Genomic DNA, 56,955 nt, shown 5'->3' with positions numbered 1-56,955 from the left:
GTTCTCCGGGCACGTGAAGATGCGCGAGGACTACATCGACTACACCGTCGACCTGGTCTCGAAGAACCGCACGACGGTGCTGCTGCTGGTCTCCTACCTGCCCTGGAGTTTCGTGACCCTCGGGCTCGTGCTTCTCGCGCTCTCCCTCTGTCTGGAGGCGCGGTCCCGCCGGCCGGACGGCCCGGCCGTGGAGCAGCGCGAGCCGGAGCCGGTCAGCGCTTGACCCCGCGGGTCGGCTCCGCCGTCGACGGGTCCTCCGGCCACGGGTGCTTCGGATAGCGCCCGCGCAGCTCCGCCCGCACGGCCCGGTAGCCGTCCCGCCAGAAGGACGCGAGATCGGCGGTGACGGCAGCGGGCCGCCCGGCGGGGGACAGCAGGTGCACGAGCACCGGGACGCCCGCGACGACCGGTGTCGTGGACAGCCCGAACAGCTCCTGCAGCTTGACGGCCAGTACCGGCTGCTCGCCCGTGTAGTCGAGCCGTATCCGCGAACCGCTCGGCACCTCGATCCGCTCCGGCGCGAGCTCGTCGAGCCGGACCGCGTCGCCGCTCGCCCAGGGGAGCAGCCGCTGCAGCGCCTGCCCCGCGTCGATGCGGGCGAGATCGGCCCTGCGGCGCGCCCGGGACAGCTCCGGCTCCAGCCACTCGCCGGAACGGTCCAGCAGAGCGCCGTCCGACACGTCCGGCCAGGGCGCTCCCAGCACCCGGTGCACGAACGCGAGCCGCTGCCGCAGCCCCGTGGCGTCCTTCGACCACGCGAGCAGCCCGAGCCCCTCGTGCCGCAGGCCCTCCAGCAGGGCGTCCCGTACGAGACCGGGGCCCGGCTCCTTCAGCGGGCGGACGGACAGCTCCACCGCACCCAGCCGCTCCACGTGCCGGGCGACCACGTCACCGTCCTCCCAGTGCACCTCCTCGCCCCTGCTCAGCAGGTGCGACGCGGCGGTGCGCGCGGTGTCCTCGTCCACGACGGCGGCGAGCCGCACCCGTGCCGAAGCGGCGTGCGCGGGCCGGTCCGCGACGGCCACCGCCAGCCATGGCGCACTCCGCAGCCGCGACCCCTCGCCCAGCTCGGCCCCGGTCCCGGAGGCCATCAGATACGCCGCATCGCCGCGCGCCCGGGCGACCCGCTCGGGGAAGGCGAGCGCGGCGACGAATCCGGCGACGGCGTCGTCGGAGAGGTGGCTTTCCCGCACCGCCGCCCCGGATCCGGGCCGTGCGCCGGGTGCCGGGCCGGAGGCCGCGCCCCGGACCTCCTCGGAGCTGCGCCCCGGACCCCGCGCCTCGAACGCCGGCGAGGCCGGATCCGTGGCCTGCCCGGCGATTGCGTGCACCCCCGCGCCGGGGGCGCCGGCGGCCGGGGACTCTGCGCCTGTCGGGGTGCTGGGGGCGTAGCCCCCGGTCTCGGCCGCGCGCGCAAGCCGCCCCGCCTCCGCCCTCCAGCGCGCCCCGTACGCGTCCCCGCCCCCACGCGCGGAGCGCCAGGCCGCCGTCAGGTCGTCGCCGTACTCCCGCGGCGGTTCCTCGCTCAGCAGTGCCACGACCTCCGCCGCGCGCCGGGTGCCCACCTCGGGGGCGCCGTCGATCAGGGCGCGGGCCAGCCGGGGGTGGAGGCCGAGGCGGGACATCCGGGCACCGCGCTGCGTGGCGCGGCCGGAGGCATCGACCGCGCCGATCGCGGCCAGCACGGACCGGGCGGCCGCCATCGCACCGCCCGCGGGCGGGTCCAGCAGAGCGAGCCCGGAGGCGTCCGGGTCGCCCCAGCAGGCCGCCTGGAGGGCGAACGCGGTCAGGTCCGCGACCTGGATCTCCGGCGCGGGGAAGCGCGGCAGCCGTACGTCCTCGGCCTGCGACCAGCAGCGGTAGACGGCACCCGGTGCCTCACGCCCGGCCCGGCCCGCGCGCTGGCGGGCCGCCGCCTGCGACGCCCGTACCGTCGTGAGCGACCCGATGCCGCGGGCGTGGTCGGTCCGCGGCTCCCGGGCGAGGCCCGAGTCCACGACGATCCGTACGCCCGGCACGGTCAGCGACGACTCGGCCACCGAGGTCGCCAGCACGACCCGGCGCCCCGCGGCGGAACCGGCCAGCACCGCGTCCTGCACCGACGCCGGCGCCCGCCCGTGCACCTGCAGCACCTCCGCGTCCACGCCCGAGAGCAGCCCGGCGACCCGGGCGATCTCCCCGACCCCGGGCAGAAAGCACAGCACGTCACCCACGCGCTCGGCCAGCGCCCGCCGCACCACCGACGCCACGTGTGCCAGCAGCGCGGGATCCACCCTCGTCCCGTGCGGCGGCCGCACAGGACGGGCCGGGGGAGCCCACACCACCTCCACCGGATGTGCGACCCCCTCGGCCTCGACCACCGGCGCGTCGCCCAGCAGCCGTGCCCACCCCGCCGCGTCCGTCGTCGCCGACGCCGCCACCAGCCGCAGCTCGGGCCGCAGCGCCTCCCGTACGTCCAGCAGGAACGCCGCCACCGTGTCCGCGTCCAGATGCCGCTCGTGACACTCGTCGAGGATCACCACATCGACGCCCGCCAGCTCCTGGTCCCGCTGGAGCCGCTGCAGCAGCACACCGGTGGTGACCACCTCGACGACCGTCCCGCGCCCCACGGCACGCTCCCCGCGCACCGTGAACCCGACCCGACCGCCGACCTTCTCGCCCAGCAGCCACGCCATCCGCTTCGCCGCCGCCCGCGCCGCGATCCGCCGCGGTTCGGCGACCACCACCCGCGCGCCCCGTTCCGCCAGCGCCAGGGGCACCAGTGTCGTCTTCCCGGTCCCGGGCGGCGCGCACAGCACTGCGGCCCCGCGCTCGTCCAGGGCCCGCTCCAGAGCGGGCAGGGCCGTGCGGACGGGCAGCCCCTCCAGGGCGTCCTCGCGGATCACGCTCCTGGTCCCTCCACCAGCCTTCGGCCGGAAGGACCCTCCATCTCGCTTCGCTCGCACACGAAGATCGCCGTTCCCGGGATCAGATTCCCCCGCAGCGGCGACCAGCCGCCCCATTCCTGGCTGTTCCAGGCCGGCCACTCCGGCTCCACCAGGTCGACCAGCCGGAAGCCGCCGGCCACCACGTCCCGTACCCGGTCGCCGATCGTCCTGTGGTGCTCCACATACACGGCCCGGCCCTGCTCGTCCTGCTCCACATAAGGAGTGCGGTCGAAGTACGAGGCCGCCACGCTCAGGCCCTCGGGGCCCGGCTCGTCCGGGAACGCCCAGCGGATCGGATGCGTGACCGAGAAGACCCACCGCCCGCCCGGCCGCAGGACACGCCGGACCTCGCGGAACACCTTCACCGGGTCCGACACGAACGGCACGGCGCCGTACGCCGAGCACGCCAGGTCGAAGGAGCCGTCCGCGAAGGGCAGCGCCCCCGCGTCCGCCTCCACGAGCGGGAAGCCGGTGCCGATGCGCAGCGCGTGCTGAAGCTGCCGGTGCGACAGATCGAGGGCCACCGGCCGCGCTCCCTGCGCCGCCAGCCAGCGCGAGCACTGCGCCGCGCCCGCGCCGATCTCCAGCACGTCCCGACCCGCGAGCGAATCCGCGGGGCCCAGCAGCCGCGCCTCCGCCTCGTCCAGCCCCTCCGGCCCCCACACGAAGCGGTCGTCACCCAGAAACGTTCCGTGCTCGCTCTGGTACTCGTCCGCGTTCCGGTCCCACCAGCCGCGGCTCGCCCGGCTGCTCTCCGCGTCCCCGGCGTCACGCCGGGTGGCCTCGGGCTCCGCGTCGGGCTCGGTTTCCGGTGCGTACACCATTGCTTCGGGTTCGTACTCTTGGATCATCTCGCCCGTCGTTGTACGTTGCTCGAGCCCCGCCCGGACGTGCAGCAGGCGTGTCGCCGACGTGTCGTGGACGAGCGAGGCGCGGCCATTGTGGCCTCGGGAAACCTTAGTTGTGCCGGGTATGGGCCATTCCGCCCCGGGTGGGGGCCTTCGCGCATTGACCATGCCCTGCCGTCCCCTTATGCTAAAGGTTGCGCTGCGGGCTTGCGCGCCTCAGACGTAGCAGGCCGCGCTCGCATCTGTTGTATGTCCCCTCGGTTCTCGAGGCGCCTTTCCTTTCGGGTTGGCGCTTCCTTGGCTGTCCGGCTTCTTCAGCTGCGATACGGGCTCTCGGCGTAGCAGTACCTACGACTTCAATGTCCGTACCGGAGCCCTTTCCCACATGACGAGCAGCACCGAGACCACCGCCACCACCCCGCAGGTTGCGGTCAACGACATCGGTAACGAGGAAGCCTTCCTCGCCGCGATCGACGAGACGATCAAGTACTTCAACGACGGCGACATCGTCGACGGCGTCATCGTGAAGGTCGACCGGGACGAGGTCCTGCTCGACATCGGTTACAAGACCGAAGGTGTCATCCCGAGCCGCGAGCTCTCGATCAAGCACGACGTCGACCCGAACGAGGTCGTGGCCGTCGGCGACGAGATCGAGGCCCTGGTCCTCCAGAAGGAGGACAAGGAAGGCCGCCTGATCCTCTCGAAGAAGCGCGCCCAGTACGAGCGTGCCTGGGGCACCATCGAGAAGATCAAGGAAGAGGACGGCATCGTCACCGGTACCGTCATCGAGGTCGTCAAGGGTGGTCTCATCCTCGACATCGGCCTCCGCGGCTTCCTCCCCGCCTCCCTCGTGGAGATGCGGCGCGTCCGCGATCTCCAGCCGTACGTCGGCAAGGAGCTCGAGGCGAAGATCATCGAGCTGGACAAGAACCGCAACAACGTGGTCCTGTCCCGCCGTGCCTGGCTCGAGCAGACCCAGTCCGAGGTCCGCCAGACGTTCCTCACCACCCTGCAGAAGGGTCAGGTCCGCTCCGGCGTCGTGTCCTCGATCGTCAACTTCGGTGCCTTCGTGGACCTGGGTGGCGTCGACGGTCTCGTGCACGTCTCCGAGCTGTCCTGGAAGCACATCGACCACCCGTCCGAGGTTGTCGAGGTCGGCCAGGAAGTCACCGTCGAGGTCCTCGACGTCGACATGGACCGCGAGCGTGTCTCCCTGTCGCTGAAGGCGACGCAGGAGGACCCGTGGCAGCAGTTCGCCCGTACGCACCAGATCGGTCAGGTCGTCCCGGGCAAGGTCACGAAGCTCGTTCCGTTCGGTGCGTTCGTCCGCGTGGACGAGGGCATCGAGGGTCTGGTCCACATCTCCGAGCTGGCCGAGCGCCACGTGGAGATCCCGGAGCAGGTCGTCCAGGTCAACGACGAGATCTTCGTCAAGGTCATCGACATCGACCTCGAGCGTCGCCGGATCTCGCTGTCCCTGAAGCAGGCCAACGAGGCCTTCGGTGCCGACCCGGCGTCGGTCGAGTTCGACCCGACCCTGTACGGCATGGCCGCGTCCTACGACGACCAGGGCAACTACATCTACCCCGAGGGCTTCGACCCGGAGACCAACGACTGGCTGCCGGGCTTCGAGAAGCAGCGCGAGGAGTGGGAGCGCCAGTACGCCGAGGCGCAGCAGCGCTTCGAGCAGCACCAGGCGCAGGTCATCAAGTCCCGCGAGGCCGACGAGGCCGCTGCTGCCGAGGGTGGCGCCGCCGCTCCGGCCGCCGCGCCGCAGGGCGGTTCGTACTCCTCGGAGTCGGACGACACCTCCGGCGCCCTGGCGTCGGACGAGGCCCTGGCCGCGCTCCGCGAGAAGCTGGCCGGCGGCCAGAGCTGATCGCTCACCGCTAGTCCGTAGCTCATAGCCGAGGCCCGCTCCCCCTGGGGAGCGGGCCTCGGTCATGTCCGGAGGCGGGCGGCCTCAAGGGTGGAGAGCGGGGCGGGGCTCGAGGATCGTGTCGCCGGGGACGGCCGCGGCGAGGGCGGATTTGAGCTCGGCGGCCGTGGACACCTCGATGACGGTGGCGGCCCCGGCGGGTGGGGCGAGCGGCGCCAGTGCACCCGCCGCGAGCAGCGGCGCGGACAGCGCGGGGGAGCAGCGTTCGGCTACGCATGGGGGGCCTTCCCGTTGTGGGGGTTGTATGTGAAGGTGCGTGCTTGCGAGCCTTCGTGTTCGCGTATGTGGATTCTGGGCGCGTCCATGAACTGGAGTTGTCCGCGACCGTAGAGATGGGTCGTGGGCATGTCAAAGTCTGATCAATGCGGCTGCAGTCAGGCGCAGTTGAGCGTGCGGCGCCTTCGACAAGGAACCGGCCGAAGGGGAATGCCCGCCCCGCACACGGCGTTCTTCCCTACGGACACGAGGAGGAGCGGTAATCGTGCTTGATCCGCAGGGTTTGTACGAGTGGGAGCCGAAGGGCCTGGCCGTCGTCGACATGGCGCTCGCGCAGGAGTCGGCCGGACTGGTCATGCTGTACCACTTCGACGGATACATCGACGCGGGGGAGACCGGCGAGCAGATCGTCGAAACCCTGCTGGACGCGCTTCCGCACCAGGTCGTCGCCCGATTCGACCACGACAGGCTCGTGGACTACCGCGCGCGCCGCCCGCTGCTGACCTTCCGGCGCGACCGCTGGACGGACTACGAAACCCCGACTCTCGAGGTCAGGCTGGTCCAGGACGCCACGGGCGCCCCCTTCCTGCTGCTCTCCGGCCCCGAGCCCGACGTCGAGTGGGAGCGCTTCGCGGCCGCCGTCCGGCAGATCGTCGAGCGTCTCGGCGTACGCCTTTCGGTCAACTTCCACGGCATCCCCATGGGCGTTCCGCACACCCGCCCGGTCGGTATCACCCCGCACGGCAACCGCACCGACCTCATGCCGGGCCACCGCAGCCCCTTCGACGAGGCCCAGGTGCCGGGCAGCGCGGAGTCGCTCGTCGAGTACCGGCTGATGCAGTGGGGCCACGACGTCCTCGGTGTCGCCGCGCACGTGCCGCACTACGTCGCCCGCTCCGCCTACCCCGACGCGGCGCTCACCGCCCTCGAGGCGATCACGGCCGCGACGGGGCTCGTCCTGCCCGGTGTCGCGCACGCCCTGCGCGCCCAGGCGCAGCGCACGCAGACCGAGATCGACCGGCAGATCGGCGAGGGCGACGAGGAGCTCGTGACCCTGGTACGGGGACTTGAGCACCAGTACGACGCGATCGCCGGCGCCGAGACGCGCGGCAGCCTGGTCGCCGAACCGGTGGATCTGCCCTCCGCGGACGAGATCGGGCGCGAGTTCGAGCGCTTCCTGGCGGAGCGGGAGGGCGACGGGGGCTGATCGGCTAGGCTGCGGAGGCTGCGCCGATGGGCCTGACCAGGGGAATTGGCGCCGGCAAGTCGTCGTCCCCGCCGACGCGCGGGGGTCCGTGAACGAGTGGAGGCGCAGCCGTGCTGTCCGTGGGCCTGACCGGTGGAATCGGTGCCGGCAAGAGCGAAGTGTCGCGGCTGTTCGCGTCGTACGGGGCGGTGTTGATCGACGCCGACAAGATCGCACGAGAGGTCGTCGAGCCCGGGACACCCGGGCTCGCGGCCGTCGTCGAGGCCTTCGGGCCCGAGGTCCTCGCCGCCGACGGCACCCTCGACCGGCCGAAACTCGGCTCGATCGTGTTCGCCGACGCCGACCGCAGGGCGGAACTCAACGCGATCATCCATCCCCTGGTCGGAGCCCGCTCGGCCGAGCTGACGGCAGCGGCCGGCGAGGACGCGGTGGTGATCCACGACGTACCGCTCCTCACCGAGAACCGGCTCGCCCCGCTGTACGACCTGGTCGTGGTGGTGGACGCGTCTCCCGAGACCCAGCTGGACCGGCTCGTACGCCTGCGCGGAATGAGCGAGTCCGACGCGCGGGCGCGCATGGCCGCCCAGGCCACCCGCGAGGAGCGGCGCGCCGTAGCCGACATCGTCATCGACAACGACGGACCACTGGAGGCGCTGGAGCCGCAGGTCCGCAAAGTGTGGGCGGCTCTGACCGAGCGCGCGAGCCGATAGAGCGCCGTAAGCCGGGATCCCTCTTCGGACCGGCACTGGCCGTCACCGCGTTCCGACAATCGGAACACTCCCGCCGTGCGGGATGTTGAACAGCCCGAGCGAGGGGAAGGATGGCAGCGTGCCCGAGACGAACCCGGAAACTCACGTCATCGATTTCCGCGCGGCCGAGCAGTTGCTCGCGGCCCGGGATCCGCGCGGCGCGATCAAGCTGCTCGACTCGGTCATCGCCGCCCACCCCGAGAGCGGAGCGGCCCGTCTGCTGAGAGCGCGCGCCTACTTCGCCGCCGCCCAACTGCGCGCGGCGGAGCGCGAATTCCAGCACATCGTGGACCGCGAGCCGGACAACGCGTTCGCCCACTTCGCGCTGGCCCGCACCTTCCAGCGGTCCGGCCGCCCGGACCAGGCCCTGCGGCACTTCCGGCTGGCGGCGGCGCTCGACCCCAAGCCGGAGTACCTGGAGGCGGCCCGGTTCGAGTCCTGATCCCGGCGCTTCAGGGATCGGCCCGGCGCCACGTCGCCTGCTTCTGACGCCTGCTTCTACGGGGCTCGGGGCCTGGGGCCCGGGGCCGACGGTGGCCCGGGGCTGCGGTACGGCCTGTTGTCACCGTGGTCCGGTTCGTACGGCGGGATGTCAGGGCCCGGCTGGTAGTGCGGCCCCTGATGGAGCCGGTGCACCACGACCATCAGATCCGCCGAAACGATCAGGCACAGCACCGCGCAGGCGATCGCCCAGCCCGGCCGCTCCGCGAGCGCGAACACGGCCGTGCCCGCGACCGCCCACAGCAGTCCCCATACACTCAGCCAGAATCGCAGCCGGAGAGGACTGCGTGCTGTTGCCGGTTCACTCCCAGTGCGCATGGCAATCGCCGCCTTCTACTCCAGGATGTACCCGATTTCCGCTGGATACGCCCCGTCACCCGCTTCGTACCGGACGGGCGGGGCGTCATCGGCCGGATCACCGACGACACCCGGATGACCCTCTTCACGGCCGAGGGGCTCATTCGCGCCGACGCAGGGCCCTTCCTGTACGCACGACGGGCACCCGGTAACGCCTCTCTGACGGGCGCGCCCAGGAGCATGTGCCCCACCGGCGGCGGAGTTGGGCGGGCACGGCAGGTCAGCGCACAGTCCAAGGGCTGCGGGACGGTGATGCGTTCGGCGCCGTTCGGACTGGGGCCACTCCGTGGACAGCGATTCCACGGGTGCGGTCTGCGGCAATCTGCTCACCGCATCCGCACAGTGAGTGTGCGATGAGTTCCGGCCGCGTGCCCGGTCCTACTCCCTGAAAGCGCTACGGAACGCTCTCATGACGCCTACGGAGGAGACCGCGATGTCCGCCACCACCTCGACCACCACCTCGACCGCCGAGCCCCTGAGCCGCCGCGCGGACCTCGCCGTGCGCACGCTGCAGATCCTGCTCGCACTGCTCTTCGCGATCCCGAGTGCCGCGCCGAAGCTCATCGGGCACGCGTCGGCCGCGGAGTCGTTCGACAAGATCGGCTTCGGCGACTGGTTCATGTACCTGGTCGGGGTGCTGGAGCTGGCCGGCGCCGTGGCGCTCGTGGTCCCGATCCTGTCCGGACTTTCGGCGCTGGCCCTGATCGGCCTGATGATCGGGGCGTTCACCACCCAGATGACGGTCTTCGACGGGCAGTACGCGATCACACCGGTGCTGGTGGCGATCCCGCTCGCCGTCATCGCCTGGACCCGGCGGAACCGCACCGCCGAGCTGTTCGCGCTGGTCAGGGCGCGGCTCTGACGCGCAGCGCACGGCCTTTGTGCTGACGTGCAGATCGCAGCTCGTGGCTCGCAGCTCGTAGCCCCGGTCGGTCATCCGTCCGGGGCTCTGCTCAGTGCGCGGGGCTCAGTGCACGAAGGTGTAGCTGTGCCAAGGCGGGGTGTCCGGAGCGATGTTGTCGAACAGCGTCGTCGGGATGTACGCCGATTCGCTCCCCGAACAGTTCGGGTTCGTGTACATCATCATGTCGATCAACGTGGCGTTCTCGACCCGGTGGGCACCGGTCGGTGCGAGCCGGTGACAGCCGTTCACGCCGGGGTTCGACACCTTGACGACCCGCTCGCCCTCGGTCTCGTAGATGACGGTGCCCACCGCGGTCCGGCCGAGGCCGGAACAGCCCGCGACGGCGAGGGACAGGATCACTGCCCCGGCGGCGATGCCGGGACGCCGGAGATGGGACATGGCTGGTCCTCGTCTGTCGTGTGTCGTCTGTCGTCGGCGGTTCACGTGGCTCACGTGGCTCACGTGGTTCCGGACGTTCCGGACTCGTGCTCGCCACCCTGCCGGACTCACGGCGGCGCGGCACCCCATGTGCAGCCGCACAGGGGATTCCGGACGCTCGACCGGGGGTCACGACAGGAATACCGTTGAGTCACGGACCGAATCTCCCGAGCGCGTGGACGGCAGGGGGTCCCGTGATGGTCGAAGAGCTGGTGGCGGCGGGCTTGGCGGCAGGATCCGCCTGCCTGGTCTACGGGCTGGCCGCGGCGAAGGTCGTCAAGCAGTACGAACGCGGCGTCGTGCTCCGCCTCGGGCGGCTGCGGAGCAGGGTACGTGAGCCGGGATTCACCATGATCATTCCGGTCGTGGACCGGATGCACAAAGTGAACATGCAGATCGTGACGATGCCCGTGCCTGCCCAGGAGGGCATCACGCGCGACAACGTCACGGTCCGGGTGGACGCCGTCGTGTACTTCAAGGTGGTGGACGCGGCCGACGCGATCATCAGGGTCGAGGACTACCGCTTCGCCGTCTCCCAGATGGCGCAGACCTCCCTGCGGTCGATCATCGGCAAGAGCGAGCTCGACGACCTGCTGTCCAATCGGGAGAAGCTCAACCAGGGCCTCGAGCTGATGATCGACAGCCCGGCCCTCGGGTGGGGAGTCAGCGTCGACCGGGTGGAGATCAAGGACGTGTCGCTGCCCGAGACGATGAAGCGCTCGATGGCACGGCAGGCCGAGGCGGACCGGGAACGCAGGGCCCGGGTCATCAACGCCGACGCGGAACTGCAGGCGTCGAGGAAGCTGGCCGAGGCGGCACACCAGATGGCCGACGCGCCGTCGGCCCTGCAACTGAGGCTGCTGCAGACCGTGATGGCCGTGGCCGCCGAGAAGAACTCCACGCTGGTGCTGCCCATCCCGGTGGAGCTGCTGCGCTTCCTGGAGCGGGGCGCGCAGGGCACTCCGCAGGCCGGCTCGGAGGCCGCACCGCAGGCCGCACCGCAGACCTCTCCGCAGCCCGTCGCGTCGAGCGAACCCGGCGAACCGATCGGCACACCGGCCGAGCAGCGACCGGCGGCTCTGGAAGGGCCGGCAGGTACGGAGGGCCTCGAACTGCCGGGCTCGGAGGTGCGGGACGCGTCGGAGATGCCGCTGGAGCGTGAGGTGCACGCGCACGGTGCTGACGGCCACGGCGCAGCCGGCCGCAAGCCCGTCGACGAACCCAGCGAGCGGTAAAGGCGCAGGTCGGAGGTCGGTCGAGGGGCATTGTCAGACCTCGCCCGTATGGTCGTGGTGCCAAGGACCCGACCAGTGGGAGTGGAGGTGCCCCGCACATGCTGCACGTCTGTGCCGCCGTGTTCGTACCGGCAGCGCTGCCGCGGGAAGGGCGGGTCGCCTTCTGGAGCCCGGACGGTGGCGCGCTTCCGGTCGGGCAGGGTGGTGCCGTCGACTCCGGCGGGGCGGCCGGGTCCGGCGCGGCGGTCGAGTCCGGCGGGGGTGCCGAGCTCGCTGAGCTGACGGTCGTGCGGCCGCACGGCAGCGGCGTCCGCAGCCGCACCGTCCCCGCCCTGCTGCTGCCGGTCGCCGACGCCGTGCCGCTGCTCGTGCGCGCCCGGCACGACCCAGCGGCGCATCCCGCCACTGCCTGCTGGGGCGCCGCCGCCCTGCACGCCCTGCAGCTCGCCGCACGCGGCCGGCTTCTGCCCGGGCTGACCCCCGACGACCATGACGCCTGGCGGGCCGGCCCGCTGGACGCCGACGACATCGCCCATCTGCGCGCCGTCGCCGCAGCCATGCCGTACGAGGCCCATGCCACCCCGCTGCCCGGCCTGCGCCCTCTCCAGCTGCCCGATCCCGAGGCGCTGATCAGGTCGTTCCTGGACGCCGTCGCGGACACCCTGCCCCGCACACCCGCGGCCGAGCACGCGGCGGGGCGGCCCTTCGCCGCTGCGGCGCCGCAGCATCTGCCGGGAGCCCGTGACTGGGCGGCTGAGGCCGCGGCCGGTATGGACGCGGGCGTACGGATCTCGCTGCGCCTCGACCTGTCGGCGTTCGAGCTGTTCGACATCGCGGAGGACGGCGGGGCAGAGCGGCAGGCGGGCGCCGCGCTCGTCCAGGTGCACAGCCTCGCCGACCCGACGCTCGTCCTGGACGCCGCCCGGCTCTGGGCGGGCGAGGGCGAGGAGCACTTCGGGCCGCGGGCCCGTATCGACACCGTGCTCGCGCTGCGCCGGGCCGCCCGGGTCTGGCCCCCGCTCGGGCGGCTCATGGAGCGCGAAGTCCCCGACGTGCTGCCGCTCACCGAGGACGAGCTCTACGAGCTGCTGGGCGAGGCCGCCGCCCGGCTCGGCGCGGCCGGGGTGGCGTTGCACTGGCCCAAGGAGCTGGCCAGGACGCTCAGCGCGGCCGCTGTCGTGCGCGCGCCCGCTCCCGGCTCCGCCACGGACGGCACGCCGTTCTTCGACAGCGAGCAGCTGCTCAGGTTCAACTGGCAGCTGGCGCTGGACGGGGATCCGCTCACCGAGCGCGAGATGGACGCACTGGCCGAGGCGCACCGCCCGATCGTCCGGCTGCGCGACCAGTGGGTCGTGGTCGACCCCGATCTCGTCCGCAAGGCGCGCAAAAGGGAGCTGGGGCTCCTGGAGCCGGTGGACGCGCTGGCCGTGGCGCTCACCGGGACCGCCGAGGTGGACGGTGAGACGGTCGAGGCCGTCCCCGAGGGTGCGCTGGCCGCGCTGCGCGACCGGCTCACCGAGGGCCCGGCCGCCCTCGCCCAGCCGGCCGGACTCGACGCCACCCTGCGCGACTACCAGCTCCGCGGTCTCGGGTGGCTGGACCTGATGACCTCGCTCGGCCTCGGCGGCTGCCTCGCCGACGACATGGGCCTCGGCAAGACGGTCACGGTCATCGCCCTCCATTTGCACCGCGCCGAGCGCCGCGGGCGCACGGCGCCCACCCTGGTCGTCTGCCCGGCCTCGCTGCTCGGCAACTGGCAGCGGGAGATCGTCCGTTTCGCGCCGGGCGTGCCCGTGCGCCGTTTCCACGGCGCCGATCGCTCCCTCGACGGGGTCCACACGCCAGGCGACCGCCCCGGCTTCGTCCTCACCACGTACGGCACGATGCGTACGAGCGCCGCCGGACTGGCGGCGCGGGACTGGGGCATGGTCGTCGCGGACGAGGCCCAGCACGTCAAGAACCCCTTCTCCGCGACCGCCAAGGCGCTGCGCACCATCCCCGCCCCCGCGCGCGTCGCCCTCACCGGCACCCCCGTCGAGAACAACCTGTCCGAGCTGTGGTCCCTCCTCGACTGGACCACCCCTGGCCTGCTCGGCCCGCTGAAATCCTTCCGTGCCCGCCACGCCCGCGCCGTCGAGAACAGCGAGCACGTCGAGAACGAGGCGGCCGTCGAGCGCCTCTCCAGGCTCGTGCGCCCCTTTCTCCTGCGCCGCAGGAAATCCGACCCCGGCATCGTGCCGGAGCTGCCGCCCAAGACGGAATCCGACCACCCTGTCCCGCTCACCCGGGAGCAGGCGTCGCTGTACGAGGCGGTCGTGCGCGAGACCATGGCGCAGATCGAGAGCGCCGAGGGCATCGCGCGCCGCGGCCTCATCATGAAGCTGCTGACCTCGCTCAAGCAGATCTGCAACCACCCTGCGCAGTATCTGAAGGAGGACACCGGCCGCCTCGCCGCACGCTCCGGCAAGCTCGCCCTCCTCGACGAGCTGCTCGACACGATCCTCGCGGAGGACGGCGCGGTACTGATCTTCACGCAGTACGTGTCGATGGCGCGCCTCATCGCCGGGCACCTCGAGGCGCGGGCGATCCCGTCCCAGCTGCTCCACGGGTCCACCCCCGTGCCGGAGCGGGAGCGGATGGTGGACCGCTTCCAGTCCGGCGAGATCCCGGTGTTCATCCTCTCCCTCAAGGCCGCGGGCACCGGACTGAACCTGACCCGGGCCGGCCATGTCGTCCACTACGACCGCTGGTGGAACCCGGCCGTGGAGGACCAGGCCACCGACCGGGCCTATCGCATCGGCCAGACCCAGCCGGTGCAGGTCCACCGCCTCATCGCCGAGGGGACCGTCGAGGACCGTATCGCCGAGATGCTGCTGGCCAAGCGGGCGCTGGCCGACGCGGTGCTCGGCTCGGGGGAGGCGGCACTGACCGAGCTCACCGACCGGGAGCTGGCCGATCTCGTCTCGCTGCGGAGGCCGTCATGATCGCCCACCGCCCCGGGGCCGGGCGGCCGCGTCGGGACGCGCTGCGCAGGCCGGACGACCGGCGGCGTACGTTCCCGCAGCTCGCACCGCGGTCCGCCGACGAGTCGTTCGCCGCATCCTGGTGGGGCAACGCGTGGGTGGACGCGCTGGAGGACGCGGCCCTCGACCCGGCCCGCCTCGCTCGCGGCCGCGCGTACGCCGGGCGCGGCCAGGTCGACGCGATCACCGTCACCCCCGGCCGGGTCTCGGCGTACGTGCACGGGTCCCGCCCGCGCCCGTACCGTACGGACATCCGGCTGCGCACCCTCGGCGACGACGCCTGGGACCGGTTCCTCGACATCGCGGCCGCCCGACCCGACCACATCGCGGCCCTGCTCGACAAGGACGTCCCGCACGCGCTTGCGGGCGCTGCCGACCTGCTGCCCGTTCCCGGCGATCTGATCCCCGACTGCTCATGTCCCGACGACGGTTTCCCCTGCAAGCACGCGGCCGCACTCTGCTACCAGACGGCCCGGATCCTCGACGAGGACCCGTTCGTGCTGTTCCTCATGCGCGGCCACGGTGAACAGGAGATCCTCGCGGAGCTCACCCGGCGCAACGCCACCCGTTCCGCGGCCGAGCGGACCGCCGGGGAAGCGCACGGCACCACGCCCGCCCTCGCCACCGTCCCCGCTCGCGACGCCGTCGCACCGCGCATGCTGCCACCGCTTCCGCCGCCGCTGCCCGTGCCACCGCACCCCGGCCGCCCGCCGGTCTACCCGCAGGCGCCCGGCGCGCCCGACCCACTCGCCCTCGACCTCCTCGCCACCGAGGCCGCGGCCCGCGCCCACACCACCCTCCGGACGGGCCTGGATCCCCTCGCGGGCCTCACCCCCCGGCAGGACGCGGTCCGGCTGGCCGCCGCCCATCCCGGCTCCGGACTCACCGCCTCCACTCGGGCGCTGTACACCGCGCTGGCCCGCGCCACCGACCGCAGCCAGACGGACCTGGCCCGCGCCGTCGCCGCCTGGCGGCAGGGCGGCCTCGCGGGCCTGGCCGTCCTGGAGGAGGAGTGGGACCCGCCGGCCGGCCCCTTCGACCGGGCCCGCCCCGCACTGGCCGCCGCCGACTTCCCGGACTTCCGGCCCTCGCGCAACCGCCTCTCCACCTCCGCGCTGCAACTGCGCCTGGGCCGCGACGGCTTGTGGTACGGCTATGAATCGGACCCCGGCCGCGACGACTGGTGGCCCCGTGGCACTCCCGACGCGGACCCCGTCGGAGCGCTCGCCGCCTTGCTCGGCCGCTGACCGTAGGCCCGGACCGTGCGCCTGGACCGTGTGCGCCCGGACGTACGCCGTGGACCGACTGTGCGCCTCGCACCGAACGCCCTGGACCGGATGCCCGTGGGCACTCAGGAGCCCGAATGACCGGTGAGCACGCGAAAGACGGACCCGCCGATCTCGTCGTCGAAGGGGGCACCGCGCTGGTGCACGCCGAGGACGGCGGAATGAGTCGCCTACCCGACGGCCCCACCGCACAGGTTGAAGATCAAGCCAGGCCGACGTGCTGATGAGCTCGTCGGTGACCCACCGTGCGACGTCGGCTGGGTAGGGCGCCGGCAGTCCGAGGACGATGTGCCGGAAGCCATCGGCGGGCGCCGGCGAGCTGGAGGAAATACAGCTTCTCGCCGGGCACATCCTCTCCCGCGGACTCGGGAGTTGCGGGAGAGGATGTGGAGACCGGCCCTCGGACGATCAGCGGCGCCGCAGTGACGGGTCGAGCAGCGCGGGCGGAGTGTCGTACTTCTCGTGCGCGGCCAGGTCGGTGCCGGGAGCGACGATCGCGTCGATCGCGTCGAGCACGTCGGCGGAGAGCACTGTGTCTGCGGCGGCGAGTTGCGAGTGCAGGTGGTCCAGCGTGCGGGGGCCGATGAGCGCGCTGGTCACGGCGGGATGCGCGGTCACGAATCCGAGCGCGAGCTGGATCATGGTCAGGCCGGCCTCGTCGGCGACCTTGGCCAGCTGCTCGACGGCGTCGAGCCTGGCCCGGTTGGAGGGGATGGTGGTGTCGAAGCGTTGCGGCATGAACGTTGAGCGGCTGGTGGTGATTTCCTGGCCCTCGCGGATCGCGCCCGACAGCCAGCCCGAAGCCAGCGGGCTCCACACCAGCACACCGAGCCCGTACTGCTCGGTCACGGGCAGCACGTGGCTCTCGATCCCGCGCTGCAGGATCGAGTAGCTGGGCTGTTCGGTGACGTAACGGCTCAGGTGGTTGTCTCGGGCGGCCCACTGGGCTTGCACGATGCGGTACGCCGGGAAGGTCGAGGAGCCGAAGTAACGGATCTTTCCCGCGCGCTGCAGGTCGGTCAGAGCCGACAGCGTCTCCTCGTCGCTGGTGCTCGGGTCCCACCGGTGGATCTGGTAGAGATCAACGTGGTCGACACCGAGACGGCGCAGGCTGTTGTCCAGCGCGGTGACCAGCCAGCGGCGCGAACTGCCCTGGTGGTTGCGCTCGTCGCCCATGGGCATGCTCGCCTTCGTGGCCAGCACGATGTCGTCGCGGCGGCCGGCTATGGCTTTGCCGACCATCTCTTCCGACTCGCCGCCGCTGTACATGTCGGCGGTGTCGATGAGGTTGATCCCGGCCTCGAGGGCGGCGTCGACGATGGCGGTGGCCTCGTCCTGGGTGGTGCGCCCGATCTTGCCGAAGTTCATCGCGCCGAGCGCGAGGGAGCTGACCTGCACACCGGTGCGGCCCAAGGTGCGGTACTGCATGACCGTGTCTCCTCCATTGCGGGTGAAGCGTGGTGGCAATGCGTGGTTTGGTTGTCGGGCCCTGCTCTGGCATCATGAACAAAACGGAACCTTGCTCCGGTTACGATACGGAACAGCGCTCCGTTTCGGCAAGCTCGATAGCGGAGGGAGCGGTGCGGTGAACGACAGCGACGAGGGCGCAGGGCGCGCAGCCCGGTCCAGGCGGGCGGACGCCCGGCGTAACGAGGAGACTCTGCTCGACGCGGCCGCCGCGGTCTTCGTCGCCTCAGGCGTGGAAGCGCCGGTACGCGACATCGCGGCCAAGGCCGGCGTCGGGATGGGCACGATCTACCGCCACTTCCCGACTCGAGCGGATCTCATCATCGCCGTCTACCGGCACCAGGTCGAGGCCTGCGCCGAGGCCGGTCCAGCCCTGCTGACGACCAGCGCAACTCCTCACGCCGCACTGGGGCGATGGATCAACCTCTTCGTTGATTTCCTGGTCACCAAGCACGGACTCGCTGCTGTGCTGCAGTCCGACAACGCCGGCTTCGACACGCTGCACGCCTACTTTCTCGACCGCCTCGTACCCGTGTGCACGCAGCTGCTCGACGCTGCAGCCGCTTCGGGCGAGATTCGATCCGACCTGGAGGCCTACGAGCTCATGCGCGGCGTCGGGAACCTCTGCATAGGCGCGGAGAGTGATCCCCACTACGACGCACGTCGACTGGTCGAGCTCCTCATCGCAGGACTACGTCGACCGCACTGACCATCGGCCAGGCCCGAGCTCGACGATCTCGTCGCTGAGGGGTGGCCGACCTGCATCAGCTCAGGTCTTCAGCGTGCGGTCCGCGGACATGCTGACCACGATCGCCGGGCACGGCGGTGGTCCTCGCTGACGACAGCAGTGTGAACGCCCTGTCGATGCAGAGCAGTTCGACAGGTTGTCCGCTCGATCGGGTGAAAGGATTGTCGGCCATAACCTGATTGGCGCAATCGCGTTATTTCCGGTGCGGGTGAGTACCCGTGTTCATCCTCCGGAAGGCAGGAACCAATGAGGCAGATTCGCCGAACAGGTCTGGTCGCAGTGATGGTCACGGGCGGCGCCCTTGCCGCGGCCGGGGCCGCCCACGCCGACTCGGGTGCGCACGGAAGCGCCACCAGGTCACCGGGCCTGATCTCCGGGAACACGATTCAGCTCCCGGTGCATGTCCCGGTGAATGTGTGCGGCAACACCGTGAACGTGGTCGGTCTGCTGAATCCGGCCGTCGGCAACAGCTGCGAGAACGAAGGAGCGGCCGAGAGTGGGCACGGCGGCGGCGCCGTCGCCAGGGGAAGCGGAAAGGATTCTCCCGGGGTGGTCTCCGGCAACACGATCCAGCTTCCCGTCGATGTGCCCGTGAACGTCACCGGCAACTCGGTCAACGTCGTCGGCATCGGCAATGCGTCCACCGGCAACTCGTCCTCGAACTCGCCCGGAAAGCCTCCGGCCGCGCCGAGGCCGGTGACCCCGCCGAAGACGCGCCCTGCAGAACCGGTTCACCAGCCCCGGCCGGGCCCCGGCCACCTCGCCGAGACCGGCACCCCGACCGGTATCGGCCTTGCCGTCCCGGCCGGTGCCGCCCTGATCCTTGGTGGCGCGATCCTCTACCGCCGCTTCCGCCCCGCGGCCCACGACGCCTAGAGCCGGCGGATGAAGCATCCGGACGGCACGGAAAGAGGGGCCCGGATCGAAAACCGGTGCCCCTCTCGTCCGTCATGCGAGACCGCAATGTGGAACACGCGCCTCGGTGACGCCTCAGCTGCCGTGACGCTTCAGCCGCTGTGACGCTTCAGCCGCTGTGACGCTTCAGCCGCGCCACGCGGCGAGCACGGCCGCGATCGCCGGCGCCACACGCGCGCGGGCCTCATGGCGGGGAACCCCCTGCATCAGCAGCGCGTCGTACGGCGTGTCCAGATGGCGTACGGACGCACGCACCGCCGCCGTCACCGCCCCCTCGTCCAGCGCACGGCCCGCCGCGGTCCGCCCCACGCGCCCGCTGCCGCGCACCGACGTGTGCGCCGCGATGTCCAGCGCCCGGTCGAGCGGGCAGCCCGGGAAGAGCCGCAGGATCTCCGCGGTCAGCACGCCCGTGAAGTGCACGTCCTCCGCCGCCCGCCGCGCCGCGTCGCGCACCCGGCGGCGGGTCCGTACGTCCGCGTCGGCCAGGCACGCCGCCTCGGCCCGGGCGAGCGCGGCTTCCTCGACGAGCAGGCCCTGGCGCTCGTACCGCGTACGGCGCTTGTTGTGCCGCACGACGACGGCCCAGAGGGCACTCGCCTCGCGCGCCCGCCGGGTCAGCGCCGCGTTCCCGCGCGGCAGGAAGACGAGGTGCCCGAGGTCCGCGCAGTCCAGACAGCGCGGCGCATTGAACTCCAGGACCATCCGCTCGAGCGGCCCCCGTCGGCACTCGGCACAGCGCCGCGCCTTCAGCGGCTCGACGACCACCAGCGGATCCGTCACCCCGAACCCACCTCCCGCTCCCCGTACCTCTCCTGCGCGCGCATGCCAGGCTGCTGCCGGCCCGCCTCCCCGTCCAATATTCGTTCGAGAAGCGGACGTTGGTCTTGCTACGTTCCTGGACGTGGCGAAACTCAATCAGATCATCGCGGTGGAGAAGGGCGTCAAGTCCAAGGCGCACCAGGACCTCACGGCGGCTCATCACGGCCTCCAGAAGCCCGCGCTGCTGGCCGGTATCTCCCGGACGTACCAGCCCAAGGACGAAGAGGGCGAGCAGCTTCCGCCCGAGTCCACGCTGGTCCAGGTCAAGGCCGAGGATGTGCTGCGCGACACCGCGAAGACGCTGACCAGGCTGTTCGACGTGACCGCCACCAAGGACTGGGCGAACTGCGCGGCCCGCGCCGACATCTCCGTCGACGGCCGGGTGCTGGTGGCCGATGTGCCCGTCGCGTACCTCCTCTTCCTGGAGAAGCAGCTCACGGACATCAACACCTTCGTGCGCAAGCTGCCGGTGCTGGATGCCGCCGAGTCCTGGACGCAGGACCCTTCCACGGACTCCTGGAAGACCGAGCCGGTCAAGACGGTCCGTACGAAGAAGGTGCCCCGCAACCACGTGAAGGCGGAGGCCACCGAGAAGCACCCGGCGCAGGTCGAGGTGTACTACGAGGACATTCCCGTCGGGTACTGGACGACGGTGAAGTTCTCCGGTGCGCTGCCCGCCCGCCGGGTCAACGAACTGCTGGACCGCGTGGAGAAGCTCCAGCAGGCCGTGAAGTTCGCCCGCGAGGAGGCGAACAGCGCGGAGGTCACCGACCAGAGGGTGGGTGACGCCGTATTCGGCTACCTCTTCGGGTAGCCGCACCACAGACTCCCCGGCCGCAGCACCATGGCCGGGGTGCGCGAGGAGCGCAAAGCTGAAGCTGAAGCTTGTCGTGAACCACGCGGTTCCAGTGGAGGTTCGAATCCTCCCCCCGGCACCTACGGGCCGGGGTGGCCCAATCGGCAGAGGCAGACCGCGATGAATCTCAGACTCTCGCTCCAGACTCAGCATTCGCCGCTCATCGCCGGATCGACCGGGCCCGGGCCCCCAGTGCGTCGAGATGCCGGTTCGACTCCGGCCCGCGGAGCTCGATCTGCGGTGGTCGAAAGGAAAGACGCGGCGACGAGAAGACTGACCTGGGTTCTCAAGCGTGCCGGCGTGTGAATGTGAGTGGCATCAACAGGGCTCGGGGGCCGGCTACGCCCCCGGGCCCGCTCCCGTCTCCGGACCCCCGGGCCCGTTCCCGTCTCAGGGCCGATCGACCCGTTCCCGTCTCCGGCCCCTCGCCGCCTACTGGCGGTATCCGCTCAGGAAACGCCCGATACGGCTGATCGCGGCGTCGAGATCGTCGGCGTACGGGAGGGTCAGGATCCGGAAGTGGTCCGGGCGCGGCCAGTTGAAGCCGGTGCCCTGGACGACCTGGATCTTCTCGCGCAGCAGCAGATCCAGCACGAACTTCTCGTCGTCGTGGATCGCATGCACCTTGGGGTCCAGGCGCGGAAACGCGTACAGAGCGCCCTTCGGTTTCACGCACGAGACCCCCGGGATCTCGTTGAGCCGCTCCCACGCGCGGTCGCGCTGCTCGTGCAGCCGCCCGCCGGGTGCGGTGAGCTCATGGATGGACTGGCGTCCGCCGAGCGCGGCCTGGATGGCGTACTGCGCGGGCGCGTTGGGGCACAGCCGCATGGAGGCCAGCATCGTGAGCCCCTCGAGATAACTGCGCGCGTGCTGCTTGGGGCCGGTGACGACCAGCCAGCCCGAGCGGAAACCGGCCACGCGATACGTCTTCGAGAGCCCGCTGAAGGTCAGGACGACCAGGTCCGGGGCGAGGGCGGCCGTGCTGTGGTGGACGGCGTCGTCGTACACGATCTGGTCGTAGATCTCGTCGGCGAACACCATCAACTGGTGCCGGCGCGCCAGATCGAGGATGCCCTCGATGATCTCGGGCGGATACACGGCACCGGTGGGGTTGTTGGGGTTGATGATCACGACGGCCTTGGTCCGGTCGGTGATCTTCGACGCCATGTCGTCCAGGTCCGGGTACCAGTCGGCGGACTCGTCGCACAGATAGTGGACGGGCTTTCCGCCCGAGAGGGTCGTGACGGCGGTCCACAGCGGGAAGTCGGGCGCCGGGATGAGGACTTCGTCGCCGTCCTCCAGCAGGGCCTGCACCGCCATGGAGACGAGCTCGGAGACGCCGTTGCCGAGGAAGACGTCGTCGACGGAGACCTCGGTGAGCCCGAGCGACTGGTAACGCTGGGCCACGGCGCGCCGCGCCGACAGGATGCCCCGGGAGTCGGTGTAGCCGTGGGCCTGCGGGAGCATCCGGATCATGTCCTGGACGATCTCCTCGGGCGCTTCGAAGCCGAAGAGCGCGGGGTTTCCCGTGTTGAGGCGCAGGACGCTGTGGCCCGCCTCCTCCAGTGCGTTCGCATGCTCGATCACCGGGCCACGGATCTCGTAGCAGACCTCGCTGAGCTTGCTCGACTGCCGGAACTCCATGCCGTGGCCTCCCCAGAAACGGTGTTACTTGGTTTTACCAAGCTGGAGCTTGGAAAGTCCAACAACATGTCTAGACTGCGTCGCATGCCACGTCCTCCGCGCCGCCGAAGCTACGACCAGTACTGTGCCGCCGCCCGTGCCCTCGACGCCGTCGGCGACCGCTGGACCCTGCTGATCGTGCGGGAGTTGCTGGCGGGGCCCCGGCGGTACACCGATCTGCATGCCGATCTGCCCGGGGTCAGCACGGACGTCCTCGCCTCGCGCCTCAAGGACATGGAGCGGGACGGCCTGGCCACGCGACACCGCCTTCCCGCTCCTGTCTCCGCCTTTGTCTACGAACTCACCGGGCGCGGCAGGGCGTTGCTCCCGGTCGTGACCGCCCTGGCCGAGTGGGGAGCACCCGAACTGGCCGAGCGCAGGCCCACGGATGCGGTGCGGGCGCACTGGTTCGCCCTGCCGCTGCTGCGCCGTCTGGAGGGCATGGGTGTGGCGGACGTCGTCGAAGTCCGGTTGCCCGAGGGTGCGTTCCATGTACGGGTCGGGGGCGACGGGTCCGCGTCCGGGGGTGGGTCCGGGGCTGGTTCCGCGTCCGGCTCTGCGTCCGCCTCCGCGTCCGGCTCCGTGTACGGTGACGGCCCGGTGACGGCCGCGGGCACCGCCGCCACGCGGCTCGAACTCGACGCGGACACGTGTCTCGCCGTGAGCCGGGGCAGCCTCACCGTCGAGGAGGGCGTACGGGACGGGCGCATCGGCGTCTCCGGCGAAGGACCGCTCGCGGCAGCACTGCGCGGCGCCGCGGCTTCGGCAGGCGTGGGGACGTGACCCGGCCCTGCGCCGGGGGAGAAGACATGATGGGCCGGTGCGACTCGAACCGATCACCTGGGAACGGCTGACCGAGATCGTCGCCGACCAGGTCATGGAGACCAGGTCCGGCGACGGGAGCCCCTGGCTGCGCATCGCCGTCGACGGCGCCCCCGCAGCCGGGACCGGCGCGGCGGCGGGGGCGCTCGCCGAGGCGTTGCGGGTGCGCGGGCGTTCGGTGCTCGTGGTCGGTACGGAGGGGTTTCTGCGGCCCGCCTCGCTGCGGTACGAGTACGGTCGCGAGGAGCCGGACACGTACTACGAGGGCTGGTTCGACACCGGCGCGCTCTGGCGTGAGGTGTTCGGGCCGCTGGAGCCGGGCGGGTCCGGACGAGTGCTGCCGGACCTGTGGGACCCGGTCACCGACCGGGCGACGCGCAGCCCGCACCATGAACTCCCGCCGGGCGGCGTGCTGGTGCTGCACGGACCGTTGCTGCTCGGGTGCTGGTTCCCCTTCGACCTGACCCTGCACCTGAGGCTCTCGCCGGGCGCCCTGCGCCGCCGCACCGACGAGGCGCAGCGATGGACGCTGCCCGCGTTCGAGCGGTACGAGCGCGAGGTCGGCCCGGACGAGGCCGCGGAGGTCGTCGTCCGCACCGACGACCCGCGCCACCCGGCGTGGAACAACCCGTGGAGGGCGTAGCCGTACTCGGGCGATCCTCGGGGCAGGAATCAGGGAGCCGTGCCGTGCCTCAGGGACGTGTGTCGCCCGGCCCCGGCGGGCGGCCCCCGTGCAAGGTCACGGCGAGTGCTCCCGCCCGGCAGCCCTCGTGCGCGGCGGCCGCCGGGTCCGCACCCGCCAGGAGGGCGGCGAGGAACGCACCGGTGAACGCGTCGCCCGCGCCCGTCGAGTCGACCGCCCTCGCCGGGAGCGGCGGCACCCGGGCCGTCAGCGCGCCCGACTCGGCCACCAGTGCCCCGCCCGCGCCGAGGGTCACGACGGCCAGCGGCACCTGAAGGCTCAGCTTCGCGGCGGCGTCGGCGAGGTCCGGGATGCCGGTGAGGAGCCTGGCCTCGTCGGCGTTGGGCAGCAGCACCTCCGCCCCCGCGGCCGCCGCGAGGAAGCGGTCCACGCCGAGGGTGGCGATGAAGCCCGCCGACGCCGGGTCCACGCTCACCGGGACGCCCCGCTCGCGGGCGTCCGCGAGGGCGAGGACGGCCAGCTCCCGGCTGGGCCGCGCGAAGAAGAGATAGCCGGACAGATGGAGCCGGCCGACCCCGTCGAGCAGGGCGGGCGACCAGTCGGCGGGCGAGATCCGGAGGGCGGCCCCGCTGTCGGTGAGGAACGTGCGCTCGGCGTGCGCGTCGACGAGCGCGACGACCGTGGCCGTCTGCGCCTCGTGGTCGGGCACCAGGAGCGGGCGTACGCCCGCCCGGCGCAGGTGCCTGTCGTGCCAGGACGCGGCATCGGCGCCGACCCGGCCGAGCAACCGAACGTCCGTACAGCCCGAGTGCGCGGCCCAGCAGGCGGCGTTGGCGCCGGCGCCGCCGGGCAGGGTGCGTATCTCGGCCGCCGTGTCCGTCCCGTGCGCGAGCGCCGAACCGTGCCGGGCGACGACATCGGTGGCCACGTCCCCGATCACCAGCAGCGCACCGGCCGCACCGGCCGCGGCGGCAGGACGCGTCACAGCGCCGCCGCGATCCGTGCGGCCAGCCGCACATTGCCGCGTACGGCCGCCAGATTCGCCTCCAGGGACGCGCCCCCCGTGCGCCGCATCAGATGGTCGAGGAGGAAGGGGGTGACCGCCTGGCCCGTGATGCCCCGCTCCCGGCATTCGTCCAGCGCCTCCGCCAGCACCCGGTCGTGCAGCCGAGGGTCGAGCTGCTCGTCCTCGGGCACGGGCCGGGCGACGATCAGTGCCGTGTCCGGGCCGCCGAGGGCATCCTGGGCGCGTATCACCTCCGCCACCTCCTCCGGCGTACGGACCGTCCAGTCGACCGGTTCCCCGGAGGAGGTCAGATAGAAGCCGGGGAAGTGGTCGGTGCCGTATCCGAGGACGCCGACGCCCAGGGTCTCGAGTCGCTGGAGGGTCGCCGGGACGTCGAGGATCGACTTCACCCCGGCGCAGACGACGGCGATCCGGGTCTGCGCCAGCAGGCGCAGATCCGCCGATTCGTCCTGGGTCGTGGTCCACTCCCGGTGCACCCCGCCGAGCCCGCCCGTCGCGAACACCCTGATCCCGGCACGGGCGGCGAGGAACGCGGTGGCGGACACCGTCGTCGCCCCGCTCGCTCCCACCGCGAGCGCGGGCGCGAGATCGCGGTGGCCGAGCTTGCGCACCTCAGGGTCCGTGGCGACCCGCTCCAACTGGCTCTTGTCCAGGCCGACATGGGCCCGCCCGTCCAGCACGGCGATCGTCGCCGGCACCGCGCCCCCGCTTCTGACCAGTGACTCCAGCTCCTCCGCGACCGCCAGGTTGCGTGGGCGCGGCAGCCCCTGCGCGATGATCGTGGACTCCAGGGCGACGACGGGCCGGCGCGCGTCCAGCGCCTCCCGCACCTCTTCCGACAACAGCAGTGTGGTCTCGGGCATGTCCCCATCCCTGGCACGCAAACTCACTGCGCAAACGTTTCCGCACCGTTCCGTCCAGCACCACTACCGTGGGCACATGACGCAGCACGGCGCCCGGGCCCGGCACTTCTACGACGATCTTGCGGCCGACTACGACCTGATGTACGCCGACTGGGACGCGAGCATCACCCGGCAGGCAGAGGCCCTGGACGCCCTGATCGCCGAGGCGCTCGGCCCCGGAGTGCCGTACGACGTACTGGACTGCTCCTGCGGAATCGGTACCCAGGCCCTCGGTCTCGCCGCCCGTGGGCACCGGGTCACCGGCACCGATCTCAGCCCGGCGGCCGCCGCACGGGCGGGCCGCGAGGCGGCCGCGCGTTGCCTGCTGCTCGCCACCGGAGCAGCGGACATGCGGATGCTGCCCTTCCGGGACGCGGCCTTCGATGTCGTCGTCTGTGCGGACAACTCCCTTCCCCATCTGCTCACTCCGGACGATGTGCTGACGGCGCTCGGCGGGATGCGGCGCGTGCTGCGCCCCGGCGGGCTTCTGCTCCTGACGACACGTCCGTACGACCGGCTCCGCGCCGAGCGCCCCGCAGCCACCCCTCCGTACGTCAGGGAGATACCCGAAGGGCGGGCGGTGACCTTTCAGCTGTGGCACTGGGACGCGGACGGCGAGCGCTACGACTTCGAGCTGTTCCAGCTGCGCCCGGCGGCGGACGGGGAGTGGACCACCCGCGTCCGGCGCGCCCGCTACTGGGCGCTCACCGCCCGGCAGACAACGGATTTCGTCGAGCGCGCGGGCTTTCGCGCGGCCGAGTGGCGGGAGCCGGAACGTACCGGCTACTTCCAGCCTGTCCTGATCGCACGGTGCCCGCCCGCCCCCGCTAAGGTGACGCGCCATGACGACCTTTGATCACACCGCCGCCACACCCGCTTCCCCTTCGTTCGTCGTGCACATCCCGGACGCCGAGCTGGAGGCCGAGCCGCTCGACCCCGCTCAGATCGTCTCCGGGGATCCGGTCGTGACCGGAAAGGTGCTGTGGGAGTCCGAGGACGGCAAGCAGCTCCGCGGCATCTGGCAGATCACCCCGGGCGTGGTGACCGACACCGAGGCCAACGAGCTCTTCGTCGTCGTGAGCGGCAGCGCCACGATCGAGGTCGAGGGCGGCGACACCCTGCACGTCGGGCCGGGAGACGCCTGCGTGCTGCGGGAGGGTGATCGCACGACCTGGACGGTGCACGAGACGCTGCGGAAGGCGTACCACATCAGTCTTTGACGCTGCGGACGGCCTACCACATCAGTCTTTGAGGCTGGGGGCGTCCGAACGTGCCGCGGTGTGCCGAGCATGCGGATGCGAGGCCCGGGCGGCCCGTGAGGCGCGGTGGCCGGTCAGGAGGGCCAGGGCGGCCAGCGGGAGGAGCAGGCAGGCCCCGATCGCGTTGAGCCAGCCGTAGCCCGCCTGCGCGACGATGATGCCCGCCGCCACCCCGCCGATGCCCGCCGATGCGTTCGTCGTCAGGTCGGAGAGACCCTGGACCGCGGCGCGGGCGGGTCCGGGTACGGAGTCCGTGAGGAGCGCGGAGCCCGAGACGAGACCCGCGGACCAGCCCAGGCCGAGCAGGAACAGGCCTGCCGCGGTACGGGCGTGGCTTGCCCCTGCCGTACCTGCAAGCAGCGCGGCGCACGAGATCAGTCCCACGGCGAGGCCGATCACCGAGAGCCGTCCGAGTCGGTCGGACAGCCAGCCCATCACCGGCGAGAACGCGTACATGCCCGCAATATGGCCGCTGATGACCAGGCCGATCAGCTCGATCCCCGCGCCATGGTGGCTCAGCGCGACCGGAGTCATCGACATGATCGAGACCATGGCGGTGTGCGAGGCCGCGACGGTGACGAGCGCGAGCCGGGCCCGCGCGGACTCCCGCACCGCTCGCACACCGGCCCGCAGGGAACGCCCTTCCCGCCCACCGTCCTCGGCCGGGACCAGCGCCCGCGCCGTCAGCAGCGGGTCGGGCCGCAGCAGCAGTGCGACGACGAGCGCCGAGATCAGGAACACGCCCGCCGCCCAGAGGAACGGGCCGGCCGCCGCCGGTATCCCGAGCCCGGAAACGCTCCGCCCCGCCGGCGCCGCGATGTTCGGCCCGAGCACCGCGCCGATCGTGGTCGCCCACACCACCGTGGAGATGGCCCGCGCCCGCCGGTCCGGCTCCGCCAGATCAGCCGCCGCGAACCGCGCCTGCAGATTGGCCGAAGAGGCCGCGCCGAATCCCGCCATCCCCAGCAGAAGCAGCGGGAAGTTCCCGATCACCGCGGCCAGGACCACCACACCCGCACCGGCCGCCCCGATCAGATACGCCAGCACCAGCCCCGGCCGACGCCCGCGTGCGGTCATGAGCGCGGCGAGCGGCACGGACAGCAGGGCAGTCCCGGCGACGGACGCGGTCGGGGCGAGCCCGGCCAGCGCCTCGGTCCCGCTCATCTCCTGCGCCAGCACCGTGGCCAGGGCGATGCCCGTGGCGACCCCGAGCCCGCCGAGGATCTGGCTGATGATCAGGACGGGAGTGATCCGCCGCCGCAGCGCGGGAAGATCGGCGGCACCGACGGCGGCCCGCCCTGTCACCGTGGTCTTCTTCCCGGCGCTCACCGGTTGACCGCGCGGGGCAGGTCATGAGATGTACTGGTCATCGCGGCAGTGTGCCAGTTACCTACGGCCACAGGGAACCTCTCGCCGGCCCCGCTCCTCAGAAGAGGGGCTGCGGGAGCACCCCCTCCAGCGCCAGCAGCTTCCGCTTCGTCTCCAGTCCGCCCCCGAAGCCCCCGAGGCCCCCGTCCTTCTCCACCACCCGGTGGCACGGCACCACCACCGGCAGCGGATTCGACCCCATGGCCGCGCCCACCGCCTGCGCCGCGCCGGGCTGGCCCACCCGGTCGGCCAGGTCGCCGTACCCGACGACCGAGCCGTACGGCACGCCGGACGCCAGCTCGCGCAGCACCTGGCGGTTGAAGCCGGACGACAGCGACCAGTCCAGCGGGAGCTCGAAGTCCCGGCGCCTCCCCGCGAAGTACTCCGCGAGCTGGCGTATCGGCTCGGCCAGCAGAACCGGGTCCGCCACGGCCCGGGACCCGTCGCCCGAACCGTCGTCCACCCCGCGCTCCGCCCCGTCCCCCGGCGCGACCTCCGCCCCGTGTCCCCGCGCGACCTCGACCGGCTCCGCGCCCAGTCGCGCGGCCAGCTGCCCGAGCGCCTTGTCCCGCACCCGCGCGTCGGCATGGAAGACCACGCTCACCAGCCCCTCCCCGGTGGCGGCGAGCAGCAGCGGCCCGATGTCCGAACCCACCACGGTCCACTCGAAGCTGTTCATGCGGACCACCGTACGACCGCCCACTGACAACGGCCCCGACCTGCGAATCCGGGCCCCGATGTTTGCTTGCCGTCCCGCTCGCCATACTCTCGCCCCCGACAGGGCTCCTCGACGGGGGCACGCGGGGGTACGGGTGGCACAAGGGGCGAAGGACGCAGAGGAATGCAGGGCACAGTCGACGGTTTCACCTACGGCGTCGTCACACCTGTGGCCGCCTATCTCATGGCCTGCCTCGGCGGCGCCCTGGGGCTGCGCTGCACGACCAGATCCATACGCAACAGCGGATCCTTCAAGGCCGGCTGGCTGGCGCTCGGTGCCACCTCCATCGGCTCGGGGATCTGGACCATGCACTTCATCGCGATGATGGGCTTCACCGTCGCGGAGGCCCCGATCAGCTACGACCGGCCGACGACCTTCGCCAGCCTCGGCGTCGCCGTCGTCATGACGGGCATCGGGATCTTCATCGTCGGCTACCGCGGCGCGACAGCGATGGCCCTGGTCACCGGCGGCACCATCACCGGCCTGGGCATCGCGTCCATGCACTATCTGGGGATGGCCGGCATGCAGCTCCAGGGCCGGCTCGAGTACGACACCCTCACCGTCGCCCTCTCCGTCGTGATCGCCGTCGTCGCGGCCACCTGCGCCCTCTGGGCGGCCGTGTCCATCCACGGTTTCCTGCCGAGCCTCGGCGCCAGCCTGGTGATGGGTGTCGCCGTGAGCGGAATGCACTACACCGGTATGGCCGCCGTCGACGTCCATCTGCACGGCACCGTCCTGCCCGACTCCGTCGGCGACTCTCCCGCCACGCTCATCGCCCCGATGCTGATCGGTCCCGCGGTCTTCCTGGTCCTGGCGGGCGTGATCGTCATGTTCGACCCGCTGCTCGTCATGGGCGAACCCGACTGGCAGCAGCCCCGGACCGGGCGGAGGACGGCCGGGCGCAGGGCCCGGACGGGCGTACCGGCGGAGCGGCAGCTGCCCTCGTACGGCGAGCCGGCGAACTGGTCGGCGCCCTCCAGGTCCGCACGCCGCGCCTCCCACCGCTCCCGCAACCGCTGACCGCTGACGGCCGACCGCCGACTGCTGAGCCGGGATCCGGCCCGGCTGTCAGTGGTGGGTCGTACGGTGGTTCCATGCGGCCCGTTTCCCAGATCGAACGCACGATGGCGCCCTTCGAGGTCGTCAGCCCCTACCGGCCCAGCGGTGACCAGCCGACGGCCATCGCCGAGCTCGACCAACGCATCCGCGCAGGTGAGAAGGATGTCGTCCTGCTCGGTGCGACCGGCACCGGCAAGTCGGCGACCACGGCCTGGATGATCGAGAAGCTCCAGCGCCCCACCCTGGTCATGGCGCCGAACAAGACGCTGGCCGCCCAGCTGGCCAACGAGTTCCGCGAGCTCCTGCCGAACAATGCGGTGGAGTACTTCGTCTCGTACTACGACTACTACCAGCCCGAGGCGTACGTCCCGCAGTCGGACACGTACATCGAGAAGGACTCCTCGATCAACGAGGAGGTCGAGCGCCTGCGCCACTCCGCGACGAACTCGCTGCTGACCCGCCGGGACGTCGTCGTGGTCGCCTCCGTCTCGTGCATCTACGGCCTGGGCACGCCGCAGGAGTACGTGGACCGCATGGTGCCGCTGAAGGTCGGCGAGGAGATCGACCGCGACCAGCTGCTGCGCCGCTTCGTCGACATCCAGTACACGCGCAACGACCTGGCGTTCACCCGGGGCACGTTCCGGGTCCGCGGCGACACCATCGAGATCTTCCCGGTCTACGAGGAGCTGGCCGTCCGCATCGAGATGTTCGGCGACGAGATCGAGGCGCTCTCCACGCTCCACCCGCTCACGGGCGAGGTGATCAGCGACGACCAGGAGCTCTACGTGTTCCCGGCCAGTCACTACGTGGCCGGGCCGGAGCGCATGGAGAAAGCGATCAACGGAATCGAGCGCGAGCTCGAGGAGCGACTCGCCGAGCTGGAGAAGCAGGGCAAGCTGCTGGAGTCCCAGCGGCTGCGCATGCGCACCTCGTACGACATCGAGATGCTCCGCCAGATCGGCTCGTGCTCCGGCGTCGAGAACTATTCGATGCACTTCGACGACCGCGCCCCCGGCACCCCGCCCAACACCCTCCTCGACTACTTCCCGGAGGACTTCCTCCTCGTCATCGACGAGTCGCACGTGACGGTCCCGCAGATCGGCGCGATGTACGAGGGCGACGCGTCCCGCAAGCGGACCCTCGTCGAGCACGGCTTCCGGCTCCCGTCGGCGCTCGACAACAGGCCGCTGAAGTGGGAGGAGTTCCAGGGGCGGATCGGCCAGACCGTCTACCTCTCCGCCACCCCGGGCACGTACGAACTCTCGCGCTCCGACGGCTTCGTGGAGCAGATCATCCGCCCCACGGGCCTCGTCGACCCGGAGGTCGTCGTCAAGCCCACCGAGGGTCAGATCGACGACCTGGTGCACGAGATCCGCAAGCGCACCGAGAAGGACGAGCGCGTCCTGGTCACCACGCTCACCAAGAAGATGGCCGAGGACCTCACCGACTACTTCCTGGAGCTCGGCATCCAGGTCCGCTATCTGCACAGCGACGTCGACACGCTCCGCCGTGTCGAGCTGCTGCGCGAGCTGCGCTCCGGTGAGTACGACGTCCTGGTCGGCATCAACCTGCTCCGTGAGGGCCTCGACCTCCCCGAGGTGTCGCTGGTCGCGATCCTCGACGCCGACAAGGAGGGCTTCCTGCGCTCCGGCACCTCCCTCATCCAGACCATCGGCCGTGCGGCGCGCAATGTCTCCGGCCAGGTCCATATGTACGCCGACAAGATCACCCCGGCGATGGAGAAGGCGATCGACGAGACCAACCGGCGCCGCGAGAAGCAGATCGCGTACAACAAGGCGAACGGCATCGATCCGCAGCCGCTCCGCAAGAAGATCAACGACATCGTGGCCACCATCGCCCGCGAGGAGGTCGACACGGAGCAGCTGCTCGGTACCGGCTTCCGCCAGGGCAAGGGCGCCAAGGCGCCGGTGCCGTCGCTGGCGGCGCACGCGGTCAAGGGGGCCAAGGGCGGCAAGGCCGCCGCCAAGAAGGGCGAGATCACGAGCGACCGCCCGGCCGCCGAACTGGCGGGGATCATCGAGGAGATGACCGACCGGATGCGGGCCGCGGCGGCGGAGCTCCAGTTCGAGGTCGCCGCCCGGCTGCGGGACGAAGTCAGCGAGCTCAAGAGGGAGCTGCGGCAGATGAAGGAGGCCGGCCTGGCCTGACGAGGGGGACGGCTGGGGCCCGAGGAAACCGGCCTGGCCTGACGTACCGGCAGCTGTGTTTCAAGACCGACACAAAAGCTGCCCAAGTCTGCTGCGCTGTCGGAGCGACTGCGTAGGGTACGGCACAACCGCACACACGGACGGTTGCGGGGGAACCATGGAGAGGGGACAGCGCGTGGTGGACGTATCCAAGGGCGGTACGCCCGGAGGCCCCGGCGTCAATCTGACCAAGGGTCAGGCCATCAGCCTGGAGAAGAAGGGCGGCGGCACCCTCACCGCGGTGCGGATGGGGCTCGGCTGGCAGGCGGCGCCCCGGCGCGGTCTGTTCGGCTCGCGTACGCGGGAGATCGACCTGGATGCATCGGCGGTGCTCTTCGCCGACAAGCAGCCGGTCGACGTGGTGTTCTTCCGCCACCTCGTCAGCGACGACGGCTCGGTCCGGCACACCGGTGACAATCTGGTCGGCGGTGCCGGCCAGGGCGGCGACGACGAGGCGATCCTCGTCGACCTGCAGCGCGTTCCGGTCCACATCGACCAGATCGTCTTCACGGTGAACTCGTTCACCGGCCAGACGTTCCAGGAAGTGCAGAACGCGTTCTGCCGCATCGTCGACGAGACCAACGGCCAGGAGCTCGCGCGCTACACCCTGGACGGCGGCGGGCAGTACACCGCGCAGATCATGGCGAAGGTGCACCGCGCCGGCTCCGGCTGGCAGATGACGGCCCTCGGCAACCCGGCCAACGGCCGTACGTTCCAGGACCTGATGCCGTCGATCCTGCCGCACCTGTAGGCACGGCTTCCGTACGTCGTGACCACGCAGCTCCCGGAGGCAGCAGGCCGCCGGGAGCTGCACCGCTCACCACCGAGGCACTGAGGCAACGAGGGGACAGAGGCGATGACGGCCGAGCTGGTCAGGGGGCAGAACCATCCTTTGCCCCACACCCGACTCGAGATCCGGGTGTCGGCCGGCAAACCGGTCGTGACCGGCGCCACGCTCGGCGACGAGGACGGCAGGGTGCCGGGCACCGAATGGGTCGCCCACCCCGGCCAACCGGCCCTCCCCGGGGTCGAGGTCTCCCGACAGGCCACCGCCGACCACCGGCTCACCGTCGACCTCGACGCCGTGCCCGCGGCCGTGCACCGGGTGACGGTGCTGCTCGCGCTGCCCCTGGGGCCCGGACTCCCGGTTCGCTTCGGCTCCGTCGCCGCGCCGTTCGTCGCCGTCACCGGCCCCGACGACACTGAGATCGCCAACTACACCATCACCGGCCTGGACGCGGAGTCCGCCGTCGTCGCCATGGAGCTCTACCGCCGCCAGGGCGCGTGGAAGGTCCGCGCCATCGGCCAGGGATACGCGGGCGGCCTCGCCGCCCTCCTGGCCGACCAGGGCCTCGGCCGCGCCGGTGAGCTGGCGGCCGCCATCCAGGAGGCCGTCGCGCCCGGCCTCGCCCGTACGGTCGGGACGCCCCCGCCCCGTACGACGGAGGTGCGGCACAGCGCGGCGACGGCCGCGAGCGGCACGCTCGGCGAGCCCGGTCCCGCGCCGGGACCCGTTACCCAGCCGCCGGCTCAGCCGGCGCCCCAGCCCCCGGCGCAGCCCCACGACGGCCCCATCAACTACACGCACCCCCGCAGGCAGTCGGTCGCACCCCCGCCGCCGCCCCCGGCCGCACCGCCCGCCGAGCCGGGCCGGCCCCCCACCCCGGTCGCGGGGGACGCCACCGGCTGGTCCATGGAGGAGCGGCTGTACAACCAGGTATGGGGCATGTTCGAGGACCTGGCTCGCACCACGGCGGCGTACCGCAGCGCCGTCGACTTCGCCGAGTCCCGGCTCGACCAGGAGCTCGACCGCGCCCTCTCCGACCCGCGCAGCCGCATCGCCGGCTCCGGGGACGCGGCCCGCGCGGCGGCCCGCGCCAAGCACGACAAGCTGACCGAGCAGGCCCGCGAGGTCCTCGACCGCGATCTCGCCCAGCTCGCCGCCGAGTCCGATGTCGTCGAGCCCGCCCTGCCGGCCGCCTTCGCACGCTGGGACAACCCCGTCTGGCACGCCTACCGCGTCCCGATGGAGATCCCGATGGCCCTGCGCCTCGGGGACCTGCACCTCCCCGAGCGCCCGGAGCTGCGCATCCCCATGCTCATCCGGCTTCCGCTGGAGCGTGGTCTCTGGGTCGACAGCGGCCGCGCCACGTCCGAGGCGGCGTCGCTGATGGACGAGGGGCAGATACGCCGGCTCGCCATGGACACCGCGGTCGCGCACGCCGCCCGGCTGCTCGCGGTATACCCGGCCGGCGAGTTCACGGTCCATGTCATCGACCCAGCCGGCTCCGCGACGGCCTCGCTCGCCCCGCTGGTGCACTCGGGGGTGCTGGACCAGCCGCCTGCCACAGGTGCGCAGGGCGTCTCGTCCGTGCTCGCGAAGCTCACCCAGCGCGTCGACCTCGTACAGATGGCGGTGCGGGGCGGTGCGGCCGATGCCCTGCCACCGGACCTGGACACCGCCGAGCAGCTGCTGATCGTCAACGACTTCCCGCACGGTTTCGACGACCGGGCCGTCACCCAGCTGCGCTATCTCGCCGACGAGGGCCCCGCGGTCGGCGTCCATCTGCTGATGGTCGCCGACCGCGAGGACGCGAGCGCGTACGGCCCGGTACTCGACCCGCTCTGGCGCTCCCTGCTCCGGATCACCCCGGTCCCGGACGACCACCTCGCCGACCCCTGGGTGCAGCACTCGTGGACGTACGAGCCGCCGCGCATCCCGCCGGGCAGCCAGGTCCTCCAGCAGGTGCTGGCCCAGGTCGCCGAGGCGCGCCGGACCTGGCGCCGCTGAGCCCGGCGAGCACACCCGGGGACAAGCCCACCGCAAAGCCACTGACCTGCGTACTTGACGCTTACATTACCCTCTCCTTTACCTTTCTTTGGTCTTTCCTGTAATCTTCTTTGCACGGAGGGGAGTACTCCCACGTGCGGCGTGCCCGTCAGTACGGACGGACAGGACATGACCGGTCCCGGGGCGCCGGCCCGTGGTGCGGCAGCAGGCCGCCCGGGTGGAAGAGACCTCCGGCAGCGACGACGCTGATCAGTAGCCGTACGACGCCGGAGGCGCAGTGGACGTTTCATGGACCCTGTGGGGGCTGACCATTCTCGGTCTGGTCGCCCTGATCGCGGTCGACTTCTTCATCGGGCGCAAGCCGCACGATGTGTCGATCAAGGAAGCCGGAATCTGGACGGTCGTCTGGATCGTTCTCGCCGCACTCTTCGGCCTCGGTCTGCTGATGGCCGGCGAGACCCAGGCCTCGGGCGAGTTCTTTGCGGGCTTCATCACCGAGAAGTCGCTCAGTGTCGACAATCTCTTCGTCTTCGTCCTGATCATGGCGAAGTTCGCGGTGCCGTCCCACCTCCAGCAGCGGGTGCTGCTCGTGGGCGTCCTGATCGCACTCGTTCTGCGGGCCATCTTCATCGCCGCGGGCGCCGCGATCATCGCCAGCTTCTCGTGGGTCTTCTACATCTTCGGCGCGTTCCTGATCTTCACCGCCTGGAAGCTCATCCAGGAGGCGCGCTCCGACGAGGAGAAGGACGAGTTCGAGGAGAACCGCCTCCTCAAGTCCATCGAGAAGAAGTTCGGCGTCGCCGACCGGTACTACGGCACGAAGCTCTTCATCCGCGTCAACGGCAAGCGCGTGCTGACCCCGCTCATGGTCGTCATGCTCGCCATCGGCACCACCGACGTGCTGTTCGCGCTGGACTCCATTCCCGCGATCTTCGGCCTGACCCAGGACCCGTACATCGTCTTCACGGCCAACGCGTTCGCGCTGATGGGCCTGCGCCAGCTGTACTTCCTGATCGGCGGACTCCTGAAGAAGCTGGTCCACCTGAGCTACGGCCTGTCGGTGATCCTCGGCTTCATCGGCGTCAAGCTGGTGCTGCACGCGCTGCACGAGTCGGGGGTCCATGTCCCCGAGATCTCCATCCCGTTCTCGCTGGCGTTCATCTGCGGCGTGCTGATCATCACCACGATCACCAGCCTGATCGCCTCCAAGAAGCAGGAGGAGCGCGAAGCGGCCGAGGCCGCCGGGAAGGCGGCTGCCGGGGCAGGCGACACGGCGCAGAAGGACAGCATCGACGCCTGACGCACCTCGAGCGTCGGAAGGCGACGGGCGCGCCCGCGCACCCGCGCACCCGCGCGCCTGTGCGTACGGCAGCGGCTCCACGCGACGTACACGACAGAACACCGGCCGGGTTGCCCAGCAACGCGGCCGGTGTTCCCGTTCACGGCGCACCACGGCCCGGTCGACGGCGGGCGCAGCGGCCGCGACCGGTGCTCAGGCGGCCGCTCCCTCCTCCGCGGGCTCCACCACCGCCGCCCGCTCCGGCAGGGTCTCCGGCAGCAGTGCAAAGCACCCCAGGCTGAGCAGGGCGATCCCGGTCAGGTACGCGGCGACACCCCACGGCGGGCCGCTCCCGCCCGCCACGGCCGTGGCCACGATCGGTGTGAGCGCGCCGCCCAGGACACCCGCGAGGTTGTAGCCGACGGCCGCGCCGGTACACCGCACCCTCGGCTCGTACAGCTCCGGCAGATATGCCGCGACGACCGCGAACATGGTGATGAACGCCAGCATGGCGCCCAGGAACCCGGCGAACATCAGCAGCGGCTCGCCGGTCTGCAGCAGCGCCACCATGGGGAACATCCACAGCGCGGTGGCGGAGCACCCGATGAGGCAGAGCGGTCGCCGCCCGTAGCGGTCGCCGAGCATGGCGACGAAGGGCGTGGCGGCACCCTTGATCGCCACGGCCGCCATGATGCACGTGAGCATGGCCGTCCGGCTGACGCCGAGCCGCTCGGTGCCGTACGAGAGAGACCAGGTGGAGACGGCGTAGAAGACCGCGTACCCCACGGCCAGCGCCCCGGCGGTCAGCAGCACCAGCCGCCAGTGCCCGCGCAGTACCTCGGCCAGCGGAAGCCTGGCGGGTTCGCTGATCTGCCGGAACTGCGGAGTCTCCGCCAGCGAGCGGCGCAGCAGCAGTCCGCCCGCCGCGAGCAGCCCCGCCGCCCAGAACGGCACCCGCCAGCCCCACTCCCGGAACTCGGCATCTCCCAGTCCTGCCGACAGCGCCAGCATCACCCCGTTGGCCAGCAGAAATCCGACGGCCGGCCCGATCTGCGGGAAGCTCGCCCACAGCCCGCGCCGGGCGGCGGGTGCGTGCTCGGCGGTCAGCAGCACGGCACCGCCCCACTCGCCGCCCAGCCCGAGCCCCTGCAGAAAGCGCAGCACCAGCAGCAGTACGGGAGCGGCGACGCCGAGGCTCGCGTACGACGGGACACAGCCGACCAGGACCGTGGCCAGCCCGGTCAGCAGCAGCGAGGCGAACATCACCGGCCGCCGCCCGTGGCGGTCGCCGATGTGCCCGAACAGTACGGAACCGAGCGGACGCGAGACGAAGCCGACCGCGAACGTGCCGAAAGCGGCCAGCGTCCCCGCGAGCGGGGAGAACGTCGGGAAGAAAAGCGGCCCGAGCACCAGGGCGGCGGCGGTGCCGTACACGAAGAAGTCGTAGAACTCCACGGCCGTCCCGGCGAGCGAGGCCGCGGCGAGCCGCGGCAGGGAAACGGCGGGAACAGCAGCGGAGGAATCGGAGGGGCCGGAGGAAGCGGAGGGCTCGGAAGAAGCAGTAGGCAACGGAGCGTGACTTTTGCGCATGTCGCGCCAACTACCCGTGATCGCCCACGGTTACGGGGGCGTGAGGAAGCGCGGCATGGAACGGCATCGGCGCCCGGCGGGAACCCGGGCGTGAATTCACCAGCCGCGGGCGCGCCACTCCGGAAGATGCGGCCGCTCGGCGCCGAGCGTCGTGTCGTTGCCGTGCCCCGGGTAGACCCAGGTCTCGTCCGCGAGCTGGTCGAAGAGCTTCGTCTCCACGTCGTGGATCAGGCTCGCGAACGCCTTGGGGTCCTTGTGGGTGTTGCCGACCCCACCGGGGAAGAGACAGTCACCGGTGAAGACATGCGGATGGCCGTGCGGGTCGTCGTAGACCAGGGCGATGGACCCCGGGGTGTGGCCGACCAGATGGCGTGCGGTGAGCTCGACCCGGCCGACCCGGACGGTGTCGCCGTCTTCGAGGAGCACATCGGTGGGCACGGGGATGCCCTCGGCGTCGTACCGGCCCGCGTACGTGCGCGCGCCCGTGGCTTCGACCACCTCGGCCAGCGCCTGCCAGTGGTCGCCGTGCCGATGGGTGGTGACGACGGACGCGATGCCGTCGTCACCGATCAACGTGAGCAGGGTCTCGGACTCGTTGGCCGCGTCGATCAGCAGCTGCTCGCCGGTCGTCCGGCAGCGCAGCAGATACGCGTTGTTGTTCATCGGCCCGACCGCGACCTTGGAGATCATCAGGTCCGCCAGCTCGTGGACTTCCGCCGGACCGCCGACCTTGACCGCTCCGCTGTATGTCATGGGGTCAGCGTACTCAGCCGACTACGGCGGCGGCAGCACCGACTACAGCGGCGGCAGCTCCGGAAGCGGTCCGTCCGTGACCTCCAGTGCCGAGCCGTCCCGGCGGCCGGCCAGCCAGCCGAGCAGGTCGGGCGCCGGGCCCTTGACGGTGACGGGCCCGCCGTCGGCGCCGCCGCCCGTGGTCCACGTCCGGCCGTCGTCGGCGACGACCGCGGTGGACGGTACGTCCTTGTGCCCCGCGAAGCGCTCGGTGAGGAAGTCGATCTCGCGCTCCACGAAATCCGCCGGGAGGTCCTCCAGCTCGTAGCCGATGCCGAGATCGACGTGGTGCAGTTCGACCTCGACGAGGCGCCGGAAGGGGATACGGGCCGCCGCGTCCTTCACCCCGTTGCGCAGCTCGACGGTGCGGGACCAGTCGGCGTCCCCGGCGCCGGCGGCCTGGAAACGGGCGGCACTGTCGCGTACGTCGTCGAGCTGGACGGAGAGCGGCCTCGGCGCGTCCCGCTCGATGTCGGCATCGCGGGCCTCGCCGCTCACGTACATCGGACGGCCTTCGAGGACGTTGACGAGTGCGTCGGCGTTACGGGCGAGATGGGCGAGGACGTGGCCACGGCTCCAGCCGGTGAGCCGTGACGGCTCGGCGACCGCCGCGTTGTCCAGTCCGGAGGCTGCGTGAAGGAGCCGGTCGGTCGCCTCACGCACGGCGGCCAGGTCGCGCACAGGATCGATCATGGGGAAGACGATAGCCCCGCCACACGTTCGGGTGAAGGTGGTGGAGGGCGCCCGAAAATCGAATGCGCGTGCTATAGGCTCGGTAGAGGCATCCTTGGTAGTCAGGCATTCATCCGTCCGGCCGTCATCGATCAGGTGGCGCCCCTAGCCTGGAGCAGTCCGGGACGGGGCCGTCCCCCACTTCTTCACGACCTCTCTCAAGACTCAAGAAAGGTGCGGACCCGGCGTGGCCGACCGTCTCATCGTCCGTGGCGCTCGCGAGCACAATCTCAAGAACGTCTCGCTCGACCTCCCGCGTGACTCACTCATCGTCTTCACCGGGCTTTCGGGGTCGGGCAAGTCGTCGCTCGCGTTCGACACGATCTTCGCCGAGGGACAGCGCCGGTACGTCGAGTCGCTCTCCTCGTACGCCCGGCAGTTCCTCGGGCAGATGGACAAGCCGGACGTCGACTTCATCGAGGGCCTCTCCCCGGCCGTCTCGATCGACCAGAAGTCCACCTCGCGCAACCCGCGCTCGACGGTCGGCACGATCACCGAGGTCTACGACTACCTCCGGCTGCTCTTCGCCCGCATCGGCAAGCCGCACTGCCCCGAGTGCGGCCGCCCCATCTCGCGCCAGTCGCCGCAGGCCATCGTCGACAGGGTGCTGGAGCTGCCCGAGGGCAGCCGCTTCCAGGTGCTCTCGCCGCTCGTGCGCGAGCGCAAGGGAGAGTTCGTCGACCTCTTCTCCGACCTCCAGACCAAGGGCTACGCCCGGGCCAGGGTCGACGGGCAGACCGTCCAGCTCACCGATCCGCCCAAGCTGAAGAAGCAGGAGAAGCACACCATCGAGGTGGTCGTCGATCGCCTCACCGTCAAGGAGAGCGCCAAGCGCCGGCTCACCGACTCCGTCGAGACCGCGCTGGGCCTGTCCGGCGGCATGGTCGTCCTCGACTTCGTCGACCTCCCCGAGGACGACCCCGAGCGCGAGCGGATGTACTCGGAGCATCTGTACTGCCCGTACGACGACCTGTCGTTCGAGGAGCTCGAGCCCCGTTCCTTCTCCTTCAACTCGCCCTTCGGCGCCTGCCCGGACTGCACCGGCATCGGTACGCGCATGGAGGTCGACCCCGACCTGATCGTCCCCGACGAGGAGCGGTCGCTCGACGAGGGCGCGATCCACCCGTGGTCCCACGGCCACACCAAGGAGTACTTCGGGCGGCTGATCGGCGGGCTCGCCCAGGCACTCGGCTTCAGCACGGACATGCCCTGGGCAGGGCTGCCGCTGCGCGCCAGGAAGGCCCTGCTGTACGGGCACAAGACCCAGGTCGAGGTCCGGTACCGGAACCGGTACGGACGGGAGCGGGCGTACACCACCCCGGCGTTCGAAGGCGCCGTCGAGTTCGTCCGGCGGCGGCACAGCGAGGCCGAGAGCGACGCCAGCCGTGAGCGCTTCGAGGGCTATATGCGCGAGGTGCCCTGCCCGACCTGTGAGGGGACGCGCCTCAAGCCGATCGTCCTCGCGGTCACGGTCATGGAGAAGTCCATCGCCGAGGTCTCCGCGATGTCGATCAGCGAGTGCGCCGAGTTCCTCGGCGAGCTCAGGCTCAACGCCCGGGACAAGAAGATCGCCGAGCGGGTGCTGAAGGAGGTCAACGAGCGGCTGCGCTTCCTGGTCGACGTCGGCCTCGACTACCTCTCGCTGAACCGCGCGGCGGGCACGCTCTCCGGTGGCGAGGCGCAGCGCATCCGGCTCGCCACGCAGATCGGCTCCGGCCTGGTGGGTGTGCTGTATGTGCTGGACGAGCCGTCCATCGGCCTCCACCAGCGCGACAACCACCGCCTCATCGAAACGCTCGTCCGGCTGCGGGACATGGGCAACACGCTGATCGTCGTGGAGCACGACGAGGACACCATCAAGACCGCCGACTGGGTCGTCGACATCGGCCCGGGCGCCGGCGAGCACGGCGGCAAGGTCGTCCACTCCGGACCGCTGAAGCAACTCCTGGGCAACAAGGAGTCGATGACCGGGCTCTATCTGTCCGGGAAGAGGTCCATCCCGACGCCGGACATCCGGCGCCCCATGGACCCGACCCGCCGGCTGACGGTGCACGGCGCCCGGGAGAACAACCTGCGGGACATCGACGTGTCGTTCCCGCTCGGGGTCTTCACGGCCGTCACCGGAGTCTCCGGCTCCGGAAAGTCGACCCTGGTCAACGACATTCTGTACACGCACCTGGCGCGCGAGCTCAACGGCGCGAAGTCGGTGCCCGGGCGGCACACGCGGGTCGACGGCGACGACCTGGTCGACAAGGTCGTGCACGTCGACCAGTCGCCCATCGGCCGTACGCCCCGCTCCAACCCGGCGACGTACACCGGCGTCTTCGACCACGTCCGCAAGCTCTTCGCCGAGACGATGGAGGCGAAGGTGCGCGGCTATCTGCCCGGCCGCTTCTCCTTCAACGTCAAGGGCGGGCGGTGCGAGAACTGCGCGGGTGACGGCACCATCAAGATCGAGATGAACTTCCTGCCGGATGTGTACGTCCCGTGCGAGGTCTGCCACGGCGCGCGCTACAACCGGGAGACCCTGGAGGTCCACTACAAGGGCAAGTCGATCGCCGAGGTGCTGGACATGCCCATCGAGGAGGCCCTGCACTTCTTCGAGGCCGTCCCGACGATCGCCCGCCATCTGAAGACGCTCAACGAGGTGGGTCTCGGGTACGTCCGGCTCGGCCAGTCCGCACCGACGCTGTCGGGCGGCGAGGCGCAGCGCGTCAAGCTGGCGAGCGAGCTCCAGAAGCGGTCCACGGGCCGCACGGTCTATGTGCTCGACGAGCCGACCACCGGTCTGCACTTCGAGGACATCTCGAAGCTGATCAAGGTGTTGTCCAACCTGGTCGACAAGGGCAACACGGTGATCGTCATCGAGCACAACCTGGACGTCATCAAGACCGCGGACTGGGTCGTCGACATGGGCCCCGAGGGCGGCAGCGGCGGAGGCCTCGTCATCGCCGAAGGCACCCCCGAGGAGGTCGCGGGGGTCCCGGCGAGCCACACCGGCAAGTTCCTGCGGGACATCCTCAGCGCGGAGCGCATCAGCGACGCGGTGCCGCCGCAGTCCCGCAAGACGGCCGCGAAGAAGAAGGTGGTGGCGGCGAACTCCACCGCCACGAAGAAGGCGGCCACGGCCACGGCTCCGGTCCGCAAGGTCCGGGCCACGCGTAAGGCGTGACGCCGTGCCGGGTGGCGGGGCCGCGCCGGCCCCGCCCCCGGGCGCACTCAGCCTGTCCGGCGTTCGAGGACCTGTCCGGCGTTCGAGGACGGACATGCGGGGTTCACCTGCCGATGCCGGGCACCCTCTGAGCCCGTCCGGCGCTTGAGGGCGGACGCCTGGGCCGCCTCTCGGTACCGGGATCGGGCCCTGCCCCCGACGAGCTACGTGAGCTCCGCCGCGTACGGCGGCTCCGCGCCCGTGCGGGAGCAGGTGAGGGCGGCGGCGCGGGCCGCGAAGGCGAGGACCTCGGTCCAGGTGCGTTCGGTCAGGGCACCGAGCGCGGCCGGGGAGAGGGCGTCCCGGCGCGCCAGGTCATGGAGGAGCGCCGCGTTCACCGTGTCACCCGCGCCGATGGTGTCGGCCACCGTCACGGCGGCAGCCCGGACGGAGACCTCCACGCCGACCCGGGTGAACACCGTGAGGCCCCGCTCGCCGCGCGTCAGCACCACCGCGGCGGGGCCCGCCGCCAGCCACCGCTCCGGGGAGCCCCCCAGCCACTTCGCATCGTCCTCGGACAGCTTCAGCAGCGACACCGAGGGGAGCCAGCCCTCGAAGCGCGCCCGGTACGCGTCGGGATCGGCGATCAGCCCCGGGCGGATGTTCGGGTCGAGCAGGGTGAAGACTCCCCGCCCTGCCTCGCGCCGCAGGAGCGCCTCGTACGCGCTCGCACCCGGCTCCAGGATCAGCGAGCACGTCCCGAGCGCCAGCGCCCTGACCTCGGTAGGCAGTTCGGTCGGCAGCTCGAAGAGCCGGTCCGCGCTGCCGGCCGCGTAGAAGCCGTAACCCGCCGAGCCGTCCGCCCCGATCGCCGCGACCGCGAGCGTCGTCGGCTCCGGCCCGCGCTGCACCAGCGATGTCCCGGCGCCCGCAGCCCGTAGCCCGCCGACCAGCGCTTCGCCGAAGCCGTCCGTCGAGACACGGGAGCAGAAGGTGACGCGCGCGCCCAGCCGGGCGAGCGCCACGGCCGTGTTGTACGGGCCCCCGCCGAGCCGTGGCAGCAGCGGCGGCAGCGGTTCGCCGTCGACCGCCGCCCGCTGCGGGACCAGGTCGATCAGGGACTCACCGGCGACGACGATCACGGCTGGAAACGTAACCCATGGTTCCGGTCAGGCGACAGTGCGCCCATGGAGTGCGCCCATGGCGCCCGACCTCGGCTGAGCCCCGGCCGTGTCCGCGCCGTGTCCCTGGCCGTGTCCGCTCTGCGCCGCGCCGTGTCCCTGGCCGTGTCCGCTCTGCGCCCGCGCCGGGCCTGCTCCGGGCCCGTCCCCCGGACCCGCCCGCGGGCGCCGCGATCTGCGCCGGTATCGTCGGGTCTGTCACCGACGCCCACACCCGCCCCGACCAGTGGAGACTTCATGTCCGGCCAGCCCGCAGCCCGCCGTACCGTGCTGAAAGGCGCTGCCCTCGCCGGGGCCGCCGGGCTGGGGGTCGCCGCCTGCTCCACCGAGTCCAAGCTCGGCCACGCCCAGGTCCCGACCCCGACCGCGCCGGTCGACCTCGGTGCCGCGGACGCGGTCCCGGTCGGCGGCGCCAGGCTGTACCGCGAGCAGCGGCTCGTCGTGCACTGTCCGGCGAAGGGCGAGTACAAGGCGTTCAGCGCCCAGTGCACCCACGCGGGCTGCCTCCTGGACAAGCTGGAGGGCACCGAGGGCAACTGTCCCTGTCACGGCAGCCGCTTCGACGTCACCACCGGCGAGGCCGTCCGGGGCCCGGCGACCGTACCGCTCCCGGAGGTCCCGGTCACCGTGCGGGACGGAAAGCTCGTCGCGGGCCCGGACGCGTAACCGCCCGCACCCGGGGTCACCGCGCCCTCCCCCCGGACCGGTCACGGCGCCGTCACCCGCCGGGTCACGCCCTCCCATGGCGGGCCCCGGTTGTCGGCGGCCGCCAGTAGGGTGGGCGGCATGGCAGACCCCTCCAGCTACCGTCCCAAGCCGGGACAGATCCCCGACTCGCCAGGGGTCTACAGGTTCCGTGACGAGCACCGCCGGGTGATCTACGTCGGCAAGGCGAAGAGCCTGCGGCAGCGTCTCGCCAACTACTTCCAGGACCTGGCGAGTCTGCACCCGCGCACGCGCACGATGGTCACGACCGCCGCCTCCGTCGAGTGGACGGTCGTCTCCACCGAGGTGGAGGCGCTGCAGCTGGAGTACTCCTGGATCAAGGAGTTCGACCCCCGGTTCAACGTCAAGTACCGGGACGACAAGAGCTATCCGTATCTCGCGGTGACGATGAACGAGGAGTTCCCGCGGGTCCAGGTCATGCGCGGGGCCAAGCGGAAGGGTGTGCGCTACTTCGGTCCGTACGGGCACGCGTGGGCGATCCGCGAGACCGTCGATCTGATGCTCCGGGTCTTTCCCGTGCGGACCTGCTCGGCCGGCGTCTTCAAGAACGCCGCCCGGACCGGCCGCCCCTGCCTGCTCGGCTACATCGGCAAATGCTCGGCGCCGTGTGTGGAGCGGGTCACCCCGGAGGAGCACCGCGAACTGGCCGAGCAGTTCTGCGACTTCATGGCCGGCCGCACCGGCACGTACATCCGGCGCCTGGAGAAGGACATGATGGCGGCCGCCGAGGAGATGGAGTACGAGCGGGCGGGCCGGCTGCGCGACGACATAGGGGCCCTCAAGCGGGCCATGGAGAAGAACGCGGTGGTGCTGGCCGATGCCACCGACGCCGATCTGATCGCGGTCGCCGAGGACGAGCTGGAGGCCGCCGTCCAGATCTTCCACGTCCGCGGCGGACGGGTGCGCGGCCAGCGCGGCTGGGTCACCGACAAGGTCGAGGCGGTCGACACCGCGGGACTGGTCGAGCACGCACTGCAGCAGCTCTACGGGGAGGAGAGCGGCGACGCCGTCCCCAAGGAGGTCCTCGTCCCGGCCCTCCCCGAGGATCTCGACACGGTCACCCAGTGGCTGAGCGGCCGGCGCGGGGCGAACGTGTCGCTGCGCATACCGCAGCGCGGCGACAAGAAGGACCTGATGGCGACGGTCGAGCGCAACGCGCAGCAGGCCCTCGTCCTGCACAAGACGAAGCGCGCCAGCGATCTCACGACCCGCTCCCGGGCCCTGGAGGAGATCGCGGAGGCGCTGGACCTGGACTCGGCGCCGCTGCGGATCGAGTGCTTCGACATCTCGCATCTGCAGGGCGAGGACGTCGTCGCGTCCATGGTCGTCTTCGAGGACGGGCTGCCCCGCAAGAGCGAGTACCGGCGCTTCCAGATCAAGGGCTTCGTGGGCCAGGACGACGTGCGCTCGATGCACGAGGTGATCAGCAGGCGCTTCAAGCGCTATCTGGCCGAGAAGGAGAAAACGGGGGAGTGGTCGGCCGAGGACGGTGAGGCCGTCGGTGAGGTGCCGGCGGACGAGGGCAACGGGAAGCCGAAGCGGTTCGCGTACCCTCCCCAGCTCGTGCTCGTCGACGGCGGTCAGCCGCAGGTCGCGGCCGCCCAGCGGGCCCTGGACGAGCTGGGCATCGACGATGTCGCCGTGTGCGGCATCGCGAAGCGGATGGAGGAGCTCTGGCTGCCGGGCGAGGACGACCCCGTCGTGCTCCCGCGCTCCAGCGAGGGGCTCTACCTCATCCAGCGCGTCCGTGACACCGCTCACGACTTCGCGATCCGATACCAGCGCTCCAAGCGCACCAAGCGGCTGCGCATCAGCCCGCTGGACGCCGTCCCCGGCCTCGGCGAGACCCGCAAGCAAGCTCTGATCAAGCATTTCGGCTCGGTGAAGCGCCTGAGGCAGGCGACAATCGAGCAGATCTGCGAGGTGCCGGGCATGGGCAGGAAGACGGCCGAGTCCGTCGTCGTTGCCCTTGCCCAGGCGGCCCCGGCCGCGCCCGCCGTGAACACGGCGACAGGAGAGATCATTGAAGAGGAAGCGGACGACGGGGTTCCGGCAGCACGCACGACCGAGGACGGGGGAAGCACGGAATGACCGCCCAGGACAGAGCCGGGCAGCAGGACGGTGCTGAGCAGCAGGACGATGCTGACCAGCGCGGCCGCACAGACCGAGAAGAACACGGAGCAGGAGACGTGAGTACGGGTACGACGAGCGAGGCCGGGCAGGCCGCCGACGCGGCCATCCCCGAGCTGGTGATCATCTCCGGTATGTCGGGCGCGGGCCGCAGCACCGCGGCGAAGTGCCTGGAGGACCTCGGCTGGTTCGTCGTCGACAACCTGCCGCCCGCGCTGATCCCCACCATGGTGGAGCTCGGCGCACGGTCCCAGGGCAACGTGGCCCGTATCGCCGTCGTCGTGGACGTCCGCGGCCGGCGGTTCTTCGACAACCTCCGCGAGTCCCTCGCGGACCTCGACGCCAAGCAGGTCACCCGGCGGATCGTCTTCCTGGAGTCGTCCGACGAGGCCCTGGTGCGCCGCTTCGAGTCCGTGCGCCGCCCGCACCCGCTGCAGGGCGACGGCCGGATCGTCGACGGCATCGCCGCCGAGCGGGACCTCCTGCGGGAGCTGCGCGGCGACGCCGACCTGGTGATCGACACCTCCAGCCTCAACGTCCACGAGCTGCGGGCCAAGATGGACGCCCAGTTCGCGGGCGACGAGGAGCCGGAGCTGCGGGCCACGGTCATGTCGTTCGGCTACAAGTACGGTCTGCCGGTCGACGCCGACCTCGTGGTGGACTGCCGCTTCCTGCCGAACCCGCACTGGGTTCCGGAGCTGCGCCCCTTCACCGGCCTCAACGAGGAGGTGTCGGGCTATGTCTTCAACCAGCCGGGCGCCAAGGAGTTCCTCAACCAGTACACCGAGCTGCTGCAGCTGATCGCCGCCGGCTACCGGCGCGAGGGCAAGCGGTACGTGACCATCGCCATCGGCTGCACCGGCGGCAAGCACCGCTCCGTCGCCATGTCCGAGAAGCTCGCCGCCCGCCTCGGCTCCGAAGGGATCGAGACCGTCGTCGTCCACAGGGACATGGGGCGCGAGTGACCGGTCGTAATCTCCGTCTGCGCCGGCTGCGGGGCAGCGACGCTCTCCGCACCGGCCGCAGGCGCGGCGCCCAGCCCAAGGTCGTCGCGCTCGGCGGCGGGATGGGGCTCTCGGCGTCTCTCGCGGCCCTGCGTCGCATCACCGGCGACCTCACCGCGGTCGTCACCGTCGCCGACGACGGCGGCTCCAGCGGCCGGCTCCGGGAGGAGCTCGGCGTGCTGCCCCCCGGCGACCTCCGCAAGGCGCTCGCGGCGCTGTGCGGCGACGACGACTGGGGGCAGACCTGGGCGAGGGTCATCCAGCACCGCTTCCAGTCGCACGGCGAGCTGCACGAGCACGCGGTCGGCAATCTGCTGATCGTGGCCCTGTGGGAGCAGCTCGGCGACCATGTGCAGGCCCTGGACCTGGTCGGCAAGCTGCTCGGCGCGCACGGCAGGGTGCTGCCCATGTCCGCCGTGCCGCTGGAGCTGCAGGCGCTGGTCAAGGGGCATGACCCGGCACGTCCCGACGAGGTCGGGACGGTCCGGGGCCAGGCGACGGTCGCGCTCACCCCGGGCGAGGTGCAGTCCGTGCACCTCGTGCCGAACGATCCGCCGGCCGTCCCGGAGGCCGTCGCGGCCGTCCTCGACGCCGACTGGGTCGTGCTCGGCCCCGGATCATGGTTCTCGTCGGTGATCCCGCACCTGCTCGTCCCCGAGCTGCTGGACGCGCTCGTCGAGACGAAGGCACGTCGCGTGCTGTCCCTCAACCTGGCGCCGCAGCCCGGAGAAACGGAAGGCTTCTCCCCGCAGCGTCATTTGGAGGTTTTGGGACGACACGCCCCTAAACTCGCCCTGGACGTGGTGCTGGCCGACGAGGCCGCCGTGCCCGACCGCGAGTCCCTCGCCGACGCCGCCGAGCGGTTCGGTGCCGCGGTCGAGCTGGCGCCGGTGGCCCGGCCCGACGGTACTCCGAAGCACGATCCGGAGCTCCTGGCCGCCGCGTACGACCGTATTTTTCGGATGCATGGAAGGATCGGCCCATGGCGATGACGGCAGCGGTGAAGGACGAAATCTCCCGGCTCCCCGTCACCCGGACCTGCTGCAGAAAGGCGGAGGTCTCGGCGATCCTTCGGTTCGCGGGCGGACTGCACCTGGTCAGCGGCCGCATTGTGATCGAGGCGGAGCTGGACACGGGTATCGCGGCGCGCAGGCTCCGCAAGGACATCCTGGAGATCTTCGGACACTCGTCGGATCTTGTGGTGATGGCTCCCGGCGGACTGCGGCGCGGCTCGCGTTATGTCGTACGGGTCGTGGCGGGCGGCGACCAGCTGGCCCGGCAGACGGGTCTGGTCGACGGCCGTGGCCGCCCCATCCGCGGGCTGCCCCCGCAGGTCGTGTCGGGCGCGACGTGCGACGCGGAGGCGGCGTGGCGCGGGGCCTTCCTGGCGCACGGCTCGCTCACCGAGCCCGGCCGCTCCTCCTCGCTGGAGGTGACCTGCCCCGGTCCGGAGGCCGCTCTGGCGCTGGTCGGCGCCGCGCGCCGGCTCTCCATCGCCGCGAAGGCCCGTGAGGTGCGCGGGGTCGACCGGGTCGTGGTCCGTGACGGCGACGCCATCGGGGCGCTGCTCACCAGGCTCGGCGCACACGAGTCGGTGCTGGCCTGGGAGGAGCGGCGGATGCGCCGTGAGGTCCGCGCCACGGCCAACCGCCTCGCCAACTTCGACGACGCCAACCTCCGCCGCTCGGCCCGCGCCGCGGTGGCCGCCGGCGCCCGGGTGCAGCGCGCGCTGGAGATCCTCGGCGAGGAGGTGCCCGAGCACCTGGCAGCCGCGGGCCGGCTGCGCATGGAGCACAAGCAGGCATCCCTCGAGGAGTTGGGTGCCCTCGCGGACCCGCCGTTGACGAAGGACGCGGTCGCGGGCCGCATCCGCCGCCTCCTGGCGATGGCCGACAAGCGCGCCCAGGACCTCGGGATCCCGGGCACGGAGTCCAGCCTCACCGAGGAGATGGCCGACGGTCTCGTCGGATAACGACCACCGCTGTCCCCCGGCAGAGTGAATTTCCCCGCTGCCGACGCCCATTGGAGCGTCGGCAGCGGCGTGTCGCGTGGCCCCCGGGCATCTTGACATGATCATGAACAGTCATGAGCCTGGCATCTGTTTTCTTTCGCGACAGACGAAAGCAAGGGGGGCCAATGAGACGAAGAGCGAGATCGATCCTCGCCGCGACCTCACTCCTGATCGCCGGTCTGGCAGCCGCACCGCTCGCCCAGGCCGACCAGGGCGGAGAGGACGAAGGACTCTCCGTATGGCATGCGAAAGTCACCAAGGCGCAAGTGCCGCTGCTCCTCGCGGCCGGCGCCGACGGGCATGAACTGACCGAGCACGTGCCCGACAAGGGCACCGCCACCATCGAGATGTACCTCACCGACGACCAGGCCGGTCAGCTCCGTGGCCAGGGCGTCAGCATCAGCGAGCACACGGTCTCCGCCGCGGCACAGAAGCGCGCCGCGGCCGCCGGGGACGGCGTCTTCCGTCCGTACGGCGGCGAAGGCGGCCTGAAGCAGGAGATCCTCGCCACGGCCGCGGCCAACCCCTCGATCACCAAGGTCGTCAGCATCGGCAAGAGCCTAAAGGGCCAGGACATCCTCGCCCTCAAGCTCACCAAGGGCGCCAAGAAGTACCGCGACGGCGCCAAGCCCTCCACCCTCTACCTCTCCAACCAGCACGCCCGCGAGTGGATCACCCCCGAGATGACCCGGCGGCTGCTCCACCACTACCTCGCCGGCTACGGCAAGGACCCGCGCATCACCAGGATCGTGGACTCCACCGAGCTGTGGTTCGTGCTCTCCGCCAACCCCGACGGTTACGACTACACGCACGCGCCCGACGGCAACCGCCAGTGGCGCAAGAACCTCCGCGACAACAACGGCGACGGCAGGATCGCCCCCGGCGACGGCGTCGACCTCAACCGCAACTTCGCCTACAAGTGGGGCTACGACAACGAGGGTTCGTCCCCCGACCCCGCCGACGAGACCTATCGCGGCACGGGCCCCGGCTCCGAGCCCGAGACCAAGGCCCTCGACGCCTTCGAGAGGCGCATCGGCTTCGAGTACGGCATCAACTACCACTCCGCCGCCCAACTGCTGCTCTACGGTGTGGGCTGGCAGGTCGGCACCCCGACCCCGGACGACGTCCTCTACAAGTCCCTCGCCGGCACGCCGCAGAACTCCGCCGTCCCCGGCTACCGCCCGCAGCTCTCCTCCGAGCTCTACACCACCAACGGCGAGGCCGACGGCCACGCGGCCAACGTCAACGGGATGATGATGTTCACCCCCGAGATGTCGACGTGCGCGACCGCGTCCCGGGTGGATCCGAACGACCCCTGGGAGCCGGCCGCCTGCGCGTCCGTCTTCACCTTCCCCGACGACGAGAAGCTGATCCAACAGGAGTTCGTCAAGAACATCCCGTTCGCGCTCGCCGTCGCCGAGACCGCAGCCCACCCCGACCAGCCGTCCTCCCCGGTCGGCATCGACGCCCCGGACTTCACGCCGGACGCCTTCCCGGTCTCGTACGCCCGCGGCGACCAGGAAGTCTCCGTCACCGCCCGCAGGTCGCTGCGCGACAAGGAGCTCAACTACCGCATCAACGGCGGGCGCCCGCACGACGATGACCTGACGCCCTGGAAGGGCGGCGACGTCTACGGCGGCGAGGACAACAGCCACTTCGACCAGTACCGCGCCGAGGTCGAGGACACCCGGCCGGGTGACACGGTCCAGGTCTGGTTCACCGGCCGCACCCGCGACGGCAAACGCGTCTCCAGCACCCCGTTCACGTACACCGTCGCCGAACGGCCCCGCGCCGACACCCTCGTCATCGCCGAGGAAGGCGTCCCCGGCACCCCCGCCCAGCACATCGCCGCCTACACCAAGGCGCTCGCCGACAACGGCCGCAAGGCCGCCGTCTGGGACGTCGCCACCCAGGGCACCCCGCACGCCCTCGGCGTGCTGTCCCACTTCAAGACCGTCGTCTGGTACACGGGCGCCGGCAAACCGTCCGGCCCGGTGATGTTCGCCGTCCGCGACTTCGTCAACGAGGGCGGCAAGCTCATCAACGCCGGTGAGGAGAACGGCGGGAACATCAACATCGGCCGCGCCGAGTCCGACGACTTCGCCCAGTACTACCTCGGCGCGTACCGCCGCGCCGGACTGAAGTCCCCGCCCGGATTCGCCGGAACGGGACTCTTCGCGGGAACGAAGGCGGTCCTCGGCGACGCCACGGCCAACCCGCTGAACACGGCGGGCGCGTACACCGTCACCTCCGACACCCTGAAGCCCGATCAGTTCCCGCAGTTCCGCAGCTCGGCAGCGGGCGACTACCCCGGCGTACGGACCCCCTTCGAGCCGTACGAAGGCAGCTCCTTCGCTGCGGCCCGGCACTCCGACGACTCCTGGACGCGGCTGAGCCGGACGGTCGACCTGACCGGCACGGCGGCGTCGGCCACGCCCAGCCTCCGGTTCCAGCTCAGCTACGACACCGAGGAGCACTACGACAACGTGGTCGTCGAGGCCCACACCGTCGGCCAGGACGACTGGACGACCCTGCCCGACGCCAACGGCGGCACGACCACCGGGACACCCGCGGAATGCGACGCGGGCTTCTACATCGGCGGTCACCCCTTCCTCGCCCACTACCTCACCATCGGAGCCGACAGCTGTGCGCCGACCGGAACGACGGGCGCCTGGAACCGCTTCACCGGCAGCTCCAACGGCTGGCAGCCGGTCTCCGTCGACCTGAGTGCCTATGCGGGCAAGCAGGTCGAGCTGTCCATCTCCTACATCTCCGACCCGGGCACCGGCGGCCTCGGTGTCTTCGCCGACGACACGAGCCTCGCCATCGGCGGCACCCCGCAGGGCGCGGAGGGCTTCGAGACCTCCCTCGGCCCCTGGAGCGTGACCGGACCGCCGGCCGGCAGCCCGGGCAACGGCTCCGACTGGGCGCGCTCACCCGCCCTCTTCCACTCCTACGCGGCCGTCACCACCGATGACACCGTGCTCCTCGGCTTCGGCCTGGAGCATGTGGCGAGCGCGGCCGAGCGCAAGCAGATCATCGGAAGGGCGCTGAGCGCGCTCCGGCGTTGACACTGTGTAGTCGGACAGGGTCCCGGTGGTCCGTACTTGTCGGTAGGTACGGGCCACCGGTTTGCGCCCTGATGTACGGGCGTGCTCGATGTCACTCCGGCTGCCCCGGGGAGGTAGGGTCATAAGCGGTCGGGGACATCCCATACAGCTCGCCGGCGTCAAAAGCCGGCGTACCAACGAGGAGATCGGTTTCGTGACGATCCGCGTAGGCATCAACGGCTTTGGCCGCATCGGTCGTAACTACTTCCGCGCGCTGCTGGAGCAGGGTGCTGACATCGAGATCGTGGCTGTCAACGACCTGGGTGACACCGCGACCACTGCTCACCTGCTGAAGTACGACACCATCCTGGGCCGCCTCAAGGCGGACGTCAGCCACACCGCCGACACCATCACGGTCGACGGCCACACCATCAAGGTGCTCTCCGAGCGCAACCCGGCCGACATCCCGTGGGGTGAGCTGGGCGTCGACATCGTCATCGAGTCGACCGGCATCTTCACGAAGAAGGCCGACGCCGAGAAGCACATCGCCGGTGGCGCCAAGAAGGTCCTCATCTCGGCTCCGGCCACCAACGAGGACATCACCATCGTCATGGGCGTCAACCAGGACAAGTACGACGCGGCCAACCACCACGTCATCTCCAACGCCTCCTGCACCACCAACTGCGTGGCGCCGATGGCCAAGGTTCTCGACGAGAACTTCGGCATCGTCAAGGGCATGATGACCACGGTCCACGCGTACACGAACGACCAGCGCATCCTGGACTTCCCGCACAAGGACCTGCGCCGCGCCCGCGCCGCCGCGGAGAACATCATCCCGACCTCGACGGGTGCCGCCAAGGCCACCGCCCTGGTCCTCCCGCAGCTCAAGGGCAAGCTGGACGGCATCGCCATGCGCGTCCCGGTTCCGACCGGCTCCGTCACCGACCTGGTTCTGGAGCTCGACCGCGAGGTCACCAAGGACGAGATCAACACCGCCTTCCAGAAGGCCGCCGAGGGCCAGCTCCAGGGCATCCTGGAGTACACCGAGGACCCGATCGTCTCCTCGGACATCGTGAACTGGCCGGCCTCCTGCACCTTCGACTCCTCCCTGACCATGGTCCAGGGCAAGCAGGTCAAGGTCGTCGGCTGGTACGACAACGAGTGGGGCTACTCCAACCGCCTGGTCGACCTGACCGTCTTCGTCGGCAACCAGCTCTGATCAGCGGCCGGTAGGCACCTCGATGTAAGCGCAGGGCTCGGGCAGCGCAACGACGCGCTGGACGGGCCCTGTGGCTTGTCCCCTCTTTGCGGCTGAACCGCCGCCGCTCCCGCGGACGTGGTTGTGCGCCGCACGGGTTGCTCAATTAGTGGTTGCTGCGCTCCTCGCAAGACGTGGAGCCGCTCCTAGGAGTCATTCAGACATGAAGACGATTGACGAACTTCTCGCCGAAGGCGTCACCGGCAAGCGGGTCTTCGTCCGCGCCGACCTCAACGTGCCGCTCTACGGCACCTCCATCACCGACGACGGCCGCATCCGCGCCGTGCTGCCCACCGTGAAGGCCCTCGCCGACGCGGGTGCCCGGGTCGTCGTCGCCTCGCACCTGGGTCGCCCGAAGGGCGCCCCGGACCCGGCGTTCACGCTCGCCCCGGCGGCCGCGCGCCTCGGTGAACTGCTCGGCGCCGACGTGGCGTTCGCGACCGACACGGTCGGCGAGTCGGCGCGTACGACCGTCGACGGCCTCGCCGACGGCCACGTCGCGGTCATCGAGAACCTCCGCTTCAACGCCGGCGAGACGTCCAAGGACGACGCCGAGCGCGGTGCCTTCGCCGACCAGCTCGCCGCTCTCGCCGATGTGTACGTCGGCGACGGCTTCGGGGCCGTCCACCGCAAGCACGCCTCGGTGTACGACCTCCCGGCGCGGCTGCCGCACGCCGCCGGCTACCTCATCGCCACCGAGGTCGGCGTGCTCAAGAAGCTCACCGAGGACGTCAAGCGGCCGTACGTGGTCGTCCTCGGCGGCGCCAAGGTCTCCGACAAGCTCGCCGTCATCGACCAGCTGCTGGGCAAGGCCGACCGCCTCCTGATCGGCGGCGGCATGGCGTACACCTTCCTCAAGGCCAAGGGGTACGAGGTCGGCATCTCCCTCCTGCAGGAGGACCAGATCCCGACGGTGACCGAGTACATGGAGCGCGCCGAGAAGAACGGTGTCGAGCTCGTGCTGCCGGTCGACATCCTGGCCTCGGCGGACTTCCCGGACCTGAAGACCAAGGCCCCGGCCGAGTACATCACGGTCGACGCCGACAAGATCCCCTCCGACAAGGAGGGGCTGGACATCGGCCCGCGCACCCGCGAGCTGTACGCGTCCAAGATCGCCGACGCCGAGACCGTCTTCTGGAACGGCCCGGTGGGCGTCTTCGAGCACCCCGACTACGCGGGCGGCACCAGCGCGATCGCCCAGGCGCTCGTGGACAGCAAGGCCTTCACGGTCGTCGGCGGTGGCGACTCGGCCGCCGCCGTCCGCACGCTCGGCTTCGACGAAAACGCATTCGGCCACATTTCGACCGGTGGCGGCGCGAGCCTCGAGTACCTCGAGGGCAAGACGCTGCCCGGCCTCGCCGCACTGGAGGACTGACACTTTCATGACTACGCGCATCCCGCTGATGGCGGGCAACTGGAAGATGAACCTCAACCACCTCGAGGCCATCGCCCACGTCCAGAAGCTCGCGTTCGCCCTGGCGGACAAGGACTACGACGCCGTCGAGGTCGCCGTCCTGCCGCCCTTCACCGATCTGCGCTCTGTGCAGACCCTGGTGGACGGCGACAAGCTCAAGATCAAGTACGGCGCCCAGGACATCTCGGGGCACGACTCCGGTGCGTACACCGGTGAGATCTCGGGCCCCATGCTCGCCAAGCTGAAGTGCACCTACGTCACCGTGGGCCACTCCGAGCGGCGCCAGTACCACGGTGAGTCCGACGCGCTCTGCAACGCCAAGGTGAAGGCCGCGTTCAAGCACGGCCTGACCCCGATCCTCTGCGTCGGCGAGGGCCTGGACGTCCGCAAGGCCGGCCAGCAGGTCCAGTACACGCTGAACCAGATCGACGGCGGTCTGAAGGACATCCCGGCCGAGCAGGCCGAGTCCATCGTGATCGCGTACGAGCCCGTCTGGGCCATCGGCACCGGTGAGGTGGCCACCCCGGAGGACGCCCAGGAGGTCTGCGGGGCGATCCGCGGCCGGCTGGCCGAGCTGTACAGCCACGAGCTGGCCGACAAGGTGCGGATCCAGTACGGCGGCTCGGTGAAGGCCGGCAACGTGGCGGCGATCATGGCTCAGCCCGACGTGGACGGCGCCCTGGTCGGCGGGGCGGCGCTGGACGCGGACGAGTTCGTCAAGATCGTCCGGTTCCGTGACCAGTGAGTAGGCCGTAGAGCCGATCCGTCGTACCCTTGCGGGGGCCGAGGCTTTCGGGCCCGGCCCCCGTCTCCTTGATCATTAGTTCAGTCCTGTCCCGTCCGAGGAAGTTGGTCCAGCCGTGATTATGGGGTTCTCGATCGCCCTGATCGTCTTCAGCCTGCTGCTGATGCTGCTGGTGCTGATGCACAAGGGGAAGGGCGGCGGCCTCTCCGACATGTTCGGTGGCGGAATGCAGTCGTCCGTCGGTGGCTCCTCGGTCGCCGAGCGCAACCTCGACCGCATCACCGTCGTCATCGGTCTGATGTGGTTTGCCTGCATTGTCGTACTTGGTCTGCTGATGAAACTGGGCAGCTGACCCACTCCGGGCGTCCCGGGGGTGGGGGTGTAACTCCAATCACTGGACGCGCGTTGGGCCTTACGTAGACTGGGGCATCTTCGAGCACCATCACGCAGGGAGTTACGACCGTGGCAAGTGGCAACGCGATCCGGGGAAGCCGGGTCGGAGCGGGGCCGATGGGGGAGGCCGAGCGGGGCGAATCCGCACCGCGTCTCCGCATCTCCTTCTGGTGCTCGAACGGGCACGAGACGCAGCCGAGCTTCGCCAGTGACGCACAGGTTCCGGAGAGCTGGGACTGCCCGCGCTGTGGGTTCCCGGCCGGTCAGGACCGGGACAATCCGCCGGACCCGCCGCGCACCGAGCCGTACAAGACGCATCTGGCGTATGTGCGCGAGCGGCGCAGCGACGCGGACGGGGAGGCGATCCTCGCCGAGGCGCTGGCCAAGCTCCGGGGCGAGATCTGAGCGGTCGACGCTCAGTGGATCGACACTGAGCGGTCGACGCCGAGGGGCCCGCCCCCCAGCGGTCGACGTTCAGCAGCCGACATCGGGCCCGGCCCACGCGGCCATGATCGACCGCCGTCCGGCGGTCGTCGTGCGGTGCGCCAACGCCGGAGACGTCATGGCCGCGGTCGACTTCGCACG

Annotated in this window: 49 protein-coding genes, 1 tRNA gene and 1 pseudogene (1 of these 51 running past the window's edge); 36 read left to right on the top strand and 15 right to left on the bottom strand. The window is 71.0% G+C overall.

The window, feature by feature from the left end; all coding sequences use genetic code 11:
* Positions 1 to 223 carry the end of a DUF3068 domain-containing protein gene (locus ACWCXB_RS11045; RefSeq protein WP_450721337.1) on the top strand. Its footprint begins 770 nt before the window's first position, so the window shows 223 of its 993 coding nt (coding positions 771–993); the start codon falls outside the window, past its left edge; the stop codon is at positions 221 to 223.
* Here ACWCXB_RS11045 and ACWCXB_RS11040 read toward each other — a convergent pair.
* Entirely contained in the window at positions 213 to 2,885 is a 2,673-nt protein-coding gene (locus ACWCXB_RS11040) for an ATP-dependent helicase C-terminal domain-containing protein (RefSeq protein ID WP_450721335.1), read from the bottom strand. The genes ACWCXB_RS11045 and ACWCXB_RS11040 overlap by 11 nt on opposite strands.
* Positions 2,882 to 3,778: a class I SAM-dependent methyltransferase gene (locus ACWCXB_RS11035; RefSeq protein WP_450721333.1), complete on the bottom strand. Its 897-nt coding sequence runs from the start codon at positions 3,776 to 3,778 to the stop codon at positions 2,882 to 2,884. The genes ACWCXB_RS11040 and ACWCXB_RS11035 overlap by 4 nt, the downstream gene beginning before the upstream one ends.
* Positions 3,779 to 4,160: 382 nt before the next feature.
* Between ACWCXB_RS11035 and rpsA the strand changes: the two genes are divergently transcribed.
* The 4 genes from rpsA to ACWCXB_RS11015 all read left to right on the top strand — a co-directional run bounded on the left by rpsA (position 4,161) and on the right by ACWCXB_RS11015 (position 8,328).
* Complete coding sequence (gene rpsA, locus ACWCXB_RS11030; protein WP_450721331.1) at positions 4,161 to 5,654, top strand: 30S ribosomal protein S1; 1,494 nt, start codon at positions 4,161 to 4,163, stop codon at positions 5,652 to 5,654.
* Between the two features lie 541 nt (positions 5,655 to 6,195).
* Entirely contained in the window at positions 6,196 to 7,137 is a 942-nt protein-coding gene (locus ACWCXB_RS11025; protein ID WP_450721329.1) for a PAC2 family protein, read from the top strand.
* 110 nt (positions 7,138 to 7,247) lie between these two features.
* Positions 7,248 to 7,847 carry a dephospho-CoA kinase gene (gene coaE, locus ACWCXB_RS11020; RefSeq protein WP_450721327.1) on the top strand — a complete coding sequence of 200 codons (600 nt, stop codon included), beginning with the start codon at positions 7,248 to 7,250 and terminating at the stop codon, positions 7,845 to 7,847.
* A 118-nt stretch (positions 7,848 to 7,965) separates the two neighbouring features.
* Positions 7,966 to 8,328 (top strand): tetratricopeptide repeat protein, encoded by a 363-nt coding sequence (locus ACWCXB_RS11015; RefSeq protein WP_351225425.1) that lies wholly within the window; start codon positions 7,966 to 7,968, stop codon positions 8,326 to 8,328.
* 56 nt (positions 8,329 to 8,384) lie between these two features.
* Here ACWCXB_RS11015 and ACWCXB_RS11010 read toward each other — a convergent pair whose 3' ends face one another.
* On the bottom strand, positions 8,385 to 8,705 hold the full coding sequence (locus ACWCXB_RS11010) for a DUF6343 family protein (protein WP_450721325.1): 321 nt from the start codon (positions 8,703 to 8,705) through the stop codon (positions 8,385 to 8,387).
* A gap of 66 nt (positions 8,706 to 8,771) precedes the next feature.
* On the opposite strand from ACWCXB_RS11010, the pseudogene ACWCXB_RS11005 reads away from it, so the two are divergent.
* Positions 8,772 to 9,020, top strand: a pseudogene (locus ACWCXB_RS11005) (ADP-ribosylglycohydrolase family protein); the annotation flags it as partial.
* Between the two features lie 157 nt (positions 9,021 to 9,177).
* Complete coding sequence (locus tag ACWCXB_RS11000) at positions 9,178 to 9,606, top strand: DoxX family protein (protein WP_450721323.1); 429 nt, start codon at positions 9,178 to 9,180, stop codon at positions 9,604 to 9,606.
* Between the two features lie 105 nt (positions 9,607 to 9,711).
* On the opposite strand, the gene ACWCXB_RS10995 is transcribed toward ACWCXB_RS11000, so the two are convergent.
* Positions 9,712 to 10,047, bottom strand: a complete 336-nt coding sequence (locus ACWCXB_RS10995; RefSeq protein ID WP_450721321.1) for a hypothetical protein — start codon at positions 10,045 to 10,047, stop codon at positions 9,712 to 9,714.
* Between the two features lie 236 nt (positions 10,048 to 10,283).
* On the opposite strand from ACWCXB_RS10995, the gene ACWCXB_RS10990 reads away from it, so the two are divergent.
* The 4 genes from ACWCXB_RS10990 (at position 10,284) to ACWCXB_RS10975 (ending at position 15,854) form a co-directional block, all read left to right on the top strand.
* On the top strand, positions 10,284 to 11,321 hold the full coding sequence (locus ACWCXB_RS10990; RefSeq protein WP_450721367.1) for an SPFH domain-containing protein: 1,038 nt from the start codon (positions 10,284 to 10,286) through the stop codon (positions 11,319 to 11,321).
* Between the two features lie 98 nt (positions 11,322 to 11,419).
* Positions 11,420 to 14,305 carry a DEAD/DEAH box helicase gene (locus ACWCXB_RS10985; RefSeq protein WP_450721319.1) on the top strand — a complete coding sequence of 962 codons (2,886 nt, stop codon included), beginning with the start codon at positions 11,420 to 11,422 and terminating at the stop codon, positions 14,303 to 14,305.
* The gene (locus ACWCXB_RS10980; protein WP_450721317.1) at positions 14,302 to 15,591 is read left to right on the top strand and encodes an SWIM zinc finger family protein; all 1,290 of its coding nucleotides are present in this window, start codon (positions 14,302 to 14,304) and stop codon (positions 15,589 to 15,591) included. Before ACWCXB_RS10985 ends, ACWCXB_RS10980 begins: the two co-directional genes overlap by 4 nt.
* Before the next feature lie 116 nt (positions 15,592 to 15,707).
* Entirely contained in the window at positions 15,708 to 15,854 is a 147-nt protein-coding gene (locus ACWCXB_RS10975) for a hypothetical protein (protein ID WP_450721315.1), read from the top strand.
* Between the two features lie 184 nt (positions 15,855 to 16,038).
* Here the strand turns inward: ACWCXB_RS10975 and ACWCXB_RS10970 are convergent, their stop codons facing one another.
* Positions 16,039 to 17,058: an aldo/keto reductase gene (locus ACWCXB_RS10970; RefSeq protein WP_450721313.1), complete on the bottom strand. Its 1,020-nt coding sequence runs from the start codon at positions 17,056 to 17,058 to the stop codon at positions 16,039 to 16,041.
* 157 nt (positions 17,059 to 17,215) lie between these two features.
* Between ACWCXB_RS10970 and ACWCXB_RS10965 the strand changes: the two genes are divergently transcribed.
* Positions 17,216 to 17,806 (top strand): TetR/AcrR family transcriptional regulator, encoded by a 591-nt coding sequence (locus tag ACWCXB_RS10965; RefSeq protein ID WP_450721311.1) that lies wholly within the window; start codon positions 17,216 to 17,218, stop codon positions 17,804 to 17,806.
* A 285-nt stretch (positions 17,807 to 18,091) separates the two neighbouring features.
* Positions 18,092 to 18,721, top strand: a complete 630-nt coding sequence (locus ACWCXB_RS10960) for a chaplin (protein ID WP_450721309.1) — start codon at positions 18,092 to 18,094, stop codon at positions 18,719 to 18,721.
* Between the two features lie 165 nt (positions 18,722 to 18,886).
* Here ACWCXB_RS10960 and ACWCXB_RS10955 read toward each other — a convergent pair whose 3' ends face one another.
* The gene (locus ACWCXB_RS10955; RefSeq protein WP_450721307.1) at positions 18,887 to 19,540 is read right to left on the bottom strand and encodes a DUF2293 domain-containing protein; all 654 of its coding nucleotides are present in this window, start codon (positions 19,538 to 19,540) and stop codon (positions 18,887 to 18,889) included.
* A 121-nt stretch (positions 19,541 to 19,661) separates the two neighbouring features.
* Here ACWCXB_RS10955 and ACWCXB_RS10950 point away from each other — a divergent pair, with 121 nt between their 5' ends.
* A complete protein-coding gene (locus tag ACWCXB_RS10950; protein WP_450721305.1) occupies positions 19,662 to 20,393 on the top strand; it encodes a DUF7873 family protein in 732 nt (243 codons plus the stop codon).
* A gap of 33 nt (positions 20,394 to 20,426) precedes the next feature.
* A tRNA-OTHER gene (locus tag ACWCXB_RS10945) sits at positions 20,427 to 20,514 on the top strand.
* Positions 20,515 to 20,867: 353 nt separating this feature from the next.
* Here ACWCXB_RS10945 and ACWCXB_RS10940 read toward each other — a convergent pair.
* Positions 20,868 to 22,079, bottom strand: coding sequence for a pyridoxal phosphate-dependent aminotransferase (locus ACWCXB_RS10940; protein ID WP_450721303.1), 1,212 nt, complete (start codon positions 22,077 to 22,079; stop codon positions 20,868 to 20,870).
* Between the two features lie 66 nt (positions 22,080 to 22,145).
* Here ACWCXB_RS10940 and ACWCXB_RS10935 point away from each other — a divergent pair, with 66 nt between their 5' ends.
* Both ACWCXB_RS10935 and ACWCXB_RS10930 read left to right on the top strand, forming a co-directional pair.
* Entirely contained in the window at positions 22,146 to 22,901 is a 756-nt protein-coding gene (locus ACWCXB_RS10935; protein WP_450721301.1) for a winged helix-turn-helix transcriptional regulator, read from the top strand.
* Between the two features lie 37 nt (positions 22,902 to 22,938).
* Entirely contained in the window at positions 22,939 to 23,583 is a 645-nt protein-coding gene (locus tag ACWCXB_RS10930; RefSeq protein ID WP_450721299.1) for a uridine kinase, read from the top strand.
* Positions 23,584 to 23,632: 49 nt separating this feature from the next.
* Here the strand turns inward: ACWCXB_RS10930 and ACWCXB_RS10925 are convergent, their stop codons facing one another.
* Positions 23,633 to 24,568 carry a carbohydrate kinase family protein gene (locus ACWCXB_RS10925; protein WP_450721297.1) on the bottom strand — a complete coding sequence of 312 codons (936 nt, stop codon included), beginning with the start codon at positions 24,566 to 24,568 and terminating at the stop codon, positions 23,633 to 23,635.
* Positions 24,565 to 25,473, bottom strand: coding sequence for a pseudouridine-5'-phosphate glycosidase (locus ACWCXB_RS10920; RefSeq protein WP_450721295.1), 909 nt, complete (start codon positions 25,471 to 25,473; stop codon positions 24,565 to 24,567). The genes ACWCXB_RS10925 and ACWCXB_RS10920 overlap by 4 nt, the downstream gene beginning before the upstream one ends.
* Before the next feature lie 76 nt (positions 25,474 to 25,549).
* Between ACWCXB_RS10920 and ACWCXB_RS10915 the strand changes: the two genes are divergently transcribed.
* A complete protein-coding gene (locus tag ACWCXB_RS10915; RefSeq protein ID WP_450721293.1) occupies positions 25,550 to 26,368 on the top strand; it encodes a class I SAM-dependent methyltransferase in 819 nt (272 codons plus the stop codon).
* Positions 26,355 to 26,732 (top strand): cupin domain-containing protein, encoded by a 378-nt coding sequence (locus ACWCXB_RS10910; RefSeq protein WP_450721291.1) that lies wholly within the window; start codon positions 26,355 to 26,357, stop codon positions 26,730 to 26,732. The genes ACWCXB_RS10915 and ACWCXB_RS10910 overlap by 14 nt, the downstream gene beginning before the upstream one ends.
* A gap of 21 nt (positions 26,733 to 26,753) precedes the next feature.
* On the opposite strand, the gene ACWCXB_RS10905 is transcribed toward ACWCXB_RS10910, so the two are convergent.
* The gene (locus ACWCXB_RS10905) at positions 26,754 to 28,100 is read right to left on the bottom strand and encodes an MFS transporter (protein WP_450721289.1); all 1,347 of its coding nucleotides are present in this window, start codon (positions 28,098 to 28,100) and stop codon (positions 26,754 to 26,756) included.
* Positions 28,101 to 28,197: 97 nt separating this feature from the next.
* Positions 28,198 to 28,818, bottom strand: coding sequence for a methylated-DNA--[protein]-cysteine S-methyltransferase (locus tag ACWCXB_RS10900; RefSeq protein WP_450721287.1), 621 nt, complete (start codon positions 28,816 to 28,818; stop codon positions 28,198 to 28,200).
* A gap of 162 nt (positions 28,819 to 28,980) precedes the next feature.
* On the opposite strand from ACWCXB_RS10900, the gene ACWCXB_RS10895 reads away from it, so the two are divergent.
* From ACWCXB_RS10895 to ACWCXB_RS10875, 5 genes are all read left to right on the top strand, one after another.
* Positions 28,981 to 29,877 (top strand): MHYT domain-containing protein, encoded by an 897-nt coding sequence (locus ACWCXB_RS10895; protein ID WP_450721285.1) that lies wholly within the window; start codon positions 28,981 to 28,983, stop codon positions 29,875 to 29,877.
* A 74-nt stretch (positions 29,878 to 29,951) separates the two neighbouring features.
* Positions 29,952 to 32,084, top strand: coding sequence for an excinuclease ABC subunit UvrB (gene uvrB, locus ACWCXB_RS10890; protein WP_450721283.1), 2,133 nt, complete (start codon positions 29,952 to 29,954; stop codon positions 32,082 to 32,084).
* Positions 32,085 to 32,307: 223 nt separating this feature from the next.
* Complete coding sequence (locus tag ACWCXB_RS10885) at positions 32,308 to 32,874, top strand: TerD family protein (protein ID WP_283297706.1); 567 nt, start codon at positions 32,308 to 32,310, stop codon at positions 32,872 to 32,874.
* A 105-nt stretch (positions 32,875 to 32,979) separates the two neighbouring features.
* On the top strand, positions 32,980 to 34,914 hold the full coding sequence (locus ACWCXB_RS10880) for a TerD family protein (protein WP_450721281.1): 1,935 nt from the start codon (positions 32,980 to 32,982) through the stop codon (positions 34,912 to 34,914).
* 277 nt (positions 34,915 to 35,191) lie between these two features.
* Positions 35,192 to 36,214 (top strand): TerC family protein, encoded by a 1,023-nt coding sequence (locus ACWCXB_RS10875; RefSeq protein ID WP_450721279.1) that lies wholly within the window; start codon positions 35,192 to 35,194, stop codon positions 36,212 to 36,214.
* A 192-nt stretch (positions 36,215 to 36,406) separates the two neighbouring features.
* Here ACWCXB_RS10875 and ACWCXB_RS10870 read toward each other — a convergent pair whose 3' ends face one another.
* The 3 genes from ACWCXB_RS10870 to ACWCXB_RS10860 form a co-directional block, all read right to left on the bottom strand.
* Complete coding sequence (locus ACWCXB_RS10870; protein WP_450721365.1) at positions 36,407 to 37,687, bottom strand: MFS transporter; 1,281 nt, start codon at positions 37,685 to 37,687, stop codon at positions 36,407 to 36,409.
* Positions 37,688 to 37,879: 192 nt separating this feature from the next.
* The gene (locus tag ACWCXB_RS10865) at positions 37,880 to 38,536 is read right to left on the bottom strand and encodes an MBL fold metallo-hydrolase (RefSeq protein ID WP_450721277.1); all 657 of its coding nucleotides are present in this window, start codon (positions 38,534 to 38,536) and stop codon (positions 37,880 to 37,882) included.
* A gap of 42 nt (positions 38,537 to 38,578) precedes the next feature.
* Positions 38,579 to 39,268, bottom strand: a complete 690-nt coding sequence (locus tag ACWCXB_RS10860) for a maleylpyruvate isomerase family mycothiol-dependent enzyme (protein WP_450721275.1) — start codon at positions 39,266 to 39,268, stop codon at positions 38,579 to 38,581.
* 226 nt (positions 39,269 to 39,494) lie between these two features.
* Between ACWCXB_RS10860 and uvrA the strand changes: the two genes are divergently transcribed.
* Positions 39,495 to 42,479: an excinuclease ABC subunit UvrA gene (gene uvrA / locus ACWCXB_RS10855; RefSeq protein WP_450721273.1), complete on the top strand. Its 2,985-nt coding sequence runs from the start codon at positions 39,495 to 39,497 to the stop codon at positions 42,477 to 42,479.
* A gap of 203 nt (positions 42,480 to 42,682) precedes the next feature.
* On the opposite strand, the gene ACWCXB_RS10850 is transcribed toward uvrA, so the two are convergent.
* Positions 42,683 to 43,600 (bottom strand): carbohydrate kinase family protein, encoded by a 918-nt coding sequence (locus ACWCXB_RS10850; protein ID WP_450721271.1) that lies wholly within the window; start codon positions 43,598 to 43,600, stop codon positions 42,683 to 42,685.
* Between the two features lie 276 nt (positions 43,601 to 43,876).
* Between ACWCXB_RS10850 and ACWCXB_RS10845 the strand changes: the two genes are divergently transcribed.
* The 11 genes from ACWCXB_RS10845 to ACWCXB_RS10795 all read left to right on the top strand — a co-directional run bounded on the left by ACWCXB_RS10845 (position 43,877) and on the right by ACWCXB_RS10795 (position 56,775).
* Positions 43,877 to 44,305, top strand: a complete 429-nt coding sequence (locus ACWCXB_RS10845; RefSeq protein ID WP_450721269.1) for a Rieske (2Fe-2S) protein — start codon at positions 43,877 to 43,879, stop codon at positions 44,303 to 44,305.
* 120 nt (positions 44,306 to 44,425) lie between these two features.
* Positions 44,426 to 46,456 (top strand): excinuclease ABC subunit UvrC, encoded by a 2,031-nt coding sequence (gene uvrC / locus ACWCXB_RS10840; protein ID WP_450721267.1) that lies wholly within the window; start codon positions 44,426 to 44,428, stop codon positions 46,454 to 46,456.
* Complete coding sequence (gene rapZ, locus ACWCXB_RS10835; protein ID WP_450721265.1) at positions 46,453 to 47,460, top strand: RNase adapter RapZ; 1,008 nt, start codon at positions 46,453 to 46,455, stop codon at positions 47,458 to 47,460. The genes uvrC and rapZ overlap by 4 nt, the downstream gene beginning before the upstream one ends.
* Positions 47,457 to 48,491 (top strand): gluconeogenesis factor YvcK family protein, encoded by a 1,035-nt coding sequence (locus ACWCXB_RS10830; RefSeq protein ID WP_450721263.1) that lies wholly within the window; start codon positions 47,457 to 47,459, stop codon positions 48,489 to 48,491. The genes rapZ and ACWCXB_RS10830 overlap by 4 nt, the downstream gene beginning before the upstream one ends.
* Positions 48,482 to 49,471: a DNA-binding protein WhiA gene (gene whiA / locus ACWCXB_RS10825; protein WP_385411348.1), complete on the top strand. Its 990-nt coding sequence runs from the start codon at positions 48,482 to 48,484 to the stop codon at positions 49,469 to 49,471. Before ACWCXB_RS10830 ends, whiA begins: the two co-directional genes overlap by 10 nt.
* Before the next feature lie 164 nt (positions 49,472 to 49,635).
* Complete coding sequence (locus ACWCXB_RS10820; RefSeq protein WP_450721261.1) at positions 49,636 to 52,581, top strand: M14 family zinc carboxypeptidase; 2,946 nt, start codon at positions 49,636 to 49,638, stop codon at positions 52,579 to 52,581.
* A gap of 193 nt (positions 52,582 to 52,774) precedes the next feature.
* On the top strand, positions 52,775 to 53,779 hold the full coding sequence (gap, locus tag ACWCXB_RS10815) for a type I glyceraldehyde-3-phosphate dehydrogenase (RefSeq protein ID WP_450721259.1): 1,005 nt from the start codon (positions 52,775 to 52,777) through the stop codon (positions 53,777 to 53,779).
* A gap of 202 nt (positions 53,780 to 53,981) precedes the next feature.
* Positions 53,982 to 55,193 carry a phosphoglycerate kinase gene (locus ACWCXB_RS10810; RefSeq protein WP_450721258.1) on the top strand — a complete coding sequence of 404 codons (1,212 nt, stop codon included), beginning with the start codon at positions 53,982 to 53,984 and terminating at the stop codon, positions 55,191 to 55,193.
* A gap of 7 nt (positions 55,194 to 55,200) precedes the next feature.
* Positions 55,201 to 55,977 (top strand): triose-phosphate isomerase, encoded by a 777-nt coding sequence (tpiA, locus tag ACWCXB_RS10805; RefSeq protein WP_450721256.1) that lies wholly within the window; start codon positions 55,201 to 55,203, stop codon positions 55,975 to 55,977.
* A 115-nt stretch (positions 55,978 to 56,092) separates the two neighbouring features.
* A complete protein-coding gene (gene secG / locus ACWCXB_RS10800; protein ID WP_450721254.1) occupies positions 56,093 to 56,329 on the top strand; it encodes a preprotein translocase subunit SecG in 237 nt (78 codons plus the stop codon).
* A gap of 110 nt (positions 56,330 to 56,439) precedes the next feature.
* Positions 56,440 to 56,775, top strand: coding sequence for an RNA polymerase-binding protein RbpA (locus tag ACWCXB_RS10795; protein WP_351225356.1), 336 nt, complete (start codon positions 56,440 to 56,442; stop codon positions 56,773 to 56,775).
* Positions 56,776 to 56,955: the final 180 nt, after the last annotated feature.

The organism is Streptomyces sp. NPDC001514, assembly GCF_053597075.1.
Note: the sequence above shows the minus strand (reverse complement) of the source record. Positions and strands in the feature narration are given on the sequence as shown.

Excerpts from the sequence above, each read along its gene's own strand:
- ACWCXB_RS11035 (WP_450721333.1), bottom strand. The coding sequence starts at position 3,778 with ATGATCCAAGAGTACGAACCCGAAGCAATGGTGTACGCACCGGAAACC.
- rpsA (WP_450721331.1), top strand. The coding sequence starts at position 4,161 with ATGACGAGCAGCACCGAGACCACCGCCACCACCCCGCAGGTTGCGGTC.
- ACWCXB_RS11010 (WP_450721325.1), bottom strand. The coding sequence starts at position 8,705 with ATGCGCACTGGGAGTGAACCGGCAACAGCACGCAGTCCTCTCCGGCTG.
- ACWCXB_RS11000 (WP_450721323.1), top strand. The coding sequence starts at position 9,178 with ATGTCCGCCACCACCTCGACCACCACCTCGACCGCCGAGCCCCTGAGC.
- ACWCXB_RS10995 (WP_450721321.1), bottom strand. The coding sequence starts at position 10,047 with ATGTCCCATCTCCGGCGTCCCGGCATCGCCGCCGGGGCAGTGATCCTG.
- ACWCXB_RS10990 (WP_450721367.1), top strand. The coding sequence starts at position 10,284 with ATGGTCGAAGAGCTGGTGGCGGCGGGCTTGGCGGCAGGATCCGCCTGC.
- ACWCXB_RS10985 (WP_450721319.1), top strand. The coding sequence starts at position 11,420 with ATGCTGCACGTCTGTGCCGCCGTGTTCGTACCGGCAGCGCTGCCGCGG.
- ACWCXB_RS10980 (WP_450721317.1), top strand. The coding sequence starts at position 14,302 with ATGATCGCCCACCGCCCCGGGGCCGGGCGGCCGCGTCGGGACGCGCTG.
- ACWCXB_RS10975 (WP_450721315.1), top strand. The coding sequence starts at position 15,708 with ATGACCGGTGAGCACGCGAAAGACGGACCCGCCGATCTCGTCGTCGAA.
- ACWCXB_RS10970 (WP_450721313.1), bottom strand. The coding sequence starts at position 17,058 with ATGCAGTACCGCACCTTGGGCCGCACCGGTGTGCAGGTCAGCTCCCTC.
- ACWCXB_RS10960 (WP_450721309.1), top strand. The coding sequence starts at position 18,092 with ATGAGGCAGATTCGCCGAACAGGTCTGGTCGCAGTGATGGTCACGGGC.
- ACWCXB_RS10940 (WP_450721303.1), bottom strand. The coding sequence starts at position 22,079 with ATGGAGTTCCGGCAGTCGAGCAAGCTCAGCGAGGTCTGCTACGAGATC.
- ACWCXB_RS10935 (WP_450721301.1), top strand. The coding sequence starts at position 22,146 with ATGTCTAGACTGCGTCGCATGCCACGTCCTCCGCGCCGCCGAAGCTAC.
- ACWCXB_RS10920 (WP_450721295.1), bottom strand. The coding sequence starts at position 25,473 with ATGCCCGAGACCACACTGCTGTTGTCGGAAGAGGTGCGGGAGGCGCTG.
- ACWCXB_RS10915 (WP_450721293.1), top strand. The coding sequence starts at position 25,550 with ATGACGCAGCACGGCGCCCGGGCCCGGCACTTCTACGACGATCTTGCG.
- ACWCXB_RS10910 (WP_450721291.1), top strand. The coding sequence starts at position 26,355 with ATGACGACCTTTGATCACACCGCCGCCACACCCGCTTCCCCTTCGTTC.
- ACWCXB_RS10900 (WP_450721287.1), bottom strand. The coding sequence starts at position 28,818 with ATGAACAGCTTCGAGTGGACCGTGGTGGGTTCGGACATCGGGCCGCTG.
- ACWCXB_RS10895 (WP_450721285.1), top strand. The coding sequence starts at position 28,981 with ATGCAGGGCACAGTCGACGGTTTCACCTACGGCGTCGTCACACCTGTG.
- uvrB (WP_450721283.1), top strand. The coding sequence starts at position 29,952 with ATGCGGCCCGTTTCCCAGATCGAACGCACGATGGCGCCCTTCGAGGTC.
- ACWCXB_RS10880 (WP_450721281.1), top strand. The coding sequence starts at position 32,980 with ATGACGGCCGAGCTGGTCAGGGGGCAGAACCATCCTTTGCCCCACACC.
- ACWCXB_RS10865 (WP_450721277.1), bottom strand. The coding sequence starts at position 38,536 with ATGACATACAGCGGAGCGGTCAAGGTCGGCGGTCCGGCGGAAGTCCAC.
- ACWCXB_RS10860 (WP_450721275.1), bottom strand. The coding sequence starts at position 39,268 with ATGATCGATCCTGTGCGCGACCTGGCCGCCGTGCGTGAGGCGACCGAC.
- ACWCXB_RS10845 (WP_450721269.1), top strand. The coding sequence starts at position 43,877 with ATGTCCGGCCAGCCCGCAGCCCGCCGTACCGTGCTGAAAGGCGCTGCC.
- uvrC (WP_450721267.1), top strand. The coding sequence starts at position 44,426 with ATGGCAGACCCCTCCAGCTACCGTCCCAAGCCGGGACAGATCCCCGAC.
- rapZ (WP_450721265.1), top strand. The coding sequence starts at position 46,453 with ATGACCGCCCAGGACAGAGCCGGGCAGCAGGACGGTGCTGAGCAGCAG.
- whiA (WP_385411348.1), top strand. The coding sequence starts at position 48,482 with ATGGCGATGACGGCAGCGGTGAAGGACGAAATCTCCCGGCTCCCCGTC.
- ACWCXB_RS10820 (WP_450721261.1), top strand. The coding sequence starts at position 49,636 with ATGAGACGAAGAGCGAGATCGATCCTCGCCGCGACCTCACTCCTGATC.
- ACWCXB_RS10810 (WP_450721258.1), top strand. The coding sequence starts at position 53,982 with ATGAAGACGATTGACGAACTTCTCGCCGAAGGCGTCACCGGCAAGCGG.
- tpiA (WP_450721256.1), top strand. The coding sequence starts at position 55,201 with ATGACTACGCGCATCCCGCTGATGGCGGGCAACTGGAAGATGAACCTC.